The organism is Granulosicoccus sp. 3-233, assembly GCF_052681095.1.
Window position 1 is genome coordinate 1 of sequence record NZ_JBQYLE010000015.1, and the last position, 57,671, is coordinate 57,671.

Genomic DNA, 57,671 nt, shown 5'->3' on the forward strand with positions numbered 1-57,671 from the left:
TAGCGTGGCATTTCGTTGCTCCAACATCGCCCCCGGGTGATTCCGGGTTTGGGGAGCAACTATGCTGACGTAGGGGGTACGGAAGCGGTCTGACACCATGGCACTTGTGACACTGAACCAGGCCTTCGATCATCTGAATCGCAATGGCGGTGGCGCGCTGGCAGGGGTTGTCGTGCTGGGCTGGGAAGATGCCAAAGCCTATGTGATGGCCGCCGAGAAGGTCGGCTGCCCGATCATCCTGCAAGCAGGCCCCGGCTGCCGTCGCCATACGCCACTGACCGTGCTGGCCGAGATGTTTCGGGTATTGGCAGAACAGGCGACAGTGCCCGTGGTGGCGCATCTGGACCATGGCACGAGCCCAGAAGAATGTTTCGCGGGTATTGATGCCGGCTTTTCATCCGTCATGTACGACGGCTCGGCCTTGCCGCTGAGCGAGAACATTGCCAATACCAACAGAGTACTTGAACGCGCACGAGCGGCAGGCGTAAGCGTTGAAGCAGAACTCGGTATTGTCGGCTACGTGGGTGCCAAACAATCAGTGAGCACCGACCCGGCAGAGGTGAAGGCCTTCATAGATGCTGCCCCCGTGGATGCACTGGCCATCTCGGCAGGCAATACCCACCTGAGCCAGGATGACAGCGTACCCGTAGATGAGCAGGCCATTGCGGCCATACAGGCGGTTGTGCCAACACCGCTGGTGTTGCATGGGGGGAGTGGTATTCCTTTAACTCAGCGACGGCGGGTGGCGCTGACAACGAGTGTGATGAAATTCAACATCGGCACTGAGCTGCGGCAGGCGTTTGGCCGTAGTTTGCGCGAGCAGCTAGAGAGGTACCCGGATATGTTTGATCGAAATGAGATATTGGGTGGGGTGATTGAGCCGTTGGCGGGGAGTGCTGAAGGGGTTTTGCGGAATTTGGTGAGCTATGGTCAATAGTGGTGTGCAGCTAGATGAATCAAGCTGCGTTTTGACTGGATTCCTGTACTTCAACTCCTTCGAAAAGTTTTAGTGACCGAAATTTTAGTTGTGTAGTATAAGCGTCCGACCTGAGCCGAGTTGACCAAGGCAACAACGATTGATCAAGCGGGTGTCCCCTTACGTCAGCGAATTTGGATTCACTACTCGACTGTTCAGCATTGCTGGCACGACTACCTAGCACAGCGGATCCTCCGTCTTGAACTTGTGATAACCAATTGTACAGCGTCCCCTCGCTGATACCTTCGGCTTGGGTGACTTCGGGAACCGACTATTTGTTCGGGGGCAGCAATTTTTTTAGTACAGCGTTCTTACGTTCATGGGAGTAACGTGGCATTTCGTTGCTCCGACATCACCCCCGAGTGTTTCCGGGTTTAGAGTGCAACTATGCAGACGTAGTGGATTGTGCGCGTAGCGCGCGTTCCATTTTATTTCTAGTTGCCGGTTCAGCGTATTGTTATACGCCGTCATGCATGCGCACTTCCACCGAGCTCTTGAAGTAACCAATTCAATTGATTTCGAGATCGCGAAATTACTTCATTAAATATTATAATTGATGTATTTGGCTCAATATTCACTGATTCTGGGAGATCGTTTCCGCGTTTTCCACCAATCAATAATATTTCGATGTCTGTACCGATGTATTTCCTAAAATCGTTTCTATATTGAGTAGCCTGCTGATAATCTACATATTTCAACGCATGAGAAGGGCGTTTAAATTCTATGAGAAGATGGGTTCCACTATAGCCCGCACTTAACATTAAGTCAGGGCGTCTACTAGACCGGTCACCCGTATACTTCATATTTAGATATTCCTCGATCTGTCGCTTCAATGTAATATTGCTGCTGAACAGAAAGTACTCGTGTCCAAACACCCAGAGGTTTTTTTCAAGCGCCGAATGCACTGCATCCTCCTTGACGCTATTGTCTTTGCATAGTCGCTCAAGATGTTCTAGAAATTCTAGACGGCTCTTGACCTGTTCGCCAAGAATCGCTAACTCAGCTAGACCAAATTCACTCAAAACTGAAGCAACCTTGGCAATATCGCTATGCCCAGCTTCGTGGATGTAATCAAGAATGGCGCGATAGTCGGTGCGCTCTACTGCATCAAGCAAGACGCTCACAACAGGCTCGACCTTAGACTCAGGTTCGCCGTAGTATTTTCCTAATACAGCTGTAATTGATTTTTCAGCAAATTGACGTTTGTATTCTGGTAGTGCGGCAAGCCGCTCATTAATCTTCTTTTGTAATCTGGCTTGAGCCATGGCAATGTCTCGGCCATATGCTTCTCGAACTTTCTCTCTAATTATCGGTGCTACATAATCAAGTACACTCTTGTACAGTTCGCTATTTTCAACGAGGGCGCCCCAATCGGCTGTGACATGATCCTTGAGACCATCAACCTCCACTTCGCCGTAAATTTTTGCAAGCAACTTCTTAGGGAAGTCGTCTGCCTCATCAAGGCCAAAGAAGCCTGGCTTTCCAACGATCTTTCCCCCCACCCGAATAGATATCCCCGGCTGTTTTAGTTTGCCCTTTTGATTTGATACGGTAAAACGCAGATTCACATCTCCGACATCAGGTAAATTTTGGGCGTGTGATGTGTAGGTTCCAATTACATCATCAATATCTAATTCTTTGTCATTGACAAATATGTTGAAATCGTCTTCTCGGCCATATTCTTGAAGCAATATTTGCCGAAACTTCTCAGGCTGAGGAAACGCCATATGTTGATGTAGACTCGTAAGAGAAATACGCGTGCCGTGCTTTTCCGAAAGGCAGTCACTGATGTCCATTTCAATTGGTAGACGCTCGATACTGTCAATTGACTCGAGTGCGGATGTGCTGATAGAAAATTGACATTTTTTTCCTCTCGCCCATGTTTCAACCAACATAGAGTTAGCGGCCATTAATCCGGCGAACTTTCCAATTCCTTTTTTTCCTTTTACTTTTCGATGTTTTTTTTGCGTGAGATCTCCGCGCCTTTTCCGACGATCACTTGCGATATGAAGATATTCTCTTAGAATTTCTTCTTCAGTCATTCCAGAGCCGTTATCTTCCACCACGATTAATTCATCAGTCATTGCTTGAGGTAGAGTAACTATGACTTCTTCAGAATCTGCATCCCAAGCGTTGTCCACAAGCTCCTTAATAGCGCGCTCGCTTGATCGATAATTCTGGGAGAGGAGCTTCGCGAGCCTCGTGTCTACATTGAATGATATCTTTGTCATTTATTAATAATGTCAGAAGCTCTCTGAGGCGTATAACAGTAGCGTTAACGTGCATTTTACACAAGCCGATTAGAGCGGCAGTGTTGGGAGGTTTTGTAAAATGACAGGTTCAACGCTTTCTTCGGGTTGCGTTTCAAATTATATAAGCACCCACTCATATCCCAGACAATCTTGCTAATCCGGTTTAATTGATGAGCGGGTAGTTAACTATTCTTGTAGGCAGGAAGTTCTCTTGCTATTTACAGTTTCCTATTATATTACTCGGCGCAATATATAATAGGCCTTATGTTCATTTCTTTTGCCGCGTGCGCGAATGAGGATAATATCCATAACAATTGAATAACGTTTCCACGCACATTGCGACCGTTCTTTATTTTTTCAAACTCCATGGCCACTTGCGATTTTGATATAAATGAACAACTAAGAACACAACTTCTATTTAGCTTGTAGTCTTTAAGCAAGTTACTAGCATATGCCTCGAATCGATTAGCATTTCCTCTCCGAATTCGTGATATGTTAGTTTGTACCCCGCCTAAGCTATATTTGGATCGAAGCATTGCATTGACCTTCTTGTTTATAGAAGCAGCATCGAAGTACATGTTGCCGAGATTCTTGATTCCCTGACCTACAACATCATGCAAGTTGCTAGCGGATGTACTTGGATCTCCATGCTTTGAGTGGATGAAGCATATGTTTGAATTTTTCTTGCTAAAAGTTATATGATCCGCCCACTCGTCACCTAGATCGTCACAAAATATGTAATCATCGGAACGATGAATTGACTCAACCAGTTTGAACATTGAGCCTTTTCTGAAGTTAACTGAAATGGAAGTAGGCTTACCTTTCTCTGAACTAACACTTGAGATGCCATCTACAGGAGTTAGCATTTCGAGAATGCTATCTATCTCTGACACACCGGATGAATCTTCAAAACAAGACCCCATAAAATACATGTATTTTGGGTCATCAAAACTAATGCTATAAAAGCCATTCCTTACAATGAACTTCTGAAGAGTCACGAATTTACCATTTTCTTGAAGCTTAAGCTTTGAAAGCAACGGGGATTGAATGGTGAGTGTTTTCTTGTTCACACGTATCTTCGAGCGACCATCGCTATCCATCACGCTGTAGTCAGAATCAATTTCGTAGACCTTTTCAAGAGCATTCTCAATTTTTTTCACATCTCGATTTTTTACCCCAACTATTCGACCCGATTTTGTCTTGTATTTTATAAGCAGATTGTCTTTTTTAATCCGTTCAAATAGGGATGTGCACTCAATTAGTATGGCGTTGGGTGCTGTAACACCTAGAACCTCGTGGAGTTCAATCTTACTAGCGAAGGCATCGAGAAAGTTGGAAGTATTTGTAGACTCAATTTGCAAGATTTGTTCTTTCACCCAAGCCCCGATTTCTTCAAGTGGCGCCCTAACAGATGTCTCAACTACGCGGCCAGTGCCTGATATGGACTTTGTCACCGCACCTTGTCTCAATTTATAGTAATACGGAATCGAGCGGCCAGCTGAATGAGTAGAGAGAAGTCCTTTCAAGCTAGCTGCTTCATATGATCTTGACCTCATAGCACGGTCTGATACAGTCATATTTCGGAGCGCTAGTTTCTGAAACTCTACATTTTCATCTGCGAACATTGATGAGAATTCACCACTACCAATTAGCGTGAAGTGGTTTTCTAGAACCTCGAATACGCTTGAGCAGCTCTTTCGCAAAATCGCAATATAGTCTCCAATTTCAATGATCAGGATGAATGCATGTATAGTGTCTGAATAAATATCATCCAAGAAATAGACTGGTCGATACGAAGGATACGCTTTGATAGAATAAGTAAAATTCAAATCGAATTTTTCAACGTATATTTCTTCACGGAAATTATCTATTATGAGTTCGCCATCGGGGGCAATATTTTCTGTAGCAGCATCCAAAACGTCCTGAATAATTTCATTCGAGACGCGCTCGTCGATTCGAAAGAACTGAGCATTCTTTGTAAGTTTTAGTCTGTCGGGCACTCGTCTGCTCCGTGCAAGTAAGCGATATTAGAAATAATATGGCATAGCAGAAAACTATACATGTGAAGCGTGTCAACGTCTTGGTAATGATGACATTGTATTAGGAATCAGAGCTTGCTCCTAGAAGACCATGCTGGGTAATGTTCTTTGACCCAATGGAAAGTTTTTTAGAAACCTAACTCCGGCGACCACCTGAACTTGCCGTCGGAGCGTGTCCAGAGGAACTCATGATTGCGTTCCGGTGGTAAGCTTCAGGTTCAACGTTATTTGTGATTATCTCTTTATTATATGGTCGTGCACTTACATATATTATGGCTTCCAGTGTTTAACCGCCACTTGCGCCATTTCCTTCTGACGCGATTCTATTTTATCTTTAGTCCATTCAGGCGATGAAGACAATTGTTCCGTGAAATAAAATGAAGAATCTTTATAGGCACTCTTCTTTTTCGAAAAACTGGCATTGCCAATATCACTATTAGAACCAGACGACATTATAGCCATATTCCCCAAACGCTTGTGATAGGTCCTCCATTCCTCTTCGTCAAAATCCTTCCACCCATCAGCTGGAGACTGAGGTAACACATGCTCTAGGTTAACCTTAGTTGGATCAATATCTGGGATAATATCGTCCGCGAGATGTGATTTAGCTATTTCCAATTCTCTAAGAAAATATCTAGCCACTTTTGGTTTTGAAACTGTTGCGTATGCAAACGCTGCCTCAAAAGCGCTGTCGCTTGGAACGGTTTTCAGTTCTGAAATTACCTCCAATGACTTAGTTATCTTTCCTTCTGTAATCGCTTTTGCAGTTTCAGAGTACAGCCTCTCCAAAGTACCACCACCTACACCGCCCACAAGTTGATATCTAACCGCAACTGCAACAAGACTTTTGAATGCCATTGCCACCTGCTTTGACGTAAAACTATCAAGTATGGCTAACAAAAGTGGCCTTATTTGAGTCATTCCCAATAAATTGAATGTAGCAACTGACGCAGATGTCCCTGTGGGAAACGTATTCCAAAAATCGTGATCAGTATTAATCAGGGCTGAATATCCTCTAACACTATCAGCCAGCTCAGTTGAATAGTTTAAAGCTCCTCTTTTACTAGTAATTTTTTTCTTCAATAGAGAAAACAAGTCTTTCTCTCGTATCAATCCATACTTTGCCATAGAGAAATGACGTATATATGCAACAATTAAGGGATCGTCTGTCGCGCTCTCAAGAGTCGATACCATCGAAAGCCATCGATTTTTTGTTTCTTCTATTTTTTCGCTAGATTTGTGAAAAAGATAATTTTTCACTAGATCAGATATGGCCAGGTCTAGTCCTCTGTCATTAAGAGTCTCAAAAATTACGAACGCATTACTGTCGTCAGGCGCTATTACAACAATAATTTTTAACTGTTTTTCAATATAATCTAACCACGTATGAAGATCTTCTTCCGAATCTTTTGAGTTTAAGCATACTTTTTGTATATATGCGGAGCATTGCTTGGCCGCTGCAATTAGACGCTTGTGAGAAGGGCGCCGAACTCCTTTTTTATTGATAGTAGCGTCGTAGTCTTCAATCAGATCTTGATAGATTTCGTTGTCTACTTCGTTCAAAATTAACTTGGGTTCGCGCTCTTTAGTTCTGCGGTCGCTGCTTGCTAGAAAATCTGTGTTTAGGGATGCAACGACATCGTGATCTTTGTCTTGAAGGAATTTTTCTTTTATAGCAAGAATTATCAGGCTTACTGTGGTGAGCCTCTGTTGCCCATCGACGACCTCTAGCCTCTTACTATTCGCAGAGGTTACTACCATTGATCCAAGAAAGTATTCTTTTTCCTTGCTCGTGATGGCATCCGAAATGTCGGCAAGTAGCGCCTCGACATGTTCAGCTTCCCATGCATATCCTCGTTGATATGTTGGGACCTGGAATCGTCTGCTTTTAAGGACAGTACCGACGCCTTCCAGATGAATGGTAATCTGCTGAATCGGGCTCATTTATCAGTTCTCTATGAAATAAGGTAATTGGAAATAGAACTGTGATTATGTTTCTAAGGGATTTGCTAGAAAATCGACCAAGTATTATTCTGAATCAGGTATGCATTCGCTATTCTCTATCACTCGCATTGCTTTATCAGTGATTCCATAAAGTAGTGGCTATACGGAGTAGAGCGTATCAGAGTAACCCTGAGTCGGAAGTTAGGACAATCCAAGTTATTTAGCCTCAATGGGAGCGAGCATTCTAAGTGCGTGATGTTAAATATCGCACATTCCCACCCAAGTATCAAAATATCAATGGGGTGAATTTTACCGACTCGGGATTAGCTGGGATGCATGTAGGCAGATTGACAGAGACAAGGTCAAAGCTATGCTTTAAAAAACTCTACGTAGCGGCATGCCATTCTCAAGCACCTCGCAAGAACTCGTCTACACAGAATATCTTAACCACGCAACAGCATACTCAGCAGCGAAAACTCGATAATTCTAAATCAAGAATTCGTAGGTCAGCCTGTATTGATATCTTCAAGGCATTCTACGACGTTAGAAAAGCGCGGAGCCTAGCCAGATGGCGGCGTCGTACGCGGGTACCTACACGAGCCGGATGTTCTACACGACTGTAGGGGCAGCACAGCCTCCGTGATCAACACTCGCTGCGCAACTCGATAAACAAAATCACAACCTGTCATCATGACGTAAACCCGCTAGCTGGTATTAGGTATACCCACATTTCTACCATAAAATGCACTATATATGTGCACAACCCGGTCATCCCTGACCCAGGCCGGATGTTAACTGCTAAGCCACAGGCCAAACAGACTGCAACTTCTCCCCAGTCAACAGCCGCTCTCGCGCCTGATGCTCATTCTCGCCAAGACTGTCCGCCGCATCAGCCACAGCCTTGACATGATCCTTGGCTATAACAACCACACCATCGATGTCACCGAAGATAATATCGCCAGGGTTGACGGTCACCTTGCCTAACGTAAGCGGCACCTGAGAATACTTCGGCTCCTTCTTCCCAGTGACCCCAACCGGGCTAGGGTGCGTACCAAACAGCGGATATCCAAGGCTGCGCACCTGAGCCAAATCACGCACAGTGCTATTGACCACAGTAGCCTGCAGTCCTCGAACCTTGGCACCTGTGGACATCAGTTCACCACTGCAAGCTCCATCGGCACAGGACGCATCCACCACCATCACGCCACCTTCGGGCGCGTTGTCAATGGCATTGTGGTAAACATCCTGTGGCTCGCCCTTGCGATCGCTGCATTCAAACAGCACGGTGACGGCGGGGCCGCAGATGACGGCGCCGGCTTCAAGGTGTCCCTGTAGCGAGATGCCTTCCAGATAGCCCCACAGGCCAAGCGATTCCATGCTGTCGTGGATGTCGCCGGAGTACCACTTCTGCAGTCGCTTTATCGAGTCCCAGTCAGTGTCGGAGTAATCGAATTTATTTGTCATCGGTGTTGTCGGTGGTGTCAGATTTCTGAAGGGCGGCCAGCAGGTAGCCGCTGCTATTGTCAATATGAGCTTTCATCGTTCGTCGGGAGACAAGCTTGTCGCGGCTGACGATGGCGTCGAATATCTCGGTGTGTTCCCGGCAGGCCACGGTCAGGGTCTTCTTGGGTATCCGGCTGGATACCTTGATGACCTCTGTAATCAGGCCGTACAGATTGTTGTAGAGCAGGTAGAGAATGTCATTGCCGGTGGCCTTCACCAATTCCCGGTGGAATTCGGCATCGGCTGTCGTGAAGTCGGCAAAGCTCTTCTTCTTCGCGCAGTCATTCATGCGGGCCAGTGCATCCTCGATACCCTGCAGATCCCGCTCTTCCAGTGCGCACAGGGTGCTGGCGGCTTCCACTTCAATCATGCGTCGAACGTCCATCAGCTGAAAGAACGCATCCGGATCGCTCGACAGGTGCTGCCGTACAGTGGTGGACAGCGCCCCCAGGAAATTCTCCACATCGGAGCGAACCACCAGGGTCCGCTCTCCGTGCCGACGCTGCACCAGGCCCTTGATCTCGAGAATCTGGATGCCTTCTCTGACCGAGCGCGTGCTGATACCGTACTCGCGGGCAATCTCGCCTTCAGCCGGCAGTCGGTCACCGATATTGATTTCACCGGAGAGAATGCGCGACTCCAGATCTTCCGCCAGAGTGATGTGCAGTTTGGGCCGTGTTTGCATGATTGTTTCGGGTTTTCTCACCAGGCGGTAAAGCCGCCATCGACGACGACGTTGGAGCCTGTCATATAGGAGGAGGCATCCGACGCCAGAAACTGGACAACGCCATTGTATTCGTCCAGCTCGGCCTGTCTGGCCATGGGCACGCGTTCGAGGAAGGCATCAATGAATTCCTTGTCGAAACTGGCAGTCTTCACGCCACCAAAGGAGATGAGGTTGGTGCGCACCTTCTTCGGTGCCCAGTAGGTGGCCAGATACCGAGTCAGATTGATTAAAGCAGACTTTGACGCCGCATACGACACCGCCTTGATGAATGGCACACCATCGCGTTCTTCGCGGTAGGCATACAGGGCCTGGTTGGGCGATACCAGACCATAGATGGAGCCGATGTTGATGATGGAGCCTGCCTGCGCCTTGGCCATCTCGGTGCCCACCACCTGGCTGGTCAGCATGACGCCGGTGAGGTTGGTATCGATGATCTCGTCCCAGTACTTCTGTGGGTAGTCTTCAAACGGTGCATTCTGCTCGGCAGAGCCGTCGGGCTTGGAATCGATACCGGCATTGTTCACCAGTATCTGTGGCGCGCCCCAGTCGGACATCAGTTGTGCGGTGGCCGCCTGCAGTTGTCCTTTGTCGGTGACGCTGGCTTCATACACACGAATCCTGTCGCCGAGTCCCGGGAACTTCTCCTCTATCTGTTCCTGTGAGAAGGGGCGGCGGCTGTAGATGGCTACTCGGGCACCAGCTTCTGCCAGGGATTTGCTGAACTGTGTGCCAAGCTGCCCCAGCCCACCGGTGACCACAGCCGTCTTGCCTTCCACACTGAATACATTACTCATTGATTCTCTTCCTGTTGTCTCGATTCAAATAGGGTTGGGTGAGGAGGTGGATTGGCGCAGCTTTCGCACGATGGGCACCAGCAGCAGAATGATCACGACCGTGCCAATGCAGGCGGCGATGGGACGGTCGAAGAAGCCGGTGAGCTTCCCGTCGACAATCTGCATGGACATGATGAAATTTCTCTCCAGCACCGGGCCCAGCACAATGCCGAGGATGATCGGCGCAATGGGGAAGCCGTTCTCTTCCAGAATGTATCCAGCCAGGCCTGCGGCGAACATGATGCCGACACCGAACAGGGTGTTGTTGATGGCAAAGGAGCCGAGAATGCAGAAGATCAGCACCACCGGCACGATGTAGCAACGGCGGATGGACAAGACATGTCGTGCCCCCTTGATCGCGAGATAGCCAATGGGGAACAGCAGCAGATTGGCGATGAAGAAGGTGAAGATGATGGCCGTGGGCATGGCCGGGTTCTCGGTGAATAGCCGAGGCCCGGGGTTCAGCCCCTTCATGTAGAGCACACCAACGGCAATGGCCGTGATGGCGTCGCCCGGTATGCCGAAGACCATGGCCGGTATCCAGGCGCTGGAGAGGCCGGCATTGTTCGAGGAACTGGCTTCCACCAGGCCTTCTTCATGCCCGGTGCCGAACTTCTCCGGCGTCTTCGAAAACCGGCGGCTCATGCCATAGGCAATCCAGGCAGCGATATCACCACCGACACCCGGCAGGGCGCCGATGGACGTGCCAAGACTTGCGCCTCTCAGGTAGCTCCACTTGTACTTGCGTAGCAGGCCGCCCATGCCATGAAAGGGCCGAAAGGCCGAGGTCTCTGGTGCAGGCGGATAGGCAGCAGTGGATGAAAACCCGCGCAGTATCTCGGCAAAGGCAAACATGCCGATCATCACCGGAATGAAGCTGATGCCGCCATAGAGTTCCACTACACCATAAGTGAAGCGCGGCTGGCCGCTGGTAATGTCGAGGCCGACGGTGGAAACCAGTATGCCCAGCACCAGAGACACATAGCCTTTGACGGGGCCGGAAGAACTCACCAGGGCGGACGTCATCAGCCCGAGCATGGCCAGCCAGAAGAATTCGAAGCTGGAAAAATTCAGCGCCACCTTGGCGAGCAAGGGGCCTGTAATGAGCAGGAATATCGCGCCGAATATGCCGCCCAGTGCCGAGAACATGATGCTGATGTTCAGCGCCACTTCGGCCTTGCCTTTCAGGGTCAGGGCGTAGGATTCATCCACGTAGGCGGCGGAGGCGGGGGTGCCGGGAATACGCAGCAAGGTGCCCGGAATATCACCGGCGGTGATGGCCATGGCGGTGGTGGATACGATCAGTGCAATGGCTGGCACCGGAGCCAGAAAGAAGGTCACGGGCACCAGCAAGGCGGTCGCCATGGTGGCGGTGAGGCCGGGAATGGCGCCGACCATGAAGCCGTAAACTGCGCCTGCCACAATCGCGGCGAGGACAGGCCAGTCCAGGACGATGCTGGCGGCGGCAATGTAGGTGTTCAGGTCCATGGGATCAGTGCGGGTTCACCACGGAAGTGGTAATGAGCCCCTGGGCAGGGGCACGTAGAACACTTGGGTGAACAGGTAGTAGGCCGCACCGAGCGTGACGGTGCTGATGATCAGGGTAGTCAGGAGCCTGCCGCCCATGATCAGCATCAGGCCCATCATGAACACAGCGCCGTACAGCAGAAAGCCGATGGCAGGCATCAAGTAGAAACCGGCCGCGACACCGGCGAAGGTCCACAGGGCGGCGATGCGCAGGCTGCCCTTGTTACTCCAGGCGCGCCAGTCAATCAGTGGCTGTTTGCACTGCGCTCGGTGCGCCTTCCAGAAGATGTGGGCACCGAGATACAGCAGGGCGACACCACCCATGGTGGGCAGCAGCCCCGGGCCATAGGTGGTGCCGGGGACGCTGGATAGCTCCCCGGCCTGCCAGATGATCAGCGCTGCAAACAGGCAGAGCAGAATGCCCTGCACACGTTCGTTGATAACCATGGTGTTGTGTCGCTGGCCTGGCTATCAGTTGGTTTTGGCAAGGCCGACGGACTTCATGGCACTCACCAGGCCGTCGCGTGAATTCATGACGGTCTCGGTGAAGCCTGCAGAATCCTGATAGGCAATGGAGAAGCCGCGTGACTGCATGAACTCGATGAACTTGGCATCTTCGGTGATGGCCTTGAGCTCGGATTCCAGTTTGGCGCTGACCTCTTCAGGCAAACCGGCGGGGCCTGCCATGCCTCTGAACGGCAGTGGTGACCAGTTGATGTCAAAGGTCTAGGTGGTAGTCGGCAGATCCGGGTAGGCCGCACTGCGTTCGTTGGATAGCAGGGCCAGTGATTTGGCTTCGCCGGCTTCCACCAGAGAGCGGGCTTCGGAGGGGGAGGTGGAGACCACTTGAATGGCATCGGCGGCGAGTTGCTGCATGGCCGGAGCGGAACCATCGGAGGCTACCCAGGGGCTGGCTTCCGGGTCGATGTCCAGTGAGTTCAATAATCCTGCCCAGGCCAGGTGGGACAGTCCGCCACGGTTGGCGCCCGATGCCTTGATGCTGCCGGGATCCGCCTTGACGGCTTCCACCAGTTCTTCCACCGTGTCGTAAGGCGCGTCGGCGCGCACGTTCACGCCAATGGCATCGGCGTTGAAGCGGCCAATGAGAGTGAAGTTCTCGGGGGTGGCGCCGGGAATGCCCTGGGCGTCGTACATGGTGGTTTCAATGGTGATGACGCCGAGCGTGTAGCCATCCGGTGCGGCATTGGCGATGGTGATGTGTCCGACAAGGCCACCGCCACCGGTTCGGTTGACCACATTGAAGGGCTGGCCCAGACGCTCTTCCAGCTGTTGTGCAACGGCTCTGGCCGTGGCATCGGTACCACCGCCGGCAGACCAGGGCACGATGATGGTGACGGGGCGTTCCGGCCAGTCCGCCATGGCCATGCTGCTGTTGAGTCCGCCGCTCAGGGCGAGCACCAGGGATGCCGTAATGCCGGCAAGCTTTCGCAATTTCATTGACTGTCTCCTCGTTGCACTGGCCCAGGTGAATCGTGGTGATGGTGAGTGACCGTGCGCAATCATGATGTCCTGACATATGTCATAAGTCAAGAGGAGAAAAGAATGAGAAGAGTCAGCGGCAGCAGATGCTTGCCTCTGACATTGGGTGAGGAGGTGATTCAGCACACGGGCCAGCTGCAGCGCTCAGCAGACTCGACCTTCCTTCCCAGCAAAAAAGAGACTCAGCGCAACAGCGCAGGCAGCGTAAGTGAAAATGCCGGAATGTAGGTCACCAGCAACAACACGATAACCATCGCGGCATAGAATGGCAGCAGGCTCCGAACGGTTTTCTCCAGGCTGATTCTGCCAATGCCGGCGCCAACCAACAGGGACGTACCGACGGGTGGTGTGCAGAGCCCGATGCCGAGGTTCAGGATCATGATGATGCCAAAGTGGATGGGGTCAACACCGACCTGTATGACAATAGGAAGCAATATCGGGGTCAGAAGCAAGATCAGGATGCCCATGTCCATTAGCATGCCGAGTATCAGCAGCAATACGTTGACGGCGAGCAACACGAAGATTCGGTCGTCAGACACGGCAAAAATGGCCTGTGTCAGGAAATCCGGCACTCGAAGGTAGGAGAGTAGAAAGCCGAACACCGAAGAGGTCATGATGATGGCTGTGACCATGGCCAGGGTGGTGAGTGTGGTCGAGAAGATGCGCCCAACCGCTTTGAGGGTCAGGCTGCGATACCAGAACAGGGTGACCAGCAAGGCATAGACGACAGCGACGGCAGCGGATTCCGTTGCGGTGAATACGCCAGTCAGAATGCCACCGATGATGATCACGATGGTGAATAGTCCAATGGCGGCGTCAGCGATGACAGCAAGCGCTTCACGTCGCGTATAGTTGCCACCCAGGGGGTGCCCGTGTTTGCGCGCCATCACGTAGCAGATGATCATCAGTGACAGGCCCAGCAGCAGCCCGGGTACATAGCCTGCCAGGAAGAGGGTAGAGATGGGCAAGCCGCCGGCAGCCAGAGAGTAGAAGATCATGTTCTGGCTTGGCGGAATCAACACGCCCTGGACTGACGAGGTGACGGTGACCGAGACCGAATAGCCGGCAGGGTAGCCACTGCGTTTCATGGCAGGGATGAGGAAGGATCCCACAGAGGCAACATCCGCCACAGAGGAGCCGGAGATACCGCCGAACAGTGTGCTGGCAACAACGTTGCCTTGAGCCAGGCCGCCACGCATTCGCCCGACCAGAACATCGGCAAGGCGTACCAGCCGATCCGAGATGCCACCTTCCGTCATGATGTTGCCAACCAGAATGAAGAACGGCACGGCCAGAAAGGTAAAGGAATTGAGCCCGTTGACCATGCGTTGCGCAATCATCAGCATCGGCAGGTTCAGGTAGTGCGCGGTCGCCAGTGAGGAAAGGCCCAGGGCAAAAGCCACGGGTACTCGAAGCAGCATGAGTGCAACGAACAGCCCCAGCAGGAGCGATATGCCAAGTGTGTCAATTGGCATTGGATGCTTCCGTCGAGTCCAGAGGTTCAGGGCGAATATCGCCCAGGAGCAGATTGGCTGCTGCGTTCAGGGTGCCCAGAGTGCCTCCGACGATGGTCGGAAAGTACAACAGGGATTTGGGCAGCGATGAAGCTGGCAGTGCCTGAATGCCCACCAGCTTGATCAGGTCGCTGGCATGAAGCATGACCGTGAACATGAAATACCCCATCGCCAGTTGCGCAAGGATGTCCAGAGCGGTGGCCAGTGGCCCGGGTAGCAAATCGCGAAAGAAGGTAATGGCCACGTGCTCATGTCGGCGGATGCCGATAGCCACGGCAAGCAGGCCAAACCAGATCAGGCAAAGCAGCGCGACTTCCTCAGACCAGCTGGTTGGCGAGTTGAGGACAAAACGAAGGAAAACCTGGGCCACCGTGATCGTCGTGATGATCACAAGCAGCCCATGGCAGACCAGGGCGGCGACGGCGTTGAGCCGGTCGATCCAGAGGCGCAAAATGCTGCGCCAGCTCGCCACCTTCTCATTCATCGTGTCTATTGCCCGCTATGGTCTGGTTCGTGACGCTGACTACAAGGTATCAGCGAGCTGCCTTGATGCGCTCGAGCAGCGGTGCAAGCTCTGGAAACTCGTCGTAGATCGGTTGGACGGCTTCCTGGAAAGGACCGTTGTCGATCTCCTGAACGGTTGCGCCATCGGCTTCCACGGTTTCACGTGCCTTGGTGTTGGCCTCTCGCATGATCTCGCGCTCGTACAGGGCTGCTTCGTGACCAGCCTTGATGAGCACATCCTGCAGTTCTGGCGCGAGGGAGTCGAACTTTGCCTTGTTCATCAGCAGCAAGGCAGGCGGGCTGAGATGCGCATCTTCGACATAGTTGGGTGCAACCTCATAGTGTCCCGATGTGTGGTAACTGACATAGTCGTTCTCTGCGCCGTCGATGACACCGGATTGCAGAGCTGAATAGACTTCACCGTAATTCATGGGAGTGGGTACGGCGCCGAGCAGCTCCATCATGCGAATGGAGATAGGGGCGGGTTGCACACGGATCTTCATGCCCTTCAGGTCTTCGATGCTTTTTACCGGTTTGCCTTCGACGGTATAGAAGGAGCGCGCGCCTGCATCCATGTAACCGAATCCCATCAAGCCGACATCATGCAGGTCTTCCAGTACATCCTTGCCGATGTCGCCATCGAGAACACGATACTTGTGATCCCAATCGCTGAATACATAGGGCAGAGTAAAGGCACTCATTGATGGGCTGACGTTGGCCAGAACCACGGAGTTGACCCGTGTCAAGTCGATGATGCCCACCTGCGCCTGTTCGATGGTTTCAGGCTCTTGCCCCAATTGCGCGCCAGCAAACACCTGAACGATCACTTCACCTTCCGAGTACTGTTCCACGAGATCGGCGAAGTGGTGCATGGCCACCGTCACGGGATTGGACTCAGGCTGGTTTTCTGCCAGGCGCAAGACGGTAGCAGCGTTGCTGACCTGGGGGATGGCCATGGCAGCAGCAATCAGTGCGCCGAGAGCAGTTTGGCGAATACTTTTCATGATTTGTCAGATCTGTTCACAAGGCGAAGCAGCCTGTCGGGAATATTCGGTCATTCTCCAATAGCTGTCAACTTAAAGAACGCTGATGGTTCAAAATAAGAATTGAAAAAAATGCTGAGTAAACATGAATGATGATAAAGTCGATATCAATTATGAACTATCAGGTTCGTTAATAGTATTCCTGTTTTTGGCGACTGAGCAATCGGAGAATCATGAGAGTCCAGATACACAATGACAAGCAGGCGCTTGGCAAGCATGCTGCGGAGGAAGGAGCGGCAGCAATACGAGAGGCCATTGCAGAGAAAGGGCATGCTGCCATCATCGTTGCAACGGGCGCCAGTCAGTTTGAAATGCTCGATGTGCTCGTAGAGTGTGATGTGAACTGGAGCTGTGTCACCGTCTTCCATCTGGACGAGTATGTGGGGCTTGGGGTCGATCACCCTGCGAGCTTCCGTCGCTATCTGCAGGAGCGCTTCGTCGAACGCGTGGCCGGGCTCAAGGAGTTCATTCCGGTCAATGCCGATGAAGAGGATCTGGACGCTGAGGTGCTCGCTCTGGGGCGGCGCATTGCGCAGGAGCCCATCGATGTCTGCTTTGCCGGCATCGGCGAGAATTGTCATCTGGCCTTCAATGACCCACCGGCCGATTTTGAAACCACATCACCGTATATCGTTGTCGAACTGGATGAAGATTGTCGTCGTCAACAGATGGGCGAGGGCTGGTTTGCTTCGCTGGAGGAGGTGCCGCGGCGCGCGGTATCAATGTCCATTCGCCAGATAATGGCGTCAAGCAAGATCATCCTGTCAGTACCTGACGAGCGCAAGGCGCGTGCCGTGAAGCATGCTCTGGAAGGTGAGGTCAGCAATCGTTTTCCTGCCTCCATCGTGCAAGAGCACGCTGATACGGTCATGCATCTGGACAAGGCCTCGGCCTCACTGTTGTCAGCGTAAAGACAATTTTCGACGCGCCGGGGTCAAGCTTGTACTGTATTGATGCAGACGCCCTTTTCAGCGTTGTTCATGTTGTAAGGAAGATTCCACCAACTGCTGGAGCCCTGATTCCAGTGGTTGGTGCAGGGCTCCTATGATCTCGTCCTGCATGCTCTCTGAATTGACAGAAACTCGAATACGCTCCTGATTGTCGAGTAGTGATGCGGACTCAAAAGCCATGATGAATTTGCTGAAGATCAGAGGGTTCTGGACGAAGGGTCCCGTCAGGATCACTCGGTCAGGAAACAGCAGTTTGCACAGATTGGTCGTGATTCTCAGCACTTGCTTCAACCCTTCGGTCAGGACAGGGCATTGCATGGGGTCGACCTTGCTCAATTGGTCGGCGACATCGTTTTCATTCAGGGCCATTGAAGGAAACGTCTTCTTGAGCTCTTCCCCTATGGCCCAGAGTGCAGCAACGGTCTCGAGACAATCGTGGTTACCACAGGTGCAGGGTTTGCCTTGAGCATTGCCGAGACTCCAGTGGCCAATCTCGCAGAAACGGCCTCTGCTCTTGTTGACGATGACACCGTCGGCGCTGTATGAAGCACCAATACCCTCGCCCCAATGCAGCAGCAGTGAATTTTCGTTTTTCGGGTGTTTTTCATTTATCTGGATGCCGGAAAGCTCTGCATCCAGGTTGCGTATGATGTCTATGTTGCAAGGCTGGTCCGACAAGGCCTCTTTCAGGTCCAGATTCTTGAGCTTTGGCCAGCGAGAGGTGAAGCACCATAGTGATTCCGGCTTGTTCAGTAGGCCTGAAATGGAGAGCGTGATGGTGCTCAGCTCGACCCCCTGGGGGAGTTGTTCCACGGTAGCGTGGACAAGTTTGCGGATGCAGTCAGCCATCGCCTTGTTGTCTGCATCAGGGGGTGGTGTGATCGATTGCTTGCCGATGACTCGGTATGTCAGGTCGACGGCATTGGCGACCAGGGTGCGATCCACTACACCAATGACGATGCCGGCCAGGCGCAGATGATTGAAACTCAGTGACGTGGCGGGTCTGCCTCGACCTCTTGGCGGCGTTGTGTTCTCACGCAGTACGTCCGCATGGACAAGATTGCCGACCAGTTCCGATACGGTGGTAGACCGAAGCGACAGTGCCTTGCGGATTTCCCGGCGAGTGGTTGCGAGCCCGGCGCGTACCAGTTCGGAAACCGCTTGCAGGTCTTCTATCTGGCTCATGCGCTCGTCTCGCTTGGAAAGAAGTGTGGTGGGTGCGTGGTGACCAGTGCCATCATGATATTTGAACGAAATCGGTCTAAATAGAATATCTGAAGCGGCTATTCGGTGATAATAGCTTAAAATACGTCGAATGATATTAAACCATAGTGTTCATATATATGTAATCATGCAGATCATGTATGGATCCAAGGCAACATGATGAAATCCCAAGGTCTGTTCGATCTGCAAGTCAACGGCTATGCGGGAGTCGATTTCAATGACTCGTCCATAACACCCGAGCGGCTCGATCACGCGCTTGAGGTCATGTTGACTGATGGAGTGACTGGCTGTCTGCCAACGTTGATAACGGCTCATCCCGAAGAGCTGGAACAGCGATTTCTGGCGTTGGATGCGGCAGTCGCGAACAGCAAGTTCGGAGCCACCATGGTTCCTGGTTATCACCTGGAAGGTCCCTTTCTGAATTCGGCTGAAGGTTACCGTGGATGCCATCCTCACGAAGCAATGACCGACCCTGATGTGGCGTTGGTCTCGCGTCTGGGAGTGCAGCTGCATAAACCGATTCTCCTGCTGACACTGGCACCGGAACGCGCCGGGTCTTGCGAGGCAATCAGGACGTTTCGTTCAATGGGAATTGTCGTTGCCATGGCCCATTCTCAGGCCGGATATGCGGACGTGGAAATGGCTGTCAATGCGGGTTTGACCGTGTCGACCCATCTGGGTAACGGGCTTCCGCAGCAACTCCACAAGGTTGAAAACACCTTGTTGGCACAGTTGGCTGAACCTCGCTTGATGGCTTGTTTCATCGCCGATGGATTACACCTGTCGCCCAACGCCTTGACCGCGATGTTGCGCCTCAAGACTCATGATCGTTGTATTCTGGTGACAGATGCCGTGCTTGCCGCGGGAGCCGCACCCGGCAATTATTCCTTCGCTGGCATGCCGGTGGTTCTGGATGAGCAGGGCACAGTCAGGCAGCCCGGCGCCGCCTCCCTGGCAGGTTCTGCCCTGCGACTGGACCAAGCCGTGCGCAATGTATGTGAATGGTCCGGGGTGCCCTCAGCGACCGCAGTTGCCATGGCGTCAATTCATCCGCGCAGAGCCTTAGCGTTTGCGCTCGAGTTTCATTCCATCACACTGCGCGTAGGTGAGCTTGCCTGGAATTCAGCAATGCAGCCGCAATTGCAATCCATTTAAGAGAGCCGTTCAGGCAGCGATTGTTGGCTGGTGCGGCGGTAATCTGTGGCCAAGGCGACAGATTCAAGATTTTATTGTCGCGCTCTTTGCTGATCATTTACCCGTATCGACGAAGTAGTCGAGTCGCTGTTACCGACCTGTATGGGCTGTCTCCCGTCGCAATTTGGCATGACCGAATCAAGCAGGGGTCATCGTGGAATCCGCACCAGGCTGATGCGCGCCATTCGGCACCGGTCATACCCCTGTTGAAATTCGTGGTTTCCCGTCCGCCTGAGTGATGAGACGCTGCCCGCGGGCAGAAGCTCGTTACGAGGTGCGCTGATAGTCTGCATGGGGCAGGTATGCCTTTTCGGTTGGCTCGATTCGCGGCTGTCACGTAGCTAAGTCACCGTGCCAACTTTTCAGCACCATTCTGGTTGGTCCTGTGCTTCATTGCGGGGCACTGATGACTGCAGTGAGTTCCTGCCGCGCAACTCTATCTGACAATACAAGCTGATATCGCGCAATCTTGTGCAAGGTCTGTCTCCTCAAATGTCCTTCAGAGGGCGCTTTCTCGGCAGAATCCCCCCTTCCAATTCTCCGAAAAAGCGTGTAGAACTGAGTCATCACAAACAAACAATCAATGCTGTTTGTAAGTTGAGGTCATATGTTGCCTATGAGAGAGCGAGTCATCCATGTCCGATGAGAAACAGCAAACGGCGGAAAAAGGCAGTACTGACAAGGGTGTTGTGCGTCGAACCCAGACAGAGCGCTCAGCTGAAACCATCGACGCTTTACGGCGTGCAACCATCGCTCTGATGAGTGAGGTGGGTTTCGTGAACATGACCACTACCAGTATTGCAAAGCGTGCCGGGGTGTCGCGCGGTGCGATGTTGCATCACTTCAGTAGCAAGGTGGCCTTGGTGATGTACGCCACTGGTGAAATGTGGAACGGCGTCGTTGTCGCGACCGATGCGCTGCGAGCGGAATGTGACCCAGACAAGCCTGACCCCAGGATGTTTGTCGATGCACTATGGGATGGGGCCATGGCCGAAACCCATGTATCAGTCACGGTTGACATGACCCTGGCAGCACGCGGGAATCCGGAACTCAAGGCCCATCTGGATTCCTGGGTAGGACGCATGTTCAAGAGCTATAACGCAGCGGGTCGTCGCGCCTTTGGCAAGGCCGGCTTGTCGAACAAGGAGTGTGATGCCTTGATTGCCACCATTGCCTCAACCTTGCGTGGACAACGCGTTGCGCAGATGTTCTCACCCAATCCGGCAGCCTCTCGTGCCGTTCGCGCGATGTTGACACAGCTGTTGACCGATCGACTCGAGAGGGCGGTAGCATGAGCGTCATGCTGTCTGCCAGTGGATTGTCCCGACGTTTCGGCGGTGTTCAGGCCGTCAGCGATATGGGGCTGGAAGTTGAAACAGGTTCCATCACGGGGCTGATAGGGCCGAACGGCGCGGGGAAATCCACGCTGTTCAATCTGTTGAGTGGTGTCATACGTCCGCAAGCCGGCAAGGTATTGTACAAGGGGCAGGATGTGACTCGAATGGCCCCTTACAAGCGCGCCAGACTGGGCATGATAAGAACATTCCAGTTGTCCAGAGAATTCGGACGACTGACGGTACTTGAAAATCTGATGCTCTCCCCGCAACAGCAATTGGGCGAGCAGCTGTTCCCATTGTTTGCCAAGCCCAGAGCGGTCGCACAGTCCGACAATGGAGTGTACGAGCGTGCTCTGGAAGTCATGGATATAGCAGCACTGACACCACTGCGTGACCAATACGCTGCGGATCTGTCCGGGGGCCAGAAGAAGCTGCTGGAGCTGGCTCGAACACTGATGATCGAATGTGATCTGATCCTGCTGGACGAGCCGGGAGCAGGTGTCAACCCTGCATTGATGGGAACCCTGATGGACATGATCCGACGCTTGAATTCCGACTACGGAAAGACATTCCTGATCGTCGAACATGACATGGATCTGATCGGCAAGCTCTGTAATCCTGTTGTCGTGATGACGGAGGGAAGTTATCTGTCGGCAGGGCCTTTTGAACAGATCAGGGAAGATCCGCGTGTCATCGAGGCTTATCTTGGAGGCGTATTTCTTGACTGAAGCAATCTTGTACGTGTCCGGCTTGCGCTCGGGTTATGGGCGCACGGTAATCTGTGATGACATCTCCCTGCAAGTGTCAGCAGGACAGATCACGTGCATCATCGGACCAAATGGTGCGGGGAAATCAACACTATTGAAAACCATTGCCGGTGTAGTGCCAGCTATGGATGGCAGTATTCGCGTAGCGGGTGCCGAGATGGCGGGTCTGCCAGCTGCACGAGTCGCTGGATCAGGCATGGCCTACGTTCCGCAGGAGGCCAATGTCTTTCGCGCATTGACGACTCACGAGAATCTGGCCATGGGCGGTTGGCAGGATGAGGCACGAACACAGGCAGCGCGCGACAGGATCTACGATATGTTCCCCGATCTGAAACCACTGGCTCGTGTTCCGGCGGGTAATCTGTCGGGCGGCCAGCGTCAGATGGTGGCCTTCGGGATGGCCCTGATGCTGGAGCCACAGGTACTGCTGCTTGATGAACCGTCAGCGGGGCTGTCTCCCTTGATGGTTGGTGAGATGTTCGAAACGGTTCGTCGAGTCAACGCCGAAGGTGTCGCCATCCTCATGGTGGAGCAGAATGCGCTGCAGGGATTGAAGACCGCCCACGAAGGGATTGTCATGGCCGCTGGACGTATAGCCATGCAGGGGGCCGCATCGGAACTGTTGAACTCGGCGGATGTTTCCGAACTCTATTTGGGGTCGCGTATATGAATCTGCAGATATTCGTCAATGCTCTGGTGAATGCCGCTTTGATAGCACCGCCGGCAATGGCGTTCTCCTTGCTGTTTGGTGTTCTTAAGTTTCCGAACTTTGCCATCGGTGGCTACATCACCGTAGGTGCATTCGCTGCCTATACCTTCAATGTTCCGCTGGGGTTGCCTTTGCCTCTGGCAACGCTTGGCGCCATGCTCTTCACGGGATTCGTCGTTTGGTTGGCCCATGTATGGGTGTTCAAACCCATGCAGGATCAGTCCGCGGTGACTTTGCTGGTCGTGTCGATTGCGCTGACGCTGATTCTGGAGAGTGTGGTGCGTTTGTTCTTTTCAGCCGACGTACGTGGATTCGATATTCCGCTGGAGCGGCCCTGGAAGTTCTGGGGTGCGCGGATCACCAGGGAGCAGGTAGAGATCATCGCCTGCGCTGTGGTGCTGGCGACAGGCTTGCATGTGTTGCTCCGCCATACGCGTACAGGCCGTGCCATGCGGGCAGTCGCAGACAACCCGATGCTGGCCGCCATCCGCGGTGTCGATGCAGCGAAAATCACGGCACTGACCACGGTCCTGTGCGGTGCCATATTCGGGTTGACCGGTGTGTTTGCAGGGCTGGATCTGGTGATTGAACCTCTTGTGGGCTGGAATCTGACCATCCCGATTTTCGCAGCCGCGATACTGGGGGGTATCGGGTCCCCCTATGGGGCCATTCTCGGCGCCTTGTTGCTGGGGCTGGCTGAGGAGCTGACCATTCTGGTTCTGCCATCGACCTACAAGATAGCGGTCGGTTTCGTGATCATTGCCATCTTTCTGCTGTTACGGCCGCAGGGTCTGTTCGGCACAGCTGAGATAAAGAAATGAGCGCATATCTGGTATCAATGGCCACCTACGCTGGCTTTTTCATGATTCTTGCCCTGGCCTTGAACCTGCAGTGGGGGTTGACAGGCATGGTCAATTTCGGGATTGCGGGCTTCTATGCGTTGGGTGCCTATACGTCGGGATTGCTGTCGGCTAAGGCTGGTTGGCCACTCGGTTTGAGCATTCCGATGGCCATAGCCGCGGGGTTTGCCGCGGGTGGTCTGGTGGCACTGCTGTCAATGCGCTTGCGAGAAGACTTCCTTGCCATTGTCACGCTGGGAGTCGGTGAAGTCATCCGGCTGCTTGTGCTGAACGAAGATCAGATCACCGAGGGGCCACGAGGCTTGCGCATCGAGGCTCAGCCCTTTCAATCGCTGGTAGCACCAGAGAACTACCCTGTGTTCTATCTGGCATTTGTTGCCTTCTTCGTCGCCATTACCTACTGGATCTGCGAGCGCATTCGCGAGGCTCCCATGGGGCGTACCTTGCGCGCCATACGCGAAGATGATGTGGTGGCCGGTGTACTGGGCAAGAACGTGTTTCGTCATCGCATTCAGATCTTCGCCATTGGTGGCGGTTTCATGGGGCTCGCGGGTGCGCTGTATGCGCATTATTCGCAGAACATCAGTCCGGAAGTCTTCATGCCCACGGTGGCCATGTTCATCTGGATGTCAGTGATTGTCGGTGGCGCAGGAAACAACCGAGGTCTGCTGATCGGTGCGGGGACGGTGATCATGTTCCTGGAAGGCACCCGCTTTTTCGGAGATGTCCTGCCATGGCTGGATGCGGAAACCATGAGTTCAGTGCGCATCATCACCATCGGACTGCTGCTGATTGTCACCTTGCGCCTGCGGCCAAGAGGGTTGCTGCCAGAACCGAAATTTACCTACACAAAAGACAATATCGCTGGATAACCTGAAAAGGAGATAGACAAGATGAGCTTTCACATGAATCGCCGTAGCTTCCTGGCAGCAAGTACTGCCGCGCTTCTGGTTCCCTCATTCCTGCGTGCTCAGGAGAGTGACATCGCCATTGGTTCCCTGACGCCCAATACCGGCGGAGGCGCACCCTTCGGTCCTAACATTACCGCAGCACACAAACGCGTGGTGGATGCCGTCAATGCTGCTGGTGGCATACTCGGCAGGCAAGTACGCCTGTTTCAGGAGAATTCCGAAACCAACCCCGAAACCGCCGTGCGGGCCGCTGACAAGCTGATCAATGTCAATGGCGTGTGCGCCATCGTTGGTACGTTCTCTTCATCCGTGACGCTGGGCGTCATGCCCAAATGCCAGGCGGCCAATGTCGTACAGATGTGCACCTCTTCTTCATCCGATATTCCGGTAGCAGATGAGAAGGGTCTGGTGTTCAACTTCCAGCCACTGTCTCCAATCTGGGGGCGTGCCATCGGTGAACTGGTCAAGTCCAGAGGCATCGAGACCTATGGTCTGATGGCTTTGAACAACGACTTCACCCGGTCCATGATGGATGGTTTCATCGAGATCGTGGGTGAGGATGCGCTGCTCAACGAACCGTTCTACTACAATGCGCAGCAGTCGAGTTACCGCTCGGAAGTCACTCAGCTGATCGAGAAGAACCCACAGGCTGTGTTCGTTCCATCCTATGTCACCGACTTCACGGCTGTCTACAAGGAGCTCTATCGTCAGGGCTACGAAGGCACGGTCATTACCACCTCATTGGCCACCGGACCTCAGTTCAAGGAGGCCATCGGTGGAGCGGCAGAAGGGATCATCCACGGATTTCCGGTTCCCGCCATCAATTCGTCTGCCTACAAGGAATACCTGCTGGAAGCCGGGCTTGATGAATCCGATTCCGTGCAACATCCGTTTGGAACAGCAGGTCGTGATCAAATGACTACCCTGTTGCTGGCAATTGAAAAGGCTGGTAGCACGGCAGGGCCGGACATTGCAAAAGCCGTGTGGGAGGTGACCACCGGTGAGGGCAAGACGACTGTCTACAATCTGGCAGATGGACTGGCAGCGTTGCGTGCGGGCGAGGAGATCAACTACTCCGGAGCGTCCGGCTCGATCGAATTCGACGAAGAAGGTATGGTCTTGGGCCGAGATTTTCAGCTATCCGAGATTCGTGATGGCGAAGATGTTGTCATCGAACGCCTCGAATACTGATAAGCAATCGGGGAGCGCAGTCGTTGTCGCTCCCCGCACCAGAAACAAGGAGTCTGAATAATGGCACGTGTCAGTGATGTTGATGTTTCGCAGGTACCGGAGGATGTACGTCCGATTTACGAGCGTTATGCTCGGGAATACGGTCCGTTTCTGAATCAGGTGCGTGTGTTTGCTCATCGCCCGGCGGCATTGAAGCACATCATGGGCTTGCTTCTGGAGTTGCATGACGATGCGATTCTGTCCAAGCGTTATCTGGAGATTGCGCTGGTCGTGGTGTCCACGATCAATCGCTGCGAATACTGTATCGCGCACCACGCTCCTCGTGCTCTGGAACACGGCCTCAGTGCGGAGGCCATTGGCGACATTCTGAGCGAGTCGCCAGACGGGTTCGATGAAGTGGATCTGCTGGTGCGTGATTATGCGGTGCAGGTGACCAATGACTTCAACAGAATGCGCGATGGTGTCTTCATCGAGTTGAAAAAGCATTTCAGTGAAGAGCAGATCGTCGAGTTGACGTTACGAATTGCCTTGTGCGGCTTTTTCAATCGCTTCAATGATGCCTTGCAGATAGAAATGGAAGAGGGGGTAGAGCGCACCCTCATCTGAGGCAAGCCCGAGAAACAGCATGAGAGATCGCAGCAAGGAAGGACTTTGGGCCTGGAAACAGAGCGAAAACAACAACCGGATGATTGCCCTCCAGAGTGAAGAGCAATCGCAGGAAGCAGGAACGAAAACCATCAAGTTGGCATACTTTGGTGGGTCCTGCTTTCGAATCACTACGCCTGCCGGCTTGTCGTTGATGATCGACCCGTGGCGCAATCCACCCTGGGGCGGTTGGGACTGGTATCTCTACGATTTTCCGCGTTGCGAGGTAGATATCGGCCTGTCAACACATGCGCATTTCGATCACGACAACCTGCATTCACTGCATGCCAGTACGCTGATCGACAGACTGGTTGGGCGGTTCGAATTTGCTGATGCCGTAATTTCAGGTATTGCGGACAAACACGTCTCTGACTCCACACATGGCGTATATGACTGGGCAGGCTTGACGCGAAAGCTGACAGCGATGGAAACTGTTCCTCCCGATAACTGGCGATCGTTTGACAACTCCATACTTGTCATCGAAACGGCTGGTTTACGTATCCTGCATTGGGGCGACAACCGACCCAATCCACCGCAGGCTGTCTGGGATGCTCTGGGTAAAATCGATATTGCACTATTACCGATCGACGGTTCGCAACATGTACTGAGCTATGAGCAGGTTGCTCAGGTTCGTGACAGATTGAACGCACGAATCACCATTCCTCATCACTATTTCGTCTGGAATGTGACTCATCGTGCATCAACGCTGCTGCCACCCGATGAATGGATGGCCAGTCAGTCGAATGCTCATTATACCGACGCTGGTGAGATTCTACTGAGTGTCGAACAGGTGAGATCGACGGACAGTCAAGCACTCTGTTTCGGTGAGAAAGTCTGTTTTGATCCTGCCGCAGAGTTGGCCAGAAAATCCGTCGCAGCAGGTGCATAGTTCTCTGGAAAAAATCTGCAGGTAGCCGAGTTACTCAGGCAGGGCCATGGGTCATTGACTGGCATCGATACTCGGCAAGGCGTCTCTTGCCGAGTTCGAGTCGGATTGCAACGTTGTGCCTCGGCGTGTCATCAGTACGCCAAAGGCAATCAGTGCCAGAAGTGGTAGTACCGGGTCAGGGGATCCTGTAGTTCGGGCTTTGATGGAACAACCGGATCCGGAAAGACCCGTGTGAATCACGAGTTCAGGTGTTGCCGAGGCAATATCCGGACTGTTGACTTGCTCATAGTCTGGAATACCATTGTTGTCCGAGTCCGGTAATTCCCCTGTGATACCGGCACCATCATTCTGGTAGTTGGCGAATCCGTCGCCATCCAGATCCGGATCAAAATCGTCGATGATGCCATCTGAATCGGTATCGAGTGAGTCGTGGTTGAAGTCCGAATCAGCCTTGTCATCAATTCCGTCGGCATCAGAATCGTTGCCCAGCGTGAAATCCACATCCACACTATCTGGAATACCGTCCTGGTCCTGGTCGGCGAGGCTGTCAACGATTCCATCGTTATTCAAATCTTCTCCTCCAGCTTCCACGAGATCCAGAATGCCGTCGCCATCGGAGTCGATGTCACGAAAGTTGGGAGAGCCGTCGTTGTCGATATCGTCGGGTACGACGCGTGTGAACCGGCTTTCCAGGGAGTCATCCAACCCATTTTCATTGGCATCCGAGAATCCGTCGACGATACCGTCACGGTTTCGGTCCGCCAGTGTGCCCTGAGTTTCCATCGTATCCGACAAACCATCGTTATCACTATCGCGGTCACGATAATCGGGAACTCCGTCAGCATCGAAGTCCTGAACCGGCAAGTGAACCGATTGCAGCTCATCATTAAAGCGATTGTCGTTGATATCATCGGCTCCGTCGAACACCGCATCATCGTTGATGTCATTGCTGCGAGCCTCCAGAGCATCAGTCAAGCCATCGTTATCGCTATCAAGGTCTCGTGCATCAATGACACCATCGCCGTCGGTGTCTCTGGGGTTCGAAGGCGTCTTGCCGGCTTCCTGGCTGTCGAGTATTCCGTCATTGTCACTGTCCAGATCGGATATGTCGGGAATGCCGTCCTGATCACTGTCCTGAGGTGTTGCCGGAGAACTGCCGGCTTCGATCGCATCCGGGATACCATCGTTATCCGAATCCCAGTCCACGACATCGGGAATACCATCATTGTCGGTATCAACTGCGCCTTCAATGGTATCCGGCAGACCGTCATTATCGGAGTCCGTGTCTCGATAGTCCGGGAGCCCGTCTTCATCGGAGTCCATATTGCCCTCCAGGCTATCAGGCAATGAATCTCCGTCGGAATCGGTATCCAGATAGTCGGCGACTCCGTTGCCGTCGGTGTCGACGGGTGAGTCGGGACTGTTTCCGGCTTCCAGTGAATCTGCAAGCGTGTCGCCATCCGAATCGATATCCATGAAATTGGGTATGCCATCGCCATCGGTATCGAGAATGCCTTCCATGCGATCAGGAATGCCATCGCCATCGCTATCCGAATCCAGGAAATCCGGAATGCTGTCTCCATCGGTGTCGGTATCCAGACCGGCACCACTTTCGCTGATGTTGGCAATGCCATCGCCGTCGATATCGCTGTCCAGATAGTCGGGTATGCCGTCTCCGTCGGCATCGCCCTGGCCGAATGAATCGGGAATGCCGTCATTGTTGGAGTCCGGGTCATTGGCATCGGGGATACCGTCGCCATCGCTGTCGGTAATCCCTTCGTCGGCATCGCTGATTCCGTCATTGTCACTGTCCGGATCTCGAAAATCGGGTAGGCCGTCTTGGTCAGTGTCCAGCGGATGTGCCAAGTCTGACCCAACCTCTACCGAGTCGTTGATGCCATCGGCATCACTGTCGAGATCCACGCGATCATCGGCGCCATCGAGGTCTGTGTCGATGCTGTTTTCGAGAGCATCGGCAATGCCATCGCCATCGCTATCGGTGTCAAGGTAATCGGCCAGGCCATCGGCGTCACTGTCCACCATGCCTTCGATGGCGTCGGGGACGGTATCGGCGTCCGAGTCCGTGTCCAGATAATCCGGTTGACCATCCGCATCCGAGTCGACCGGTGCAGTCGGGTTGGACCCCATCTCCAGGGCATCGCCAATGCCATCGCCATCGCTGTCGATATCCAGGAAGTTGGGGCTGCCATCACCATCAGCATCACCTGAACCGTCAATGATATCGGTGATGCCATCGTCGTCGCTGTCACTGTCCAGATAGTTGGGATTGCCGTCGCCATCGGTATCGGCGGCAGTTTCGGTAGCATTCGCCAGTCCGTCGCCATCAATGTCATCATCGAGGTAGTTGGCGATACCGTCATTATCCAGGTCACCGTTGCCGGCCAGTTTATCGGCAATGCCGTCGTTGTTGGAATCCGGATCGAGCGTGTTGGGTATTCCATCGCCATCGGTATCGACGAGGCCTTCCTCTGCATCAGGGATACCGTCGTTATCCGAGTCGAGATCCAGATAATCGGGCGTACCATCGGAATCGGTGTCTTGCTGAACGAAGGGTTCGCTACCGGCTTCGACACTGTCATTGATGCCATCGCCATCGCTGTCCGGATCGATGTAATCACGGGCGCCATCAAGGTCATTGTCCATTGGATGGCTCGGGTCTGATCCTGCTTCAGTGGCGTCAGGGATACCGTCATTATCCGAATCGAGATCACGGTAATCGTGTATACCGTCGCTGTCAGAGTCGACAGCTCCTTCAATGGTTTCAGGTATGCCATCGTTGTCCGAATCGGTATCCCTGAAGTCGGCAGTTCCATCGCCATCGGTATCGAGTGCGCCTTCGGCTACATCGGCAATGCCATCGTTGTCCGAATCGAGGTCCTTGTAATCGGGGGTGCCATCACTGTCAGTATCGATCAGGGCACCTTCAAAAGTTTCGAAGCGATCCGAAATACCATCACTGTCACTATCGGTATCGCGGTAATCAGGAACATCGTCTAGATCGGTATCAGTGAATCTTCCTTCCTCGGCATCAGGGATCAGATCGCCATCGGAGTCGGCTGTACAGCCAGTGCCGAAGGTTGTTGGAGAGCAATTGTCGTTATCATTGAGATCTCTCTGATCAGGTACACCATCACCATCGGTATCATCTGTTGCTGACTCCAGATAATCGGGGGTGCCATCACCATCGGTATCCGTAAGCTCTCCCTCAACACTGTCGGGTGTGCCATCTTCATCGGTGTCTGTGGTACAGCCCGTGCCGAACTGCGAGGGCAGGCAGGCATCGTCGTTGGTGGGGTCGTCCTGGTCTGATACGCCATCACCGTCTGTGTCGGTGGATGAAGATTCCTGGTAATCAGGCGTGCCGTCACCATCAGTGTCAGTAAGCTCCCCCTCAACACTGTCGGGTGTGCCATCTTCATCAGTGTCTGTGGTACAGCCCGTGCCGAACTGGGAGGGCAGGCAGGCATCGTCGTTGGTCGGGTCGTCCTGATCAGACACACCGTCACCGTCGGTATCGGTGGAAGAGGACTCCTGGTAGTCCGGTGTGCCGTCACCATCAGTGTCAGTCGACTCGCCTTCGACATTGTCCGGCGTACCGTCTTCGTCAGTGTCTGTGGCGCAGCCGGTGCCGAATTGGGAGGGCAAACAGGCATCAGTATTGGTCGGGTCGTCCTGATCGGATACACCGTCACCGTCGGTGTCTACAGTGGAAGATTCCTCGTAGTCAGGCGTTCCGTCACCATCGGTATCGGTTGATTCTCCTTCAACGCTATCTGGGGTACCGTCTTCGTCAGTATCGGTATTACAGCCGGTACCAAATTGCGAAGGCAGGCAAGCATCGTCGTTGGTGGCGTCGTCCTGGTCAGGCACACCATCACCATCGGTATCGCTGGATGAAGACTCCTGATAGTCGGGCGTGCCGTCACCATCAGTGTCAGTCGATTCCCCTTCGACACTGTCGGGCGTGCCATCTTCATCGGTGTCTGTGGTGCAGCCCGTGCCGAACTGAGAGGGCAGGCAGGCATCATTATTGGTCGGATCGTCCTGATCAGACACACCGTCACCATCGGTATCGGTGGATGAGGATTCCTGATAGTCGGGAATGCCGTCACCATCAGAGTCAGTCGATTCCCCTTCGACACTGTCGGGCATGCCATCTGAATCGGTATCGGTGGTACAGCCGGTGCCGAACTGTGAAGGCAGACAAGCATCATTATTTGTGGGATCGTCCTGATCAGACACACCATCACCGTCGGTATCGGTAGATGAGGATTCCTGATAGTCAGGCGTGCCGTCACCATCAGTGTCAGTCGACTCTCCTTCGACGCTATCCGGCGTGCCATCAGCATCGGTATCGGTGGTACAGCCGGTGCCGAACTGTGAAGGCAGACAAGCATCATTATTGGTCGGGTCGTCCTGATCAGACACACCATCACCGTCGGTATCGGTAGATGAGGATTCCTGATAGTCAGGCGTGCCGTCACCATCAGTGTCAGTCGACTCTCCTTCGACGCTATCCGGCGTGCCATCAGCATCGGTGTCGGTAGTACAGCCCGTGCCGAACTGGGAGGGCAAACAGGCATCATTATTGGTCGGATCATCCTGATCGGATACACCATCACCATCGGTGTCGGCGGAAGAGGACTCCTGGTAATCCGGTGTGCCATCACCGTCTGTGTCAGTGAGTTCCCCCTCTACACTGTCGGGCATGCCATCTGAATCGGTATCGGTGGTACAGCCGGTGCCGAACTGTGAAGGCAGACAAGCATCATTATTGGTCGGGTCGTCCTGATCAGACACACCATCACCGTCGGTATCGGTAGATGAGGATTCCTGATAGTCAGGCGTGCCGTCACCATCAGTGTCAGTCGACTCTCCTTCGACGCTATCCGGCGTGCCATCAGCATCGGTGTCGGTAGTACAGCCCGTGCCGAACTGCGAAGGCAAGCAAGCGTTGTTGTTGTTGGCGTCAGACTGATCGGGTACGCCGTCACCGTCAGTATCATTTACGGAGGACTCCTGATAATCGGGAGTGCCATCATTGTCACTATCTGACGTCGGTCCTTCAACGCTATCGGGCGAGCCGTCGGAATCGGTATCAGTCGAACACCCATTGCCGAACTGTGAAGGCAGGCAGGCATCATTATTGGTCGGATCATCCTGATCAGACACACCATCACCGTCGGTGTCCGTGGACGAGGACTCCTGATAGTCAGGAGTGCCATCACCATCGCTGTCGGTGAGTTCGCCTTCGACACTATCGGGTGTGCCGTCTCCGTCCGTGTCGGTGGTACAGCCGGCCCCGAATTGCGATGGCTGGCAGGGATCGGCAGGCGTGTCAGTGGGGTCAGCCTGGTCGTTTACACCGTCACCATCGGAATCGGCGGATGAGGATTCCAGATAATCCGGCGTACCATCACCATCGCTGTCGGTGAATTCACCTTCGACACTGTCCGGCGTTCCATCCGCATCCGTATCGGTGGTACACCCGCTACCGAACTGCGAAGGCAGGCAGGCATTGTTGTTGTTGGCGTCAGACTGATCGGGTACTCCATCACCGTCGGTATCGGTGGATGAGGACTCCTGATAGTCGGGTGCGCCATCATTGTCACTATCGGAAAACTCTCCTTCAACACTGTCGGGAGTACCATCAGCATCGGTATCGATCGTGCAGCCATTGCCGAATCGGGAAGGCTGGCAGACATCATTGTCGGTTGGATCGGACTAATCGCTTACACCATCGCCATCTTCATCGGCATTGGCTGGCGCGGGTAGGACATCCGGTATACCGTCAGCGTTCAGGTCGTAGGCTTCGATTTGATCTGAAACGCCGTCATTATCACTATCAGTGTCACGGAAGTCCGCTTGATCCAGGCCGTCGCTGTTCACGATTATCAAAACGCTGCCACCATCATCCGGATCGTAGGCGTCATCCAGACCGTCACCATCGGTATCGATGCCGGTTGGTGCTACGTAGTTCGAGAATGTCTGGGCTTCGATGTTGTCGACAATGCCGTCATTGTCAGAGTCGATGTCAAGCGAGTCATTCATGCCGTCGAAATCAGTATCGAGGCCAGTTTCATCGACATCGGGTATGCCATCATTGTCATCATCTTCATCGAGCAGGTCGAGTACTCCATCACCATCGGTGTCGATGGGTGGTGTGCCGACGACCAGGGTCGCAACAGCTGCTGCATCGTCGCTCGTATCTGTCGTGGTATCGATTTGAGTCAGCCCGATGCGGGCCAGTGACCTGTTGTCATAGGGGCCATCCGGGATTGTGCTATAGCTCACATCGTAGGTGAATGACGCTGTGGTTGACGCGGGAACGAGAAACGGTCCTGCCCAATCGTGCAATCTGGATGATCTGGTCAGTTTCGAGTCAGGGTAGGAGATGCCATTGAAAGTGGCTGAGTTGCTTACGTAAGTGATGAATCCCGTAACAGGTCTGGGCAGGTTCTCGAGAATGCTCCGCAATTCAACATCGGCACCACCGGTGTTGCTCAGTTGTACGGTATAGGTTGTGGTTCCACCACCTGAGTCCAGAATGGCCGGATCCACAGTTGTAGCAATACTGACGAAATTCTCTACTGGCTGAATGGGTGGGTATGAGTTGGCGTCGATATTTCCGGTATGCTGGAGAATGCCGAGATTACTGTGGTAGTTGACCGGAACTATGGCACTTGACGCGGTGTTTGGCCCTGCTACGAGGAAGCGGAACGTGCTCGTATAGCTGGAGTCCACACTGTTGAGGCCGGAAAGATAGAGTGTGTCGGAGGCACTCAGAGTATTACCACCGGACATCTCGATTGACGTGCTGACCAACTGCAGGCTGTCTGCTGGCCAATCGGACAGAACGGCCGGCGTTGCCGCAAAGGCACCACCTGCGCTGCCTGTGCTGCCAGTCACCGTGACTGACAGGGTACTACCGAGTGCTGGTGCTCCGGGGCTGACGACAATCGAATCAACCGTGCTGGCGTTGTTGCCAGCGGTATCAATGGAATCGAGCAGGAACTGAACAGCGAAGCCATTCTGCACGCCACTGCCATCTCCGGAGCCTCCGAGAGTTACTGGCGTTGCCAATAATTGCGTTCCTGTACCACCCAGAGTCGAGGGAATACCATTGTAAACGGTAACGTCGTGAGTCTCTCCACTGGTTACCGCACTCGCTTGCAGGTAGATGAATGCGGTGGTCGTCTGACCGACAGCCAGAGGGCCAAGTGATACAAAGCCGTCCTCCCCTGACCCCGTGCTGATAATCGATCCCGAGAAGTTCTCGGTACCCACCCAGAGATCCGTGATGTCCGAGCTGCTGTTGTTGGTGATCTGGTAAGCGGCGTACATTCCGACGAAGCCGGCGCTACTAGCGACATGAATCGTAGGGGATGACATCCTGTCCACGTCGACGGCTGCATGTGCATGTGACAGGAATCCCAGAATGATCAACGCGAGACCTATCGCTCGGCTGATGCGGAATCTCACTGAATTCCTTCCACGAGAAACCATGCTTTCACATGTGCATTTTTTATCAATCATTGAACGCCCGGCATGCGTGGGCGCTGTTCAGTAGGCGCCTCGGTTAGGCCGGAATCCGAGCAAGTAACGCTCCACCGGTATGGCTGTTCAACGATAATCAGACGTACGTCAACGTTACAGAATCTGTTTGTTATTCAGTTTCTTGGCGCATATCTCTTTCTTGCCGGGCAGGGGGATTTGAACAATGAATCCTTCTTCGAACAGGCATGACACCCGAGGAGAGCATTCGTCTACTCGGGTAACGACAAGCGCGCTCTCGTTCCAGGAGCAGCCTGTTACTGACAGCTCAGTCTGTAGTCGTCGTCCAGATCTCGCGGGAGGACCAGGGTGCTGAATCGTTTGTCCTGAAAATGACGGCAAAACTTGGTGAAAACCTTGGGCCTGAGGCGAAATTCCGGACGATACTCCACGTGCAGTACCGGTTTACCCTGGCGAATGAAAATGTCCAGTTCATCGCATTCATCATGGCGATCACAGGATTCGTTGACCGTGAAGTCGTAGTCGTCGATCAATTGACCAGCAAGGCCGACGCTGTTTTTCAGACCTATGGCCAGGCCTCTGGCATGAGCCTGACCTGCGAGGTAGCGGTTGTATGACAGTTGGTCGTTGCGCATCAGCTCGATCCCTGTCTGATTGCTGTAACCATCCACGTTGTCGGGATCAACTCCGTCACAGCCTTTGGCAAGGGCCATGTCCAGACGAGTTGCCATGATACGTCTGACGTTTCGGCTTCTGACATCAAGCCAGCGTTCGCCGGGCCAGTCCTCAAGCGGGTCCCCCAGGTCAGATGCGCTGAACTCATTGGCATCGGAGCGCCATTTCTCGTGGGTACCAGCCGAGAAATAGCAGATGACTGCGACACCGCGCTTCTGCAGCCCGGAAATCGTCGATACAGGCGTATCGAACAGATCCACGACATAGAGGTCGGCGTCATGAGCCGTGTTCGCTACGCCTTGCAGTTGAAGCTGCCAGTTGACTGCAACAGGCGGCCGATAATGATTGGCAGTCGCAGGTTCCGATGTCGAGACCTTGGTAGCGGCAACAGGTATCGGGTTGACTGTGCCCACATCGGCCACCACAGTGCAAGCAGAGATAGAAAACAGGCAGGTCAGGAAGAAGACAAGGCTTCCGAACTGAGCAGATTCCATGGGACGTCGAGTGCTTGAATCGAGGGCGCGTGTTCCGCTTGTAGATGGTCAATCATTGCAAGTGGCGTGCACATTGCCAGCTTTGAATCAAAGCGGAGGTGTGCAATCAGACGTTCTTCCACATCCGCCAGTACCACCATTTATCCGTGCCACTGGTGAAAGCCTGGATCCAGTCTGGCGTGGCAGTGCCGAGACCTGCGGGTTCAAGGCGTGGGTGGTCAGCGCAGATCTTGTCCAATACCGTCTTGCCCTCTGCTTCAAGATCGATGAAGAAGACATGTCTGCCTTCATCCAGAACGGATTGAAAGCGTTGGAAATGATGGTTCGGGGTCTGGATTCCGCGCAAGCCACCCAACCACGTCATGGCTCCAAAGACGGCGAAGGCGAGAAATATGAAGGGCGTCCAACCGGCTGCACCGGAGGACCAGCCAGCCAGGCCAGCGATGAGCAGTACAAGAATGGCCAATGCGAAACCTGCAACAGCGCCGATCAAGGCAGAATGCATCAGATCCCGTTTCATCAAGGAGGTAACACCAGTCAGTTTCTCATGCCGCTGCACACTGGCATTGTCACGACTGAGTACATGTATCTGCGGAGAAGAGACACCTTGAGCGATCAGCTCGATTTCGATCTGTTCCAGATCGTCAAGATCGTCGGATATGAAGTAGTAGCGTTGACGTTTCATGGTGTGTGGTCCTCATTCGATGTTGGTAGTGTTCCAGTAACAGACTCCCGTTGAACAGTTCTCTGGACGTTCATACACACAATACGCCTGATCAGTGAAGCTCACCAGCGACAGTCCATGACATCGGTGACGATCCCTACAGGTTCTCTCGTCACAGTGGTCAGCAGACCTGTTTGCTGACTTGACAGGGAATGGGCTCAGACCGCTGCAGACGTGAGTGTTACAGCTGGCATCAATTGCACATCATTTCCAGTGCAGGCATCATTGTCCGGATGGCCTGCCATGTTTATTGCATTCGAGGGCGTGTGGTGCAGATGTTCTGTGCCACTTGTCCGGTAACCAGACCGAGGAATGAGGGTTGACCGCACTAGTCATGAGAATTTTTCGGTATACGATGGTGCTGTTCGGTATTTTATTGCTGTTCAGCACAAGCTCTGCCTTGCAGGCTCAGCAGCTCTCTGTGACATCAGGTGCTGATGAACAGACGACGGCCGAGCTTCCCGTCATGGACAATCCCGCAGCGGTCAGGGAGCTGGTGTCCAGATTGTCTGACAGTGAGGTCAGAGAACTGTTGTTGCAACAGTTGGATATCGTTGCAGCCAGACAACTCGAAGATGACACCGCGGTCGAGGAGGTCGGACTTTTCACCCTGATCACAACCAATATTCCGATTTCGATTCAAGCAGCGGTCAGTGCGTTTCCCACCCTGATTTCCGGTCAGATCGAAATCTTCAGCCTCTTTGTCGATCGCCTTGGACCCAATGGCATTACCGGGCTATTCATCAGCTTTCTCTTCGCGATCATCGCCGGTCTGGTCATCGAATATCTCGTCCGGTTACTGACACGCCGATGGCGTGCCACCGTTGATGTGCCTCAATCGGCCGATCCGACGTTGAAGCAGATTCTGAAACTGTTGAGCATCAGGTTTGTTCTGGATCTATCCGGCCTGCTGGCTTTCATCATTGTTACCCAGATTGTATTGAGGCAGATGCTCGCTGATCTGCAGGTGCATTTCATCATGCACCACGTGCTGTGGAATCTCATTTTGATTCCCAGGCTGTTTTCGGTAGTGCTGACCTTTGCACTGGCCCCCAGACGTTCCGATTTGCGGTTGATTCACACCACTGACGCTGCCGCACGTTTCCTGCACAACAACCTGGTCAGTGTGGCCTTGCTGGTGGGTGTCACTCTGTCGATCACGGACTTGCAGAACATCCCGGGAGCGGTACGGTTTGAAACCCGAATCGGCTTCTGGTTCAATCTACTCATACACCTGTACTTTGCCTTCATTGCCTGGCGCTCGCGATACACCCTGATCGATATCATCACTGGCAGGAACGACGATGCCACTCCTCTGGAAAGGCAAGTGGCGAAGTTCTATCCCTACTATGCCATGGCCGTGATTGTCAGTAGCTGGACTCTGGTCGAGATACTGGTGGCTCAGGAAAAGCTTCATCTGATTGCAAAGGGCGTTCAGTATTCGACCATGTTCATCCTTCTGCTGGCACCGGTTCTGGATACGGTTATCCGAGGTTTGGTCGAACATCTGACACCAGCCATCGTGGGTGAGGGCGCGCTTGCCCAGCAGGCCTACCATTCCGCCAAGCGAAGTTATATACGGATTGGTCGATTGCTGGTCATGCTGCTGGTTATCAGCTGGCTTTCCTGGATATGGGGCGTGGATTTTTCCAACCTCGACGCCACCGGTACGGGCAGCTCGATGACTCGGAGACTACTGGAATTCATCGGCATATTTGCCGTGGGTTATCTGCTCTGGGAAGTGGTTACTCTGTGGTTGAACAGGAAGTTGGCTGCGGAGAAAACCGCATCGGGCGTGGGAGGCGATGCGGGTCTGCCCGGCGGTGATGAAGGGGGGGTGGGAGGTTCCCGGCTTTCCACCGTGCTGCCTCTCATCACCTGGTTCGTGCAGACGGCCATTGTGGTCATGACAGTCCTGGTCGGTCTGGGAAATCTGGGAATCGATATCACACCTCTACTGGCCGGCGCCGGTATTGTCGGTCTGGCCATCGGTTTTGGTGCGCAGAAGCTGGTAACGGATATCGTTTCGGGGCTCTTTTTCCTGATCGACGATGCATTTCGGGCGGGTGAATACGTGAACGTGGAAGGCACCATGGGCACGGTTGAAAAGATCTCGTTGCGTGCAATGCAGCTGCGGCATCACCGTGGCCCGGTGCACACCATTCCATACGGTGAAATTCCCAAGATCACGAACTATTCACGTGACTGGAGCATCATGAAGCTGACGTTCACGGTGCCCTTCGAAACGGATCTGATCAAGGTCAAGAAGATATTCAAGACCATCGGTGCAGAATTGATGGAAATTCCTGAATTTTCCGGGGATTTCATACAGCCCTTCAAATCGCAGGGTGTCATCCAGGTCGACGATATCGGCATTGTGATTCGAGGCAAGTTCATGGTAAAGCCGGGCAAGCAATTCCAGATCCGCAAGGAAATCTTCCAGCGGGTGCAGCAGGAGTTCGACAGGCACGGCATTCAGTTTGCGCGCAAGGAGGTGCGTGTCAAACTGGACGGCGGTGGTAGCGCAGAAGGCGCTTTGTCGGAGGAAGACAAATCGGCCATCGGTGCGGCGGCGCAAGAGGCCAGTGAGGTGAAGCCAGCGACCTGAAACGCCGGGCTGAAGCCGTATGGGTTGTGAGGCTGGTTTGCCGGGTCAGTCAGATCGGGCTTGACGGCGCGGAAAGAGACAGCGACGGTGCGGTCAATGCCATTGCCGAAATCAGTGAGATAATTACTCAGATCAATCTGCTGCAGGATCAGATTTCCACCGGCGTGTCGAGACAGAAGCACGCCGTGGAGCATATCAACCGGTCCACCGGTGAAGCCGATGTCAGAACCACGGCCATCATGGGGAATCTGTCCCAGGTATCTACCAGTTCCTGCGAAACGGTGGATGGCACGGTGAAAGCGCTGGAAGCGGCCAGAACGCTAAAGGGCATGTCCGCATCGATGCATGAGCTGGCATCGCGTTTCCGGATTCGTGATGTTCGCGAAGCACTTCATCGAAAGGTGGCCTGAGTGCGTGTCAGACGAAGGTGACGCCCACCTGGAACAGTCTTTCGACATCCTTGATGCTTCGCTTGTCCGAAAGAAACAATACAAGGTGGTCCCCTGATTCTATCAACATGTCTTCATGCGGAAACAGGAGTTGATCGCGCCGCGCAATCAGGCCGATATTGACGCCGCCAGGTATGGATAGTTGCTTGATGCTCTTGCCGACCACACGTGAGGTATTTCTGTCACCGTGTACCTTGATCTCGATGGCCTCGGCGGCACCGCGGCGCAGCGAATGCACGGCCAGTACATCACCTCGTCGTATATGGGCCAGTAGTGCACCGATCGTGACCTGCGCGGGTGACACGGCAATATCGATGGCACTACCCTGTGCGATGTCCACATAGCTGGAGCGGTTGATCAGACAGATGGTCTTTCGAGCGCCAAGCCTTTTTGCCAGCATGGACGACAGGATGTTCGCTTCATCATCATTGGTGACGGCGCAGAAGACATCGGTGTTCTCGATATTCTCCTGTTTGAGCAGGTCAGCGTCTGCCGCGTCTCCCAGCAGTATGATGGCCTTTCGCAGTGTTTGCGCCAGGTGCAGACCGTGCGCTTCATCCACTTCTATCAGTTTGAGCGCATACTGATGCTCCAGCGACAGAGCCAGTTTTTCTCCGATGTTGCCGCCACCAGCGATGATGATGCGACGATAGCGCTTGTCAGTCTGGCGAAAGCCAGCCAGTACGCCGGCCACATCCTCACAGGCCGCAATGAAGAAGACCTCGTCACCCGGCTCGATGGTGGTCTGTTCGTTCAGGGGAATCGAGTTTTCCCCACGAAACAGCGCAACTACTCGAAACGGGTGTTCCGGCAGTCGAGCGGGCAGATCCTTGACACGCAAGCCCACCATATGGCCAGCTGGCTTGGCTTCCACGGCCGCCATGCGAGCCTTGCCACCGACAAAATCCAGTACTTGCAATACGCCTGGTTCTTCGATCAGGTACTGAATATGTCGCGTAACCAGCTGTTCGGGACTGATGATGTAGTCGACCGGTACAGCGCCGGGTGAAAACAGAGCCGGATGATCCAGATAGTCGGCGGAGCGAATCCGGGCCAGGCACTTGTTGGTACTGAACAGGGAGTGGGCTACCTGGCAGGCAATCATGTTGGTCTCATCGCTACTGGTGACCGCCAGCAACAGGTCCGCGTCTTCGATACCTGCATCGATCAGAGTTGCAGGGCTGGAGGCATTGCCTGCAATCGTGCGAATATCGAGCTTTTCCTGCAGCTTCCTGAGCAAATCCGGCTTGCGGTCGACTACGGTCAGATCGTTGGATTCTGCAGCCAGCTCGAAGGCGACATCCGAGCCTACCTGTCCCGCTCCCAATATGATGATTTTCATGGTTTTCTGACAGTCCGCGTGAGGGTTTGTCGTCTGCTGTTCCGAGACATCAGTTGCGCCAGTAGGCGGGCAGGAACAGGATGAGAAGAGTGAACACTTCCAGTCGGCCTACCAGCATGGCAAAGATGCCCAGCCATTTCACCGCCGTATTGACGGTCGAAAAGTCGGTGGCCACCTCGCCCAGTCCAGGGCCCATCAGGGTGATGGTTGCACTCACCGCACCGAAGGCGGATACCAGGTCAAGTCCGGCGGCCATCATGGCGAGCGTCAGGACGAGACTCGACAGTATGTACAGCGTATAGAAGCCCCAGACGGAAAACAGTTGGTCGTCGGGGATCAGCCGGTTGTTGAGTTTTATCACGGAGACAGCTTGCGGGTGAGCCATGTGAAACAGTTGTCGCAAAGCCAGTCGAGTCAGCAGAATGATGCGCAGTACCTTGATGCCACCGGAGGTGGAACCGGCGCATCCTCCGATATGAGCGACCATGATGATGAGCAGGGGCACGAAGAGTGGCCAGCTGGAAAAGGTCTCCGTACCGAACCCCGTACTGGTCATCAGAGCCACCACCTGGAAAACGGAGACCCGCAGTGCCGTGAGCAGGGATTCATGGGTACCGACGACGAACAAGGTCATCGTGATGACAAGGGTGGTACACAGCAGGATGTAGAGGTAGGTACGAAATTCTCCGTCTCTGGCATAGATCCTTGCGCTGCGGCTGCGTAGCGCAAAGAAGTGCAGTGCGAAATTGGTTCCCCCGGCAATCATGAAGACGATCGCGATCATCTCGATCAGCGGACTGTCGTAGTAGCCGATGCTGGCATCGTGGGTGGAGAATCCGCCAGTGGAAATGGTGGACATGGCGTGTCCGATGGCATCGAACAGTTGCATGCCGGCCAGCCAGTAGGCCAGGGCGCAGATAACGGTCAGACAGACATAGATGAGCCACAAGGAACGGGCAGTCTCGGCTATGCGTGGTGTGATTTTTTCGTGCTTGGCAACACCCGATGCTTCCGCCTGATAAAGCTGCATGCCACCGATGCCGAGCAGAGGCAATACGGCAACTGCCAATACGATGATACCCATGCCACCCAGCCACTGGATTTGCTGACGATGATAGAGCAGCGAGCGTGGCAGTTCGTCCAGCCCGACAATGACGGTAGAGCCCGTACTGGTGAAGCCGGAGATCGATTCGAACATGGCATCCGTGAAATCCAGATGCAGGCTCAGAAGAAACGGCAGGCTGCCAACAGCCCCCAATAATATCCAGAAGAAGCTGACGACAAAATAGCCTTCCCGGACGCTGATTTCAGACGAGGTCTGGCGCACCGGGAACCACATCATCAAGCCCACCAGTAGACTGGCCAGCAGCGAAATGGCAAAGACAGACCATTGATCATCCTGATAGAAGAGAGCCACACCAATCGACGGCGCAAAGCTGAAGCTGTAGAGCATCAGCAGCATACCGAAAAGGCGAATGATCGGAGTCCAGTGCATCGTAGTGTGGGTCGGTTCAGTTGGGTTCCATGAGGTCGTTTCGCCGGGGGAGCGATGAGTCGCTGAGGTGAGGCGAATCGATTCTCGGTGCGGAGCTTGCCTGTTGTGGCCGGGTCGAAAGGTCAGGAATTGTAAACCCGTTTGCGGGCACTCGACATGGCCTGCAGCATCCGCATCCTGATGTCCGGAGTTCCGTGAGGCGAGTCACGTTGATCCAGACTCCCCGTAACTTTCTGATCTGGAAAGGGATATCGTGTTGCCCTGAACTGCTGTAATCGGTGCTGTCGCCGACTCACAAGTATCGTGAATGACGATGATGTGAATCAGTCGATCCACCACTCAGCACAGGCTCCTGAACGTCATCCTGTCTGCGAGCCTGAAGGCAGATTCCGCCAGCATTGCTGCGCTGCAATATCCGGTTGGACAGAATCCGGAGGGGGCAGACGGTGGCCACCACAGGGTGCTACCGCCTGCCTTGCTTGCCGACCATCGGAGACGCTACAGCGCTTCGATGTGCTTGCGCACGCTGTCGAGCTTGCTGTTGATCTGGCTCATGTTTTCCGAGGGGATGGATTGGTTGATCAATTGTTTCAGCTCATTGATCTCTGCCAACAGATCGATCTTGACATCCGTGTTATCCGTCTTGGTGGGTTCATGCTGGTTGAACGCGACCAACTCGTCGAGCTCGGACACCGCCTTCAGCAAAAATGGCGATATTTCATAGGTGTGCTCCATTCGCGATGTGCCACCGTCGGCTATCACGGTGCGTAGTGAGCGGCCGAACTTGTACTTGCGACTGTGCGGCAGCAGGGAGCCCTTGGCGCGTTTGTAGATGACACGGAGTACATCCTTGTCAGCGCCATCCTGACGCAGGCTGTAATTGGCAATTTCGTGAAATCGGACGATACCCATTTCCGACAAGGCGGTATATCGAATGGCTGTTTCTGCAAGATTGGCGGACATGTAGATGTTCCTGTTGTAGTGGTTTGCTGGTTTCGAATTACGCGACCATTGCTGGCGCATGGGTTCAATATAGGGCGATCATATTGCAGTGCAGCATATCCGCAGGAACAAGTTCTGGTGCTCTGATGATCGAGTGACGGGTTACACGCGGCATCATCACAACAGTTCGGTCGTCTGATCCGAGTCTATTCAAGCAGTTAGCGGAGATTGACAGTCGGCGAGCCCGCGAACCCGGCGCTCAGCAGCATCATCACGTGGCACTTTTATTCACGTTTCTGTGAAGTCGATCTTGCAGCGCTTCCTTTGAAGCTGTTCGCTACTTCGTGACGTGTCACCACGCACTGTCGTGTGGACCGGTATCCAGGTCGCAAGAAGAAGGGGCTGGGTAATGGGGCAACCCTTGACGCGCTGATTGAAGCCGATCAGCCGCCTCTCAACTCCAACTGCTGACCGGATCCTGAAGGTATTGCAACTGTTCGATGGCAACGCCATCAATACGCTGCATGGTCAATCGGGCCAGCGCCTTACCGGTTTCAATGAGATCTTCTGCCACGGTATCCATGTCCGGGTACAGCGTCGGCAAGATGTCCGTGGTGCTCTTGCAGATCAGATCGTAGTCGGAACCGAGACGGTAATTGACATCGCTCAGTCCACTGATGAGCGCCAGTCCGGTGAGCTCATTGTTGGTGATGACAGCGTCAATACCGCTGTATTGGGCAGGCAGATCACGAGCGTGATCGCGCGCGCCGCCGGGAGTGTCAAGGATTTCCGGATTGCTGGTCACGCTGCTGGTAATCCCGCGTCTGGCTGTTGAATTGAGGAAGGCGTTGACGATGTGTGTGTAATTGGTCGTCTGGTTGTCCACGGCTGTCAGGTGGATATGCTTTCGCCCTTTGCTGATCAATCGTTCTATTGCCATCTCGATGAACTTCTCGGCATCGAAATCGAAAAAGGCATGCGGAGAAAAGAATTCCGTACGGCCATGGCAGACAAATGGGAAATCGGCATCCATGAGCATCTGTACCCGAGGATCGCGAACACTGGTATAGGTAAGAATGACAGCGTCAGCCGAACGCGTTTCCAATATGTAGCGGACTGCGGCGAGGGGGTCGGCAGGGTCGATTTCCGGGATCACGCTCAGATGAAAGACAGTGCCACTGATCTGTGTTCCGATCCCGTGAATGAGCTGACGAGTATAGTCGACCGAGTTTCTGTCTGTTGCCAGCACCAGTGCAATCACGTTGGTACGACCGGTTCGCAATCGTACTCCAGCCCGATTGGGCACATAGCCCAGATCCTTGGCCGCTTGTTGTATCAGCTCGCGGGTGGCGGGCTTGACATGGCTACCATCGCGCAAGCACAGAGAGACGGTGGAGACACTGACACCGGTTCTGTCGGCGATGGTTTTGAGCGTAGCTCGCTTGACGTCGGAATTCTTCATTCTGATTCGATCTGGATTTTTCTGCTCGTACGGTTGCGAGTCCCGACTGGAGTCTACTATCTGTCAGGCCATCCGGTGCTATCGCCAGTATCGGCAGCAGTCCTCTGACGTAGTGGGTGCAGGATACTGATCGGTCGTTTTCGCATTCCTGAATATCCTGCCGGGGTCAATTCCGATTGGTTTGCCTGATTTCACAAATGAGTGCTTTTCTGTCTTATTGTCAATCGTAACGTTGCAATATGTGCATTCAAAATGTGCAGAATATTACTAACTATGATTTATCCTGTTGATACTTATAGCATTAAATTAAATCAGAAAACAGTTGATAATAATCGTAACGTTACGATATAGTGGCCGCACTTGTCATATGGCGAGATATAGTAATCCCGGTCAGCTGCCATTCGATGCCTATCGCTGAAGCGATGTTCAGTGTTTACCGCGTCAAATTGAAGACAACAGGAAACGCAGCTGCACCCAACCATCAGGAGACATACATGAAGAATAGAATGATGGGGCGCTCAGGCCGTCTGTTCGCTCTTTCCGCTTTCAGCATGGCCATGCTGACTGGCACTGTTCAGGCAGACACCATTCGTTTGTGGACGACTGAGGAACAGCCTGATCGTCTGGCCAAGCAGCAAGCCATGGCGGATCAGTTCAAGGAACAGAGCGGTCATACCGTGGAAGTCATTCCAGTCACTGAAAGCGATCTGGGCAAGCGTGCCACTGCTGCCTTTGCGGCGAATGATCTGCCAGATGTCATCTATCACCCGTTGCAATATGCATTGCCCTGGTCCGAGGCCGGCATTCTTGATGTCGATGCTGCAACCGAAGTCATCGAGGACCTCGGTCTGGACACCTTCTCTCCCGGCCCTTTGAGAATGTCCACATTCGAAGACGGTTACGCTTCGGTTCCGGTTGATGGCTGGACGCAGATGATCATTTACCGTACCGATCTGTTCGAGGAGAAGGGGCTTGAGCCCCCAACCACTTACGCGGCCGTCAACGACGCACTGGATGCGCTGCACAGTCCACCGGAGATGTTCGGATTTGTTGCAGCAACCAAGGTTGACGAAAGCTTCATGAGTCAGGTGCTGGAACACGTGTTCCTGGCGAACGGTGTATCGCCGGTGGGACCGGACGGTTTCAAGCCACTGGAAGAGGGGCCGACCACGGAGGTACTGGAATTCTACAAGAGCATCGCCCAGGCATCACCACCGGGAGATCTCATGTGGAAAGAGGCTCGCGAGTTGTATTCCGCGGGGCAGGCTGCCATGATCATCTGGTCACCGTTCATTCTCGATGAACTGGCGGGTCTGCGTGACAGCTCACCACCAACGATCAATGATGACCCGACCACTCGCGAACTGGCAGAAAAGACCGGTGTTGTGACTACCTTTGCTGGCCCTTCAAACCCGGATGGCGCGGCTTGGGGTGATGTACGCTACTTCGGTATCACCTCTGATGCCAATACCGATGTTGCTGAAGAGTTCATCACTTTCTCCATGAGCGATGCCTATCTGGACACCCTGGCCATTGCGCCTGAAGGCAAGTTTCCGGTTCGCACCGGCAATGCCGATGACAAGATGGCCTACAAGGATGGTTGGGCCAAGCTCGATGTCGGTGTGGATCGAAAGGCGCCACTGGGCGATCTATATCCGCAAGCCGTCATCGACGAGATCGTCGGCGGACTGGATGTCGCTCAGCGCTGGGGAGTCGATGAAGGACAGCTGTCACTGGCATCCAAGATGATCAACAGCCAGGTGGTCAATCGCGTGGTACGCCAGTTCATCGATGGCGAGCTCAACGCGGCAGATGCCATTGCCGCGATGAATGCCGAACTGTCGGAAGTGAACTGAGGCGTCTGGTGAATGACTCATGACGGCACCTGTCGTCATGAGTCACTGAACACAGGGAATCCACTATGACTATAGCCACGCCGCCTACCGGTACGGGGGAGCTCGCCAAACGCGAAGCCCGTCTGGCCTGGGGCCTGTTGTTACCTACTGTAATTGTTGTCAGTCTGGTCATCATTCTGCCGCTGCTTGCGGTATTCTGGATCAGCGTGAAACCCGTAGGTCTGTCCGACTTGCGCCCCGTTACTCCCATCGTACGTGAAGCGGTACGAGGCAGTGGTGAGAACCTGCGTGTGGAATATCGTGTGCGAAATTCATCCCGCGAACGCCCCCTGAGCGATGTCTTCTTCAGTGACACGATTCCGGAAGGCGCTTCCTTGCTGGAAATACCCGAACTCTGCGAACTGACCGGTCAGACCCTGAGCTGTACTTTCGGCGCTCTGGAGCCCGCCTTCAGCGAACGTCTGAGCATTCCCATGTCCTATGGCGGTGATCCGGAAGAGCTCGAAGACATCGCCGAGGCCAGCGATCCTGTTGTCGAGGGCAGTGGCGAAAATGTACTTACAAACTTCGAGTTCACTGCCGACAATTTCAAGCGCATATTCGACAGTTCGCAGTTTCTCAGTGTCATCTGGGCGACCACCTTCTACACGGTGGTGGGCACCATTGGCGCTTTGACTGTCGGACTGGTAGCCGCGATGCTGCTGAACAAGTCGTTCAAGGGACAGGGAATACTGCGTGGACTGTATCTGTTTCCCTATGTGTCTCCCATCATTGCAGTGGCATTCACCTGGGTGACGCTGCTGAACCCGTTCTCCGGTTCCATCAATGCATTACTACTCCAGATGGGAGTGGTAACGGCACCTATCAATTTCTTCGGTGAGCAGCCACTGGCTTTGATTTCTGTCACCGTATTCGAAATCTGGCGGTATTTTCCGCTGTCTTTCCTGTTCATCCTGGCTCGCATGCAGTCGATCGATACAGACATGTACGAAGCCGCCGACATGGATGGCGCAAGCCCTTTCCAGAAGTTCTGGTATCTGTCGGTACCGCAGCTGCTGGGTATCCTCAGCGTGTTGTTCCTGCTGCGCTTTATCTGGACGTTCAACAAGTTCGACGACATCTTTCTGCTGACAGGCGGTAATGCCGGAACGCGAACCTTGACGGTCAATGTTTACGAACAGGCCTTTGCAGTCGCCAATATCGGGGCCGGAGCGGCAGTGGCTGTCGTGGTCTTTGTCGTACTTCTGTTCTTCAGCCTGTTGTTCCTTCGTTATGTTTCCAGGGAGGAAGGAATGTGAATATTCTTCGTCAGGGTACAGTCATATCCAGTCTCATCGGAATCTTCTGGGTATTCATTGTTGCCGTCACAGTGGCTATCTGCCTGTCATTCTCGACGGGGCTTGCCTTCAAACCAGCCTTGCTCGGCTGTCTGTTGCTGGGACTGGTCAGCGCGCTGATGTGTGTTGTCTACAAGAAGCCGGTCGTGCTCTACATCGTTGGAATACTGCTGGGGACAGGGATGGCATTCACGCCATTGAGTCCACTGCTCATGGCTGCCGAAGTAACTCCGTTGTTGCGATTGCTCTCGGGGGTGCTGACAGGTCTGGCGAGCGTTGCAGCCTTGCAGAAAATGCTTCAGGAAGTTGAAGTGGGCTTTCTGACGCGGCATGTCTTCGAGGAAGCCATCATCCGATTCCTGACCGGGTTCGGTTATGTGTTCTTTACCGCCATCGTTCTCATACCGTTTTATGTCATGGTGATGACCAGCCTGAAATCGCAGCAGGAACTGCTGCAGAATCCGCTGGATTTCACGATCGATCTGAGTCAGGGGCTTGATCTGTTCAGGAGCTATATCGAGCTGTTTGCCAACTTCAACTTCGGTGGTTATCTACTCACCAGCTTTGGTGTGTCGGTGCTGACGGTGTTCATAACGCTGCTGTTCTCGGTGCCGGGTGCCTACGCGGTTGCCCGTCTGCGTTTCAAGGGGCAGGCGGTGTTTTCCAGATCGATTCTGTTGATCTACATGGTGCCGATGATCGTGTTGGCCTTGCCGATCTATATCGCCTTTTCGATGGCTGGTCTACGCAACACCATTCTGGGCATCGTGCTGGTGTACCCGGTCACCACCATTCCGGTGGCGCTGTACATGTTGCAGGGGTATTTCAGGGGGCTGCCCGTTGAAGTGGAGGAGGCGGGTCTGATGGATGGTCTGTCGCGGCTGAAAGTCATATGGAAAATCACCCTGCCATTGTCCGTACCTGCATTGGTGTCTGTGTCGCTGTATGTCTTCATGATCGCCTGGAACGAATTCCTGATCGCCTTCATGCTGCTGGATGATCCTTCCAAGTTCACTTTGACGCGGGGTGTGGCCATGCTGAATTCGTCTGAAATACCTCGTCAGCATCTGATGGCTGGTGCTGTGATTGCAACTATTCCAATAATGTGCCTGTTCCTGGGACTCGAACGTTTCATGACCAAGGGGCTGACTGCCGGATCGGTGAAAGGATAATGAACGCTAGAGAAAGTACCAAGCAGTCAACGACAGAGCTGGACCGGCAGGCCGAGCAGGTCATGCGACTGAATGACAAAGGCGGGTATACCGTTCCGACCGAAGGTCTTTACCCGTATCAATGGAATTGGGACAGTGCCTTCGCGGCATTCGGCTTTGCACAGTTCGATGTGGGTCGCGGCTGGAAGGAACTGGAGACCCTCTTTTCCGGTCAGTGGAAAAACGGCATGGTGCCGCATATCCTGTTTCACACCGAAGATGATCGCTATTTTCCAGGGCCGGAGGTCTGGCAGGGTACGGGCCCCGTCCGTTCATCGGGAATCACGCAGCCGCCGGTTGCCGCAACCATGGCACGGTTCATCTTCGAGATCGATCCCGAAGCCGGGCGTGAGCCCATGGAGAGACTGTTCGATGCCATGGTTCGCTGGCATGCCTGGTTCATGAAGTGGCGGCTGGATGACAATGCGGTCTGTACCGCGCATCCCTGGGAAACCGGTCGCGATAATGCGCCGGACTGGGATGGTGCCATGGCGCAAATCGATCCGGTGGACGTCGGCAGCTACACCCGGCGGGATCTGGGCCATGTAGACAGTGCGATGCGACCCAGGCCATATGACTATGATCGCTATATCTGGCTACTCAAGCATGGTCGCTCGTTTGCCTGGGATGATTCGGCCCTGCTGGAAAACACCCGGTTCAGAGTGGCTGATCCCACCATGACATTCACCTTGCTGCGAGCGCAACGCGATCTGGTCGCTCTGGGGCAGGCCCTGGGACGTGATGTCAGCGCTTTGCAAGCGGATATCGAATTGCTGGAAGCGGGTGCGCAGACGCTCTGGAACCCGGCGATAAAGGGTTTCGACTCTCGGGATGTCCTGACCGGCAAGTGGGCGGGCTCCCTGTCCAATGCCTCGTTTCTGGCCTGGTATGCCGGTTTGGACAATCCGGAACTGCTGGAGAGCTATCGTCGAGTCATGAGTCTGGTGGCATATGGTGTGCCTTCCTTCGACCCTGCCGATGCAAGGTTCGATGCGAAGCGTTACTGGCGTGGACCCACCTGGGGCATGATGAACATGCTCATCGGCACAGGGCTGACCGAGATGGGTCATGCTGATGGCGAGACATTGCGTGCACTGACATCGGAACTGATTCAGGCACATGGATTTTCCGAATACTTCGATCCGACCGACGGGACACCCGCCGGCGGCAAGTCTTTCACCTGGACGGCCGCAATCTGGCTGGGTTGGGCGTCCCCTGACAGGAGTGCAATCTGATGGGTGCCATCAATCTGAGTGCTGTCGAGAAATGGTACGGGACGGTTCAGGTCATCAAGGGCGTTGATCTTGAAATTCAGGATGGTGAGTTCATCGTGTTCGTCGGACCTTCGGGTTGCGGTAAATCCACGCTGCTCCGCATGATCGGTGGGCTGGAAGACATCTCGCGAGGCAGGATGCTCATCGATGACAAGGACGTGACCGATCAACCGCCATCACGACGTGGCCTGTCGATGGTTTTCCAGTCATACGCCTTGTACCCGCATATGTCGGTCCGCGAGAACATGGGTTTTTCGCTGAAGACGGCGGGCTTGCCCAAGGAAGAAATCGATAAGAAGGTTGATGCGGTAGCCGACGTACTACGCCTTGCCGAGTACCTTGAGCGCCGTCCGAAGGATCTGTCGGGTGGTCAGCGGCAGCGGGTCGCTATCGGCCGTTCCATCGTTCGTGACCCGACAGCTTTTCTGTTCGATGAGCCCTTGTCGAATCTGGACGCTGCGCTGCGGGTAGAGATGCGACATGAAATTGCCAAATTGCATACCTCGTTGACCTCTACCATGATCTACGTGACGCACGATCAGGTGGAAGCCATGACATTGGCAGACAGGATCGTGGTGCTGGAGGCGGGGCGTATCGTTCAGGTGGGTACGCCGCGTGAACTCTACAACTTTCCGAACAATACCTTCGTGGCTCAGTTCATTGGCAGTCCCAAGATGAACGTCGTGCCTTGCAATACCACGGGTACGGAATTTGTCATTGCTGGTGGTCTTCCCGGCATGATGCCGTATTCTCGAGATGGCGCGACTCAGTTGGGCATACGCCCTGAACATATCTCCGTCGTGGAGTCGGGTACCGGCTACTGTGACGGAGAGGTCGAAGTGGTCGAATACCTTGGCGCTGATACCTTCATCGTCGTGGGCTGTGGTGCTGCAGGACAGGTGTCAGTCAGAATCAACGGCGACTCCGACCTCAGGCCGGGTGCTTCAGTGGGATTGTCATTCGATGTGGACAAGGCGCACTTCTTCGATAACGAAGGACAGGCTATTCGTTAACAGGGTAGAGCCGGATGCAGGGGCATTGTCAGCGCTCGTTTCGAGCCAGTTGCTGCATGACCTCGCGCCAGCCGGCTTCTGCCTTGCTGCCTGCGGACTCGAAAGCCTTGTCCAGCAAAGCCGTCTGCGTTCGGCACAACTGCGATTCAAGCCGTTTGCCGGCGGCCGTCAACGTCAGTTGCCTGATCCGCTTGTCATCCTTGCCGGGGCTGGAATGGATCAACTCACTGTCCGAGAGTTGTCGCAATGGTGTGTTCAAGGCCTGTTTGCTGACCGCCAGCACCTCCAGTAAGCGAGTAACCGACAGGCCGGGCTCTCTGGCAACGAAATACAGGATGCGGTGATGTACCCGCCCCAGGCCTCGTCTGGCCAGAATGTCGTCCGGTTCCGCCGTGAAGGCTCGGTAGGCGAAGAACAGTGCTTCGATCGCATCGCGCAGTTCTCGTTCACGGGCGTCGGGTGTCGGCATCCTGAAGCTTATGAGGGAGTAGATAGGGTTGACAAATTATGCCCTGAGTGTGGATACTGTCAATAGGTCAATAATATTGACCATTAATGACAGGTCACACTCGGTACCTCTTCGATGTCTGCTGAAATCGCCTTTTCCAACCGGATAGCCAATCTGCGCAGTTCACCCATCCGGGAAATTCTCCGTGTCATCGATCAGCCTGGCATGGTGTCCTTTGCTGGTGGACTGCCTGCGCTGGACACGTTTCCGAGCCTGAGCCTGGATGGCATGCCGGTGAGCACCTTGCAATACGGTGCCAGTGAAGGGGAGCCGGCATTACGGTCCATGATTGCGCAACGAATGCAAGGCATGGGGCTGGATATCCCTGCGGACCAGGTGATGGTGGTGTCTGGTTCTCAACAAGGCATCGATCTGGTCGCAAAGCTGTTCATCGACCCGGGTTCACGCGTGGCACTGGAATCACCTTCCTATCTGGCTGCGTTGCAGGTCTTCAACTACTACGGCATGCAGCCAATCTCGCTGAATCCGGATGAGCCGGAGATGGCTCTGGCGACAGGCACGAATTCCCCGCCCCTGACCTATATCATCCCAACCTTTCAGAACCCGACGGGAAATTGCTGGACAGGCGATCAGCGTGAGCGGCTGGCGCAGCTTGCCGATGAGACCGGAACCGTGGTTTTCGAAGATGACCCTTACCGGGACCTCGTATACGATTCCGTGGACCGTCAACCCGTCTGTGCCCGATTGCGCAAGGCTTCCTGGATCTATCAGGGCTCCTTTTCCAAGAGTCTGGCGCCGGGACTACGAGTCGGTTTCATGGTGGCATCAGCCGATCTCATGCCCTTTCTGCTGCGCTTGAAACAGGCGTCAGACTTGCATACCAGTCGGATCAGTCAATGGCTGATTCTGCAGCAGTTGCAGGTAGCTGATGAGGCCTCGCGCCTGCTGTTGCTGGCAGAACATTACCGAGCACGGCGTGATGCTTTCCAGGCTGACTTGCTAAAGCACTTTGAAGGTCTGGCTGCCTGGGAGCTGCCCCCTGGAGGTCTGTTCTTCTGGTTGCGGCTGGCGGGTGAAATTGACACCTCCTTGTTGCTTGACGAAGCCATTCGCAGGAACGTGGCCTTCATGCCAGGTGAGCCGTTCTTTATCGATCAGAGCACACGCTATCCGGCACTGCGACTGAATTTCAGTCACGCTGCCGATGCCGACAGGCAGCGCGGCCTGCAGACCCTTGCCGGATTACTGCGAGAACGCTTGTAGCTGGATCGTTCAGCGACACGGCAATCCTGGTAGTGGAGGACTGAAGTTACTCCGGCAGCCATCCGCCCTTGGCCACCGGTTTGAGTCTGGGTGTATCGAAGGCAGAGAAAACACGAGTCTCGAGGCCGGGAGATGCTGTTGCCAGAGACTCGCACCAAAGGGTGGATTGGCACATGGCAAAGCCAAGGCAGTCAGGGGCGATACCTGTTCGAGCCAGCAGCTTCAGGGCCGCCAGAACCGATGAACCCGTGCTGATGACATCGTCGATGACACAGATACGTTGACCGTGCAACAGGCCCACCAGCCGAGGATCGATGTACAGCCGCTTCTGACTGTCCGGGCTGGTAATCGAGCTCATCGGAACAGACAGATCTTCGTTGTACCAGAACTTGCGTGACGTGCCCAGCGGAACATAACGCGAATGTCCCAATTTGCGAGCCGTTGCCTCTGCCAGTGTCAGCCCCAGCGTTGGCAGACCGACAATGATGTCCGGATGCTCGCCACGCAGTTTGCCCGCCAGATCAGCTGCCAGAGTGTCGACGACATCAAAGCTGGCCTGGTTGATGATCAGAGAGGCAAGCGCAAACCGCCCGTTATCACGTTCCCGGATAGGCAGTAGCAGTTGGCGACCATCTGACAATGTCGCCGGATACCCGTGTATATGGCCTTGATCGGGTGGGACTGTATAGGTGCCAGCGGGTTCTATCCGTTGCCAGAAATCGGTGTCGGTGAAACGCGGTGTGGTTGGCATTGTCCTGAGCATTCATGTGAAATAGCGTTGCTACTTTAGCAAGAGCCCGAAATTGAAGTACAACCCGTCACACATGAGCAACCAGGTATGCGAATGCCTATCCTGCCATCGACTGACACCGCAACTGTGCAGTTTGCGTAACAGCGCGGGACATGTCTGCAGCTTCGTGTGAGCCAGCGTAGAATGTGGTGCCAGCCTGCTGTCCAACCCCACCAACGCTCATGAACAAGCCGGATTTCTCAGACGATCTCGCTCTGCTGACAGAGTTGCGACATGATTTGCACGCTCACCCGGAACTGGGTTTCGAGGAGGTCCGAACCAGTGCGAAGGTACTTGAGATCCTGCAGACTGCAGGCATCGAGGTGCATCAGGGCCTGGCGGGTACCGGCCTGGTCGCCACCATTCGCGGCGGTAGCGGAGACGGCGGTCGTCGCATCGGATTGAGAGCGGACATGGATGCACTGGCCATGAGCGAAGTGGCCAGCAGGCCCTGGCAGTCGACGGTTGAAGGAAAGATGCATGCCTGTGGTCATGATGGTCACACCGTCATGCTGCTGGGGGCTGCACTGGAACTGGCTCGCAGCAAACGCTTCAATGGCACGGTGCACTGCATCTTTCAACCCGCGGAAGAGGGACGTGGTGGTGCGAGACGCATGGTAGAGGAAGGTCTTTTCGAGCAGTTTCCCTGCGATCTGGTATTCGGTCTGCATAACATGCCGGGGCTGGCCGTGGATGAAATGGCAGTGGTCAGCGGGCCTCAGCTGGCCAGCTCGGACTCGTGGCGAATCACCTTCACGGGGGTAGGGACGCACGGTGCCAAGCCGCACCTGGGGCGTGATGCCATCACCGCGGCAGGGCACTTTCTGACTGCACTGCAAACCATTCCGGCGCGCGTGGTGGATCCCTTGCAACCGGCTGTGGTCAGCGCTTGTTCGGTCGAGGCCGGGGACCCGGAAGCGCTCAATGTCATCCCCGACAAGGTAAGAATAGGTGGAACTGCCAGAGCCTACACCGCACATGTACGGGATCAGCTCGATGCCGGAATCGAACAGTTGGCCAGAGGCATCGCTGGGACATTCGGTATCGATGTGGATTACAACTATATTCGCCGAATACCACCGGTCATCAATGATGATGGCGCGACTGCACTGGCGTTGCGGGCTGCCACGACCGTCAGTACACATGGCGTACGCACTGATTTTCCGCGCTCGACTGCCGGCGATGATTTTGCCTTTTTCAGCCAGAACATACCCGGCTGTTACGTCTGGTTGGGCAATGGTCCTGCCATCGATGGCGCCTTGCATCACAACACATCCTATGACTTCAATGACGAGGCAATCCGGACCGGGGTAAATTACTGGGTAACACTGGTCGAACAGGTATTGCCGGAATAGTCCTGTTCCTGCACCAGGTCTGCCACCATGCAGGGGATTCTCGCGCTACCAGCTGCCGGTATGAAGCTGACACACCTGCTTTGCCGTGAAGGCAAAGTGCGCTGAAGAGCCGTAGCGCTCGTCTTCCAGATGACACAAATGTCATTCGATTGTCAGCTTGTCGACAGGTCGTTCTGCGATAGTGCTGCAGGTTTGAACCGGATCGTTCAACCAGTTGATTCCGGAATTGTGACTTGTCAGACCGTGGAGTCGAGTCATACCGCAAACGCTGGCTGCGTGACCACGGATGGTGGCATTTGCATTACCATCCATGGATGCACCGACATTCGACACGGCCGATAGCTCGTGTCTGGCAGTATGCCTGGTCAACAAGTTCAGGCACGGGTATGGATGATATTCGACACCAGAGCGGCACGCGTCTCAGGTGCTCGGCTCAGAGCGTGTCGCTGACGGCGACAGATCATGCGACTTGCATTCTCACGACTGGTGCGGAAGAGGAGGGATCCCTTCCAGAAAACGACAATTCGGGAAATCGGGACTGATGAAGCTTTTGATAGTGGAAGACGAGCTCAAGCTGGCGCAGTATCTGCGCGATGGCTTGAGCAGTGAAGGATTTGTTGTCGATGTGGCAAGTGATGGACTCGAAGGGCTGCAACTTGCACTGGAATACGAATACGATGCGATAGTGCTTGATCGCATGCTGCCGGGGCTGGATGGAATGGCGATACTCTCGGCTTTGCGCAGCAAGAAAACAACGCCGGTGCTCATGCTCACGGCGGTTGACGGTGTCGAGGACCGGGTCGACGGTCTGAAGTCTGGTGCCGATGATTACCTGGTCAAACCATTTGCCTTCAGTGAACTGGTTGCAAGGTTGCAGGTCATCACGCGAAGAGGGATGGCTTCCATTGAGCAGAAGACTCAGACCGGCAAACTGCACCTGGCTGATCTGGAGGTTGATCTGGTGCGACGCAAGGCCAGTAGAGGTGGAAAGGCGTTGGAGCTGACGGCCAAGGAGTTTGTCTTGTTGACTTTGCTGCTGCGTCGTCAGGGGGAAGTGTTGTCACGTGCCGTTCTGGCTGATCAGGTCTGGGACATGAATTTCGATAGCGGTACCAATGTCGTGGAAGTGGCGATTCGGCGACTACGCACCAAGTTGGATGTACCCTTCGAGCATGCCCTCTTGCACACCGAGCGCGGCATGGGCTATGTACTGGAGGACCGGTCAACGCAGTGAATCATTCAAGGAAGCAGTCGCTCGGACAACGCCTGTCGCGCTGGTTGGCTGCGCAGGTTCTTGTCAGTTTTGTCGTGGTGTCATTGGTTGTCTATGTCGTGATAGCCAATCACCTGGCGTCGAGGCAATTGTCTGGCATGCAGGAAAAGCAGGAACTCATCCAGCACATGCTGGAGGAATTTCGCATCGACCCCGTGGCAGGCAGACTGCGCCATCAGTTGGATGATTTCCTGGCAGGTCACGATGAACTTCAGGTGGTCGTGGATTATCAGGAGGGCCCCGTCGTCTATGAGGGCAAGCGTGCTTTTGCCAATGATGGTGATGTTCAGACCTTGATGTTCGAGATAGCTGGCTTCGACATCAATGGAAAACCGTTGAGAGTTGCCATCAGCCTTGACCGTCGTGCCGACGATGAATTGCTGAGGCGCCTGGCGCTCACTCTGATATTCGCATCACTTCTTGCCACAATAGCCGTGATCCGAGGTGTGTACTGGGTGGTCTCTCGGGAAATGCGCTCTGTGGACAGTCTCGTCGAGCAGATCAATCGATTGACTGCCAGTACCCTGGAATCGAGGTTGGACGGATCCGCACTTCCCACGGAATTGCAACCTCTCGTCGCGCAGTTCAATGATCTTCTCGAGCGTCTATCGCTCTCCTATTCCCAGTTGGAAAGCTTCAATGCCGACGTGGCGCATGAGCTGAACACTCCCTTGACCAACCTGATAACCAATTCGGAGCTGTCTCTTCGCCAATGCAGAAGCGGCCAGGTGGATAGTGCCGTTCTGGGCTCCAACCTGGAAGAGCTCCACCGTATGTCGGAGATCATTCGCAGCATGATGTTCCTGTCGAAAGCCGAGAGAGGCTCTCTCGCGCGGTGCGAGCAGGTCACAAGTATTGCTCGTATCGCGCGCGAGGTCATCGATTATCATGAAGCCCAATTGTCGGATTCCGAACTTGCTGTATCGCTATCCGGTGATTCCGCGGGGAATCTGGACGTCGCCTTGCTGAAGCGCGCTTTATCCAACCTGCTCGGAAATGCCTGTGACTACGCTGCTCCGGGATCTGTCATCAAACTGCAGATACAGTCTGATTCCAACCGCTTC

Annotated in this window: 46 protein-coding genes (1 of these 46 running past the window's edge); 22 read left to right on the plus strand and 24 right to left on the minus strand. The window is 54.1% G+C overall.

Annotated features, from left to right (window positions below; genetic code table 11):
- Nucleotides 1–97 precede the first annotated feature (97 nt).
- Nucleotides 98–937, plus strand: a complete 840-nt coding sequence (locus ACUNV4_RS26810) for a class II fructose-bisphosphate aldolase (protein ID WP_430881737.1) — start codon at nt 98–100, stop codon at nt 935–937.
- Between the two features lie 506 nt (nt 938–1,443).
- Here ACUNV4_RS26810 and ACUNV4_RS26815 read toward each other — a convergent pair.
- The 13 genes from ACUNV4_RS26815 to ACUNV4_RS26875 all read right to left on the minus strand — a co-directional run bounded on the left by ACUNV4_RS26815 (nt 1,444) and on the right by ACUNV4_RS26875 (nt 16,323).
- Entirely contained in the window at nt 1,444–3,207 is a 1,764-nt protein-coding gene (locus tag ACUNV4_RS26815) for an ATP-binding protein (RefSeq protein WP_430881738.1), read from the minus strand.
- Between the two features lie 257 nt (nt 3,208–3,464).
- Nucleotides 3,465–5,228: a hypothetical protein gene (locus ACUNV4_RS26820; protein ID WP_430881739.1), complete on the minus strand. Its 1,764-nt coding sequence runs from the start codon at nt 5,226–5,228 to the stop codon at nt 3,465–3,467.
- Nucleotides 5,229–5,537: 309 nt separating this feature from the next.
- Nucleotides 5,538–7,211 carry a DUF262 domain-containing protein gene (locus ACUNV4_RS26825; RefSeq protein WP_430881740.1) on the minus strand — a complete coding sequence of 558 codons (1,674 nt, stop codon included), beginning with the start codon at nt 7,209–7,211 and terminating at the stop codon, nt 5,538–5,540.
- A 798-nt stretch (nt 7,212–8,009) separates the two neighbouring features.
- Nucleotides 8,010–8,675 carry an RraA family protein gene (locus ACUNV4_RS26830; RefSeq protein ID WP_430881741.1) on the minus strand — a complete coding sequence of 222 codons (666 nt, stop codon included), beginning with the start codon at nt 8,673–8,675 and terminating at the stop codon, nt 8,010–8,012.
- The gene (locus tag ACUNV4_RS26835; RefSeq protein WP_430881742.1) at nt 8,665–9,399 is read right to left on the minus strand and encodes a FadR/GntR family transcriptional regulator; all 735 of its coding nucleotides are present in this window, start codon (nt 9,397–9,399) and stop codon (nt 8,665–8,667) included. The genes ACUNV4_RS26830 and ACUNV4_RS26835 overlap by 11 nt, the downstream gene beginning before the upstream one ends.
- A gap of 17 nt (nt 9,400–9,416) precedes the next feature.
- The gene (locus ACUNV4_RS26840; protein ID WP_430881743.1) at nt 9,417–10,235 is read right to left on the minus strand and encodes an SDR family oxidoreductase; all 819 of its coding nucleotides are present in this window, start codon (nt 10,233–10,235) and stop codon (nt 9,417–9,419) included.
- 24 nt (nt 10,236–10,259) lie between these two features.
- Nucleotides 10,260–11,762, minus strand: a complete 1,503-nt coding sequence (locus ACUNV4_RS26845; protein ID WP_430881744.1) for a tripartite tricarboxylate transporter permease — start codon at nt 11,760–11,762, stop codon at nt 10,260–10,262.
- Between the two features lie 15 nt (nt 11,763–11,777).
- On the minus strand, nt 11,778–12,248 hold the full coding sequence (locus ACUNV4_RS26850) for a tripartite tricarboxylate transporter TctB family protein (protein ID WP_430881745.1): 471 nt from the start codon (nt 12,246–12,248) through the stop codon (nt 11,778–11,780).
- A 24-nt stretch (nt 12,249–12,272) separates the two neighbouring features.
- Complete coding sequence (locus ACUNV4_RS26855; protein ID WP_430881746.1) at nt 12,273–12,488, minus strand: hypothetical protein; 216 nt, start codon at nt 12,486–12,488, stop codon at nt 12,273–12,275.
- Nucleotides 12,489–12,527: 39 nt separating this feature from the next.
- On the minus strand, nt 12,528–13,259 hold the full coding sequence (locus tag ACUNV4_RS26860) for a Bug family tripartite tricarboxylate transporter substrate binding protein (protein ID WP_430881747.1): 732 nt from the start codon (nt 13,257–13,259) through the stop codon (nt 12,528–12,530).
- A 224-nt stretch (nt 13,260–13,483) separates the two neighbouring features.
- A complete protein-coding gene (locus tag ACUNV4_RS26865) occupies nt 13,484–14,776 on the minus strand; it encodes a TRAP transporter large permease (protein WP_430881748.1) in 1,293 nt (430 codons plus the stop codon).
- The gene (locus ACUNV4_RS26870; RefSeq protein WP_430881749.1) at nt 14,766–15,299 is read right to left on the minus strand and encodes a TRAP transporter small permease; all 534 of its coding nucleotides are present in this window, start codon (nt 15,297–15,299) and stop codon (nt 14,766–14,768) included. Before ACUNV4_RS26870 ends, ACUNV4_RS26865 begins: the two co-directional genes overlap by 11 nt.
- A gap of 49 nt (nt 15,300–15,348) precedes the next feature.
- The gene (locus ACUNV4_RS26875) at nt 15,349–16,323 is read right to left on the minus strand and encodes a TRAP transporter substrate-binding protein (protein WP_430881750.1); all 975 of its coding nucleotides are present in this window, start codon (nt 16,321–16,323) and stop codon (nt 15,349–15,351) included.
- 212 nt (nt 16,324–16,535) lie between these two features.
- On the opposite strand from ACUNV4_RS26875, the gene ACUNV4_RS26880 reads away from it, so the two are divergent.
- Nucleotides 16,536–17,273 (plus strand): glucosamine-6-phosphate deaminase, encoded by a 738-nt coding sequence (locus ACUNV4_RS26880; RefSeq protein WP_430881751.1) that lies wholly within the window; start codon nt 16,536–16,538, stop codon nt 17,271–17,273.
- 57 nt (nt 17,274–17,330) lie between these two features.
- On the opposite strand, the gene ACUNV4_RS26885 is transcribed toward ACUNV4_RS26880, so the two are convergent.
- Complete coding sequence (locus ACUNV4_RS26885) at nt 17,331–18,497, minus strand: ROK family protein (protein ID WP_430881752.1); 1,167 nt, start codon at nt 18,495–18,497, stop codon at nt 17,331–17,333.
- Nucleotides 18,498–18,692: 195 nt separating this feature from the next.
- On the opposite strand from ACUNV4_RS26885, the gene ACUNV4_RS26890 reads away from it, so the two are divergent.
- From ACUNV4_RS26890 to ACUNV4_RS26930, 9 genes are all read left to right on the plus strand, one after another.
- Nucleotides 18,693–19,691 carry an N-acetylglucosamine-6-phosphate deacetylase gene (locus ACUNV4_RS26890; protein WP_430881753.1) on the plus strand — a complete coding sequence of 333 codons (999 nt, stop codon included), beginning with the start codon at nt 18,693–18,695 and terminating at the stop codon, nt 19,689–19,691.
- Nucleotides 19,692–20,365: 674 nt separating this feature from the next.
- Nucleotides 20,366–21,025 carry a TetR/AcrR family transcriptional regulator gene (locus ACUNV4_RS26895; protein WP_430881754.1) on the plus strand — a complete coding sequence of 220 codons (660 nt, stop codon included), beginning with the start codon at nt 20,366–20,368 and terminating at the stop codon, nt 21,023–21,025.
- Nucleotides 21,022–21,795 (plus strand): ABC transporter ATP-binding protein, encoded by a 774-nt coding sequence (locus tag ACUNV4_RS26900; RefSeq protein ID WP_430881755.1) that lies wholly within the window; start codon nt 21,022–21,024, stop codon nt 21,793–21,795. The genes ACUNV4_RS26895 and ACUNV4_RS26900 overlap by 4 nt, the downstream gene beginning before the upstream one ends.
- Nucleotides 21,788–22,504 carry an ABC transporter ATP-binding protein gene (locus ACUNV4_RS26905; RefSeq protein ID WP_430881756.1) on the plus strand — a complete coding sequence of 239 codons (717 nt, stop codon included), beginning with the start codon at nt 21,788–21,790 and terminating at the stop codon, nt 22,502–22,504. Before ACUNV4_RS26900 ends, ACUNV4_RS26905 begins: the two co-directional genes overlap by 8 nt.
- Entirely contained in the window at nt 22,501–23,364 is an 864-nt protein-coding gene (locus ACUNV4_RS26910; protein ID WP_430881757.1) for a branched-chain amino acid ABC transporter permease, read from the plus strand. The genes ACUNV4_RS26905 and ACUNV4_RS26910 overlap by 4 nt, the downstream gene beginning before the upstream one ends.
- Nucleotides 23,361–24,275, plus strand: a complete 915-nt coding sequence (locus tag ACUNV4_RS26915; RefSeq protein ID WP_430881758.1) for a branched-chain amino acid ABC transporter permease — start codon at nt 23,361–23,363, stop codon at nt 24,273–24,275. Before ACUNV4_RS26910 ends, ACUNV4_RS26915 begins: the two co-directional genes overlap by 4 nt.
- 33 nt (nt 24,276–24,308) lie before the next feature.
- Nucleotides 24,309–25,505 carry an ABC transporter substrate-binding protein gene (locus tag ACUNV4_RS26920; protein ID WP_430881759.1) on the plus strand — a complete coding sequence of 399 codons (1,197 nt, stop codon included), beginning with the start codon at nt 24,309–24,311 and terminating at the stop codon, nt 25,503–25,505.
- 60 nt (nt 25,506–25,565) lie between these two features.
- On the plus strand, nt 25,566–26,111 hold the full coding sequence (locus ACUNV4_RS26925; protein ID WP_430881760.1) for a carboxymuconolactone decarboxylase family protein: 546 nt from the start codon (nt 25,566–25,568) through the stop codon (nt 26,109–26,111).
- A 19-nt stretch (nt 26,112–26,130) separates the two neighbouring features.
- Nucleotides 26,131–27,039: an MBL fold metallo-hydrolase gene (locus ACUNV4_RS26930; RefSeq protein ID WP_430881761.1), complete on the plus strand. Its 909-nt coding sequence runs from the start codon at nt 26,131–26,133 to the stop codon at nt 27,037–27,039.
- A gap of 51 nt (nt 27,040–27,090) precedes the next feature.
- Here the strand turns inward: ACUNV4_RS26930 and ACUNV4_RS26935 are convergent, their stop codons facing one another.
- The 4 genes from ACUNV4_RS26935 to ACUNV4_RS26950 all read right to left on the minus strand — a co-directional run bounded on the left by ACUNV4_RS26935 (nt 27,091) and on the right by ACUNV4_RS26950 (nt 36,429).
- On the minus strand, nt 27,091–32,232 hold the full coding sequence (locus ACUNV4_RS26935) for a JDVT-CTERM domain-containing protein (protein WP_430881762.1): 5,142 nt from the start codon (nt 32,230–32,232) through the stop codon (nt 27,091–27,093).
- Between the two features lie 552 nt (nt 32,233–32,784).
- Nucleotides 32,785–34,542, minus strand: a complete 1,758-nt coding sequence (locus ACUNV4_RS26940) for a hypothetical protein (RefSeq protein ID WP_430881763.1) — start codon at nt 34,540–34,542, stop codon at nt 32,785–32,787.
- 329 nt (nt 34,543–34,871) lie between these two features.
- On the minus strand, nt 34,872–35,744 hold the full coding sequence (locus ACUNV4_RS26945) for an endo alpha-1,4 polygalactosaminidase (RefSeq protein WP_430881764.1): 873 nt from the start codon (nt 35,742–35,744) through the stop codon (nt 34,872–34,874).
- A 106-nt stretch (nt 35,745–35,850) separates the two neighbouring features.
- Entirely contained in the window at nt 35,851–36,429 is a 579-nt protein-coding gene (locus ACUNV4_RS26950) for an NAD/FAD-utilizing enzyme (protein ID WP_430881765.1), read from the minus strand.
- 373 nt (nt 36,430–36,802) lie between these two features.
- On the opposite strand from ACUNV4_RS26950, the gene ACUNV4_RS26955 reads away from it, so the two are divergent.
- Both ACUNV4_RS26955 and ACUNV4_RS26960 read left to right on the plus strand, forming a co-directional pair.
- On the plus strand, nt 36,803–39,076 hold the full coding sequence (locus ACUNV4_RS26955) for a mechanosensitive ion channel family protein (protein WP_430881766.1): 2,274 nt from the start codon (nt 36,803–36,805) through the stop codon (nt 39,074–39,076).
- Between the two features lie 26 nt (nt 39,077–39,102).
- Nucleotides 39,103–39,486 (plus strand): hypothetical protein, encoded by a 384-nt coding sequence (locus ACUNV4_RS26960; RefSeq protein WP_430881767.1) that lies wholly within the window; start codon nt 39,103–39,105, stop codon nt 39,484–39,486.
- A 7-nt stretch (nt 39,487–39,493) separates the two neighbouring features.
- On the opposite strand, the gene trkA is transcribed toward ACUNV4_RS26960, so the two are convergent.
- The 4 genes from trkA to ACUNV4_RS26980 all read right to left on the minus strand — a co-directional run bounded on the left by trkA (nt 39,494) and on the right by ACUNV4_RS26980 (nt 44,766).
- Nucleotides 39,494–40,867, minus strand: a complete 1,374-nt coding sequence (trkA, locus tag ACUNV4_RS26965; protein WP_430881768.1) for a Trk system potassium transporter TrkA — start codon at nt 40,865–40,867, stop codon at nt 39,494–39,496.
- Nucleotides 40,868–40,916: 49 nt separating this feature from the next.
- Nucleotides 40,917–42,362, minus strand: coding sequence for a TrkH family potassium uptake protein (locus tag ACUNV4_RS26970; RefSeq protein WP_430881769.1), 1,446 nt, complete (start codon nt 42,360–42,362; stop codon nt 40,917–40,919).
- Nucleotides 42,363–42,860: 498 nt separating this feature from the next.
- Nucleotides 42,861–43,325, minus strand: a complete 465-nt coding sequence (locus ACUNV4_RS26975) for a DUF3461 family protein (protein WP_430881770.1) — start codon at nt 43,323–43,325, stop codon at nt 42,861–42,863.
- Nucleotides 43,326–43,758: 433 nt separating this feature from the next.
- Nucleotides 43,759–44,766, minus strand: coding sequence for a LacI family transcriptional regulator (locus tag ACUNV4_RS26980; protein ID WP_430881771.1), 1,008 nt, complete (start codon nt 44,764–44,766; stop codon nt 43,759–43,761).
- Between the two features lie 494 nt (nt 44,767–45,260).
- Between ACUNV4_RS26980 and ACUNV4_RS26985 the strand changes: the two genes are divergently transcribed.
- The 5 genes from ACUNV4_RS26985 to ACUNV4_RS27005 all read left to right on the plus strand — a co-directional run bounded on the left by ACUNV4_RS26985 (nt 45,261) and on the right by ACUNV4_RS27005 (nt 51,457).
- Nucleotides 45,261–46,622 (plus strand): ABC transporter substrate-binding protein, encoded by a 1,362-nt coding sequence (locus tag ACUNV4_RS26985; protein WP_430881772.1) that lies wholly within the window; start codon nt 45,261–45,263, stop codon nt 46,620–46,622.
- A gap of 65 nt (nt 46,623–46,687) precedes the next feature.
- A complete protein-coding gene (locus ACUNV4_RS26990; protein ID WP_430881773.1) occupies nt 46,688–47,920 on the plus strand; it encodes a carbohydrate ABC transporter permease in 1,233 nt (410 codons plus the stop codon).
- The gene (locus ACUNV4_RS26995; RefSeq protein WP_430881774.1) at nt 47,917–49,131 is read left to right on the plus strand and encodes a carbohydrate ABC transporter permease; all 1,215 of its coding nucleotides are present in this window, start codon (nt 47,917–47,919) and stop codon (nt 49,129–49,131) included. The genes ACUNV4_RS26990 and ACUNV4_RS26995 overlap by 4 nt, the downstream gene beginning before the upstream one ends.
- Nucleotides 49,131–50,405: an MGH1-like glycoside hydrolase domain-containing protein gene (locus ACUNV4_RS27000; protein ID WP_430881775.1), complete on the plus strand. Its 1,275-nt coding sequence runs from the start codon at nt 49,131–49,133 to the stop codon at nt 50,403–50,405. Before ACUNV4_RS26995 ends, ACUNV4_RS27000 begins: the two co-directional genes overlap by 1 nt.
- Entirely contained in the window at nt 50,405–51,457 is a 1,053-nt protein-coding gene (locus ACUNV4_RS27005; protein ID WP_430881776.1) for an ABC transporter ATP-binding protein, read from the plus strand. The genes ACUNV4_RS27000 and ACUNV4_RS27005 overlap by 1 nt, the downstream gene beginning before the upstream one ends.
- A gap of 28 nt (nt 51,458–51,485) precedes the next feature.
- Here ACUNV4_RS27005 and ACUNV4_RS27010 read toward each other — a convergent pair whose 3' ends face one another.
- Entirely contained in the window at nt 51,486–51,926 is a 441-nt protein-coding gene (locus ACUNV4_RS27010) for a MarR family winged helix-turn-helix transcriptional regulator (RefSeq protein WP_430881777.1), read from the minus strand.
- Nucleotides 51,927–52,040: 114 nt separating this feature from the next.
- Between ACUNV4_RS27010 and ACUNV4_RS27015 the strand changes: the two genes are divergently transcribed.
- Nucleotides 52,041–53,189 (plus strand): aminotransferase-like domain-containing protein, encoded by a 1,149-nt coding sequence (locus ACUNV4_RS27015; protein ID WP_430881778.1) that lies wholly within the window; start codon nt 52,041–52,043, stop codon nt 53,187–53,189.
- Nucleotides 53,190–53,235: 46 nt separating this feature from the next.
- On the opposite strand, the gene ACUNV4_RS27020 is transcribed toward ACUNV4_RS27015, so the two are convergent.
- Complete coding sequence (locus ACUNV4_RS27020) at nt 53,236–53,940, minus strand: phosphoribosyltransferase (protein WP_430881779.1); 705 nt, start codon at nt 53,938–53,940, stop codon at nt 53,236–53,238.
- Between the two features lie 221 nt (nt 53,941–54,161).
- On the opposite strand from ACUNV4_RS27020, the gene ACUNV4_RS27025 reads away from it, so the two are divergent.
- From ACUNV4_RS27025 to ACUNV4_RS27035, 3 genes are all read left to right on the plus strand, one after another.
- Nucleotides 54,162–55,334: an amidohydrolase gene (locus ACUNV4_RS27025; protein WP_430881780.1), complete on the plus strand. Its 1,173-nt coding sequence runs from the start codon at nt 54,162–54,164 to the stop codon at nt 55,332–55,334.
- A 541-nt stretch (nt 55,335–55,875) separates the two neighbouring features.
- Nucleotides 55,876–56,568, plus strand: coding sequence for a heavy metal response regulator transcription factor (locus ACUNV4_RS27030; protein ID WP_430881781.1), 693 nt, complete (start codon nt 55,876–55,878; stop codon nt 56,566–56,568).
- Nucleotides 56,565–57,671: the 5' portion of a heavy metal sensor histidine kinase gene (locus ACUNV4_RS27035; protein WP_430881782.1), read on the plus strand. It continues 222 nt past the right edge of the window; the window shows 1,107 of its 1,329 coding nt (coding positions 1–1,107); it begins with the start codon at nt 56,565–56,567; its stop codon lies beyond the right edge, outside the window. The genes ACUNV4_RS27030 and ACUNV4_RS27035 overlap by 4 nt, the downstream gene beginning before the upstream one ends.

Coding starts and splice junctions, on each gene's coding strand:
- ACUNV4_RS26810 (WP_430881737.1), top strand. CDS start 98: ATGGCACTTGTGACACTGAACCAGGCCTTCGATCATCTGAATCGCAAT.
- ACUNV4_RS26815 (WP_430881738.1), bottom strand. CDS start 3,207: ATGACAAAGATATCATTCAATGTAGACACGAGGCTCGCGAAGCTCCTC.
- ACUNV4_RS26825 (WP_430881740.1), bottom strand. CDS start 7,211: ATGAGCCCGATTCAGCAGATTACCATTCATCTGGAAGGCGTCGGTACT.
- ACUNV4_RS26830 (WP_430881741.1), bottom strand. CDS start 8,675: ATGACAAATAAATTCGATTACTCCGACACTGACTGGGACTCGATAAAG.
- ACUNV4_RS26835 (WP_430881742.1), bottom strand. CDS start 9,399: ATGCAAACACGGCCCAAACTGCACATCACTCTGGCGGAAGATCTGGAG.
- ACUNV4_RS26840 (WP_430881743.1), bottom strand. CDS start 10,235: ATGAGTAATGTATTCAGTGTGGAAGGCAAGACGGCTGTGGTCACCGGT.
- ACUNV4_RS26845 (WP_430881744.1), bottom strand. CDS start 11,762: ATGGACCTGAACACCTACATTGCCGCCGCCAGCATCGTCCTGGACTGG.
- ACUNV4_RS26850 (WP_430881745.1), bottom strand. CDS start 12,248: ATGGTTATCAACGAACGTGTGCAGGGCATTCTGCTCTGCCTGTTTGCA.
- ACUNV4_RS26855 (WP_430881746.1), bottom strand. CDS start 12,488: ATGGCAGGCCCCGCCGGTTTGCCTGAAGAGGTCAGCGCCAAACTGGAA.
- ACUNV4_RS26860 (WP_430881747.1), bottom strand. CDS start 13,259: ATGAAATTGCGAAAGCTTGCCGGCATTACGGCATCCCTGGTGCTCGCC.
- ACUNV4_RS26865 (WP_430881748.1), bottom strand. CDS start 14,776: ATGCCAATTGACACACTTGGCATATCGCTCCTGCTGGGGCTGTTCGTT.
- ACUNV4_RS26870 (WP_430881749.1), bottom strand. CDS start 15,299: ATGAATGAGAAGGTGGCGAGCTGGCGCAGCATTTTGCGCCTCTGGATC.
- ACUNV4_RS26875 (WP_430881750.1), bottom strand. CDS start 16,323: ATGAAAAGTATTCGCCAAACTGCTCTCGGCGCACTGATTGCTGCTGCC.
- ACUNV4_RS26880 (WP_430881751.1), top strand. CDS start 16,536: ATGAGAGTCCAGATACACAATGACAAGCAGGCGCTTGGCAAGCATGCT.
- ACUNV4_RS26885 (WP_430881752.1), bottom strand. CDS start 18,497: ATGAGCCAGATAGAAGACCTGCAAGCGGTTTCCGAACTGGTACGCGCC.
- ACUNV4_RS26890 (WP_430881753.1), top strand. CDS start 18,693: ATGATGAAATCCCAAGGTCTGTTCGATCTGCAAGTCAACGGCTATGCG.
- ACUNV4_RS26895 (WP_430881754.1), top strand. CDS start 20,366: ATGTCCGATGAGAAACAGCAAACGGCGGAAAAAGGCAGTACTGACAAG.
- ACUNV4_RS26900 (WP_430881755.1), top strand. CDS start 21,022: ATGAGCGTCATGCTGTCTGCCAGTGGATTGTCCCGACGTTTCGGCGGT.
- ACUNV4_RS26910 (WP_430881757.1), top strand. CDS start 22,501: ATGAATCTGCAGATATTCGTCAATGCTCTGGTGAATGCCGCTTTGATA.
- ACUNV4_RS26915 (WP_430881758.1), top strand. CDS start 23,361: ATGAGCGCATATCTGGTATCAATGGCCACCTACGCTGGCTTTTTCATG.
- ACUNV4_RS26920 (WP_430881759.1), top strand. CDS start 24,309: ATGAATCGCCGTAGCTTCCTGGCAGCAAGTACTGCCGCGCTTCTGGTT.
- ACUNV4_RS26925 (WP_430881760.1), top strand. CDS start 25,566: ATGGCACGTGTCAGTGATGTTGATGTTTCGCAGGTACCGGAGGATGTA.
- ACUNV4_RS26930 (WP_430881761.1), top strand. CDS start 26,131: ATGAGAGATCGCAGCAAGGAAGGACTTTGGGCCTGGAAACAGAGCGAA.
- ACUNV4_RS26945 (WP_430881764.1), bottom strand. CDS start 35,744: ATGGAATCTGCTCAGTTCGGAAGCCTTGTCTTCTTCCTGACCTGCCTG.
- ACUNV4_RS26950 (WP_430881765.1), bottom strand. CDS start 36,429: ATGAAACGTCAACGCTACTACTTCATATCCGACGATCTTGACGATCTG.
- ACUNV4_RS26955 (WP_430881766.1), top strand. CDS start 36,803: ATGAGAATTTTTCGGTATACGATGGTGCTGTTCGGTATTTTATTGCTG.
- trkA (WP_430881768.1), bottom strand. CDS start 40,867: ATGAAAATCATCATATTGGGAGCGGGACAGGTAGGCTCGGATGTCGCC.
- ACUNV4_RS26970 (WP_430881769.1), bottom strand. CDS start 42,362: ATGCACTGGACTCCGATCATTCGCCTTTTCGGTATGCTGCTGATGCTC.
- ACUNV4_RS26975 (WP_430881770.1), bottom strand. CDS start 43,325: ATGTCCGCCAATCTTGCAGAAACAGCCATTCGATATACCGCCTTGTCG.
- ACUNV4_RS26980 (WP_430881771.1), bottom strand. CDS start 44,766: ATGAAGAATTCCGACGTCAAGCGAGCTACGCTCAAAACCATCGCCGAC.
- ACUNV4_RS26985 (WP_430881772.1), top strand. CDS start 45,261: ATGAAGAATAGAATGATGGGGCGCTCAGGCCGTCTGTTCGCTCTTTCC.
- ACUNV4_RS26990 (WP_430881773.1), top strand. CDS start 46,688: ATGACTATAGCCACGCCGCCTACCGGTACGGGGGAGCTCGCCAAACGC.
- ACUNV4_RS27000 (WP_430881775.1), top strand. CDS start 49,131: ATGAACGCTAGAGAAAGTACCAAGCAGTCAACGACAGAGCTGGACCGG.
- ACUNV4_RS27005 (WP_430881776.1), top strand. CDS start 50,405: ATGGGTGCCATCAATCTGAGTGCTGTCGAGAAATGGTACGGGACGGTT.
- ACUNV4_RS27010 (WP_430881777.1), bottom strand. CDS start 51,926: ATGCCGACACCCGACGCCCGTGAACGAGAACTGCGCGATGCGATCGAA.
- ACUNV4_RS27015 (WP_430881778.1), top strand. CDS start 52,041: ATGTCTGCTGAAATCGCCTTTTCCAACCGGATAGCCAATCTGCGCAGT.
- ACUNV4_RS27020 (WP_430881779.1), bottom strand. CDS start 53,940: ATGCCAACCACACCGCGTTTCACCGACACCGATTTCTGGCAACGGATA.
- ACUNV4_RS27025 (WP_430881780.1), top strand. CDS start 54,162: ATGAACAAGCCGGATTTCTCAGACGATCTCGCTCTGCTGACAGAGTTG.
- ACUNV4_RS27030 (WP_430881781.1), top strand. CDS start 55,876: ATGAAGCTTTTGATAGTGGAAGACGAGCTCAAGCTGGCGCAGTATCTG.